General features: G+C 54.6%; 54 protein-coding genes, 1 tRNA gene and 1 pseudogene (1 of these 56 running past the window's edge). 34 read left to right on the plus strand and 22 right to left on the minus strand.

The annotated features are described in order from the left end of the window. The 9 genes and pseudogenes from IQ254_RS05020 to IQ254_RS05060 all read left to right on the plus strand — a co-directional run. A pseudogene (locus IQ254_RS05020) lies at positions 1–296 on the plus strand (SAM-dependent methyltransferase); the annotation flags it as partial. A gap of 213 nt (positions 297–509) precedes the next feature. After that, on the plus strand, positions 510–995 hold the full coding sequence (locus tag IQ254_RS05025; RefSeq protein ID WP_313887368.1) for an ATP synthase subunit I: 486 nt from the start codon (positions 510–512) through the stop codon (positions 993–995). Between the two features lie 72 nt (positions 996–1,067). Next, positions 1,068–1,817, plus strand: coding sequence for a F0F1 ATP synthase subunit A (gene atpB, locus IQ254_RS05030; protein WP_193965078.1), 750 nt, complete (start codon positions 1,068–1,070; stop codon positions 1,815–1,817). 160 nt (positions 1,818–1,977) lie between these two features. Beyond that, positions 1,978–2,223, plus strand: a complete 246-nt coding sequence (gene atpE, locus IQ254_RS05035) for an ATP synthase F0 subunit C (protein ID WP_193965079.1) — start codon at positions 1,978–1,980, stop codon at positions 2,221–2,223. Between the two features lie 109 nt (positions 2,224–2,332). After that, positions 2,333–2,824: a F0F1 ATP synthase subunit B' gene (locus IQ254_RS05040; RefSeq protein WP_193965080.1), complete on the plus strand. Its 492-nt coding sequence runs from the start codon at positions 2,333–2,335 to the stop codon at positions 2,822–2,824. Between the two features lie 65 nt (positions 2,825–2,889). Next, a complete protein-coding gene (locus IQ254_RS05045) occupies positions 2,890–3,411 on the plus strand; it encodes a F0F1 ATP synthase subunit B (protein ID WP_193965081.1) in 522 nt (173 codons plus the stop codon). A 2-nt stretch (positions 3,412–3,413) separates the two neighbouring features. Next, positions 3,414–3,971, plus strand: coding sequence for an ATP synthase F1 subunit delta (gene atpH / locus IQ254_RS05050; protein ID WP_193965082.1), 558 nt, complete (start codon positions 3,414–3,416; stop codon positions 3,969–3,971). Between the two features lie 89 nt (positions 3,972–4,060). Beyond that, the gene (gene atpA, locus IQ254_RS05055; protein WP_193965083.1) at positions 4,061–5,578 is read left to right on the plus strand and encodes a F0F1 ATP synthase subunit alpha; all 1,518 of its coding nucleotides are present in this window, start codon (positions 4,061–4,063) and stop codon (positions 5,576–5,578) included. 59 nt (positions 5,579–5,637) lie between these two features. Beyond that, positions 5,638–6,588, plus strand: a complete 951-nt coding sequence (locus IQ254_RS05060; protein WP_193965084.1) for a F0F1 ATP synthase subunit gamma — start codon at positions 5,638–5,640, stop codon at positions 6,586–6,588. Between the two features lie 65 nt (positions 6,589–6,653). Here IQ254_RS05060 and galE read toward each other — a convergent pair whose 3' ends face one another. Further along, positions 6,654–7,652 carry a UDP-glucose 4-epimerase GalE gene (gene galE, locus IQ254_RS05065; RefSeq protein WP_193965085.1) on the minus strand — a complete coding sequence of 333 codons (999 nt, stop codon included), beginning with the start codon at positions 7,650–7,652 and terminating at the stop codon, positions 6,654–6,656. A gap of 824 nt (positions 7,653–8,476) precedes the next feature. Here galE and IQ254_RS05070 point away from each other — a divergent pair. The 3 genes from IQ254_RS05070 to IQ254_RS05080 all read left to right on the plus strand — a co-directional run bounded on the left by IQ254_RS05070 (position 8,477) and on the right by IQ254_RS05080 (position 13,447). Next, a complete protein-coding gene (locus tag IQ254_RS05070; RefSeq protein WP_193965086.1) occupies positions 8,477–12,556 on the plus strand; it encodes a choice-of-anchor I family protein in 4,080 nt (1,359 codons plus the stop codon). 212 nt (positions 12,557–12,768) lie between these two features. After that, positions 12,769–12,841: transfer RNA gene (locus tag IQ254_RS05075), tRNA-Glu, on the plus strand. A gap of 186 nt (positions 12,842–13,027) precedes the next feature. Then, positions 13,028–13,447, plus strand: a complete 420-nt coding sequence (locus IQ254_RS05080) for a DUF4278 domain-containing protein (protein WP_193965087.1) — start codon at positions 13,028–13,030, stop codon at positions 13,445–13,447. Between the two features lie 26 nt (positions 13,448–13,473). Here IQ254_RS05080 and IQ254_RS05085 read toward each other — a convergent pair whose 3' ends face one another. Beyond that, positions 13,474–13,929: a VOC family protein gene (locus IQ254_RS05085; protein ID WP_193965088.1), complete on the minus strand. Its 456-nt coding sequence runs from the start codon at positions 13,927–13,929 to the stop codon at positions 13,474–13,476. A 55-nt stretch (positions 13,930–13,984) separates the two neighbouring features. Between IQ254_RS05085 and nagA the strand changes: the two genes are divergently transcribed. Then, positions 13,985–15,187, plus strand: a complete 1,203-nt coding sequence (nagA, locus tag IQ254_RS05090; protein WP_193965089.1) for an N-acetylglucosamine-6-phosphate deacetylase — start codon at positions 13,985–13,987, stop codon at positions 15,185–15,187. Positions 15,188–15,650: 463 nt separating this feature from the next. Here the strand turns inward: nagA and IQ254_RS05095 are convergent, their stop codons facing one another. Further along, the gene (locus tag IQ254_RS05095; protein ID WP_193965090.1) at positions 15,651–16,040 is read right to left on the minus strand and encodes a two-component system response regulator; all 390 of its coding nucleotides are present in this window, start codon (positions 16,038–16,040) and stop codon (positions 15,651–15,653) included. Positions 16,041–16,418: 378 nt separating this feature from the next. Between IQ254_RS05095 and IQ254_RS05100 the strand changes: the two genes are divergently transcribed. After that, a complete protein-coding gene (locus IQ254_RS05100) occupies positions 16,419–17,168 on the plus strand; it encodes a response regulator transcription factor (RefSeq protein WP_193965091.1) in 750 nt (249 codons plus the stop codon). A 302-nt stretch (positions 17,169–17,470) separates the two neighbouring features. Beyond that, on the plus strand, positions 17,471–18,433 hold the full coding sequence (gene nadA, locus IQ254_RS05105) for a quinolinate synthase NadA (protein WP_313887369.1): 963 nt from the start codon (positions 17,471–17,473) through the stop codon (positions 18,431–18,433). Between the two features lie 22 nt (positions 18,434–18,455). On the opposite strand, the gene IQ254_RS05110 is transcribed toward nadA, so the two are convergent. The 6 genes from IQ254_RS05110 to IQ254_RS05135 form a co-directional block, all read right to left on the minus strand. Beyond that, positions 18,456–18,944 carry a TerB family tellurite resistance protein gene (locus tag IQ254_RS05110; protein WP_193965093.1) on the minus strand — a complete coding sequence of 163 codons (489 nt, stop codon included), beginning with the start codon at positions 18,942–18,944 and terminating at the stop codon, positions 18,456–18,458. Between the two features lie 120 nt (positions 18,945–19,064). Further along, positions 19,065–19,748 (minus strand): Crp/Fnr family transcriptional regulator, encoded by a 684-nt coding sequence (locus tag IQ254_RS05115; RefSeq protein WP_193965134.1) that lies wholly within the window; start codon positions 19,746–19,748, stop codon positions 19,065–19,067. 96 nt (positions 19,749–19,844) lie between these two features. Further along, complete coding sequence (locus IQ254_RS05120) at positions 19,845–20,762, minus strand: inositol monophosphatase family protein (protein ID WP_313887370.1); 918 nt, start codon at positions 20,760–20,762, stop codon at positions 19,845–19,847. A 157-nt stretch (positions 20,763–20,919) separates the two neighbouring features. Next, the gene (locus IQ254_RS05125) at positions 20,920–21,270 is read right to left on the minus strand and encodes a DUF1257 domain-containing protein (protein WP_073606628.1); all 351 of its coding nucleotides are present in this window, start codon (positions 21,268–21,270) and stop codon (positions 20,920–20,922) included. Between the two features lie 135 nt (positions 21,271–21,405). After that, positions 21,406–22,938: an AAA family ATPase gene (locus IQ254_RS05130; protein WP_193965094.1), complete on the minus strand. Its 1,533-nt coding sequence runs from the start codon at positions 22,936–22,938 to the stop codon at positions 21,406–21,408. 79 nt (positions 22,939–23,017) lie between these two features. Beyond that, entirely contained in the window at positions 23,018–23,371 is a 354-nt protein-coding gene (locus tag IQ254_RS05135; protein ID WP_193965095.1) for a hypothetical protein, read from the minus strand. Between the two features lie 433 nt (positions 23,372–23,804). Between IQ254_RS05135 and recQ the strand changes: the two genes are divergently transcribed. Further along, positions 23,805–26,015 carry a DNA helicase RecQ gene (gene recQ, locus IQ254_RS05140; protein ID WP_193965096.1) on the plus strand — a complete coding sequence of 737 codons (2,211 nt, stop codon included), beginning with the start codon at positions 23,805–23,807 and terminating at the stop codon, positions 26,013–26,015. A 2-nt stretch (positions 26,016–26,017) separates the two neighbouring features. Here the strand turns inward: recQ and IQ254_RS05145 are convergent, their stop codons facing one another. The 3 genes from IQ254_RS05145 to carA form a co-directional block, all read right to left on the minus strand. Then, positions 26,018–26,491, minus strand: coding sequence for a ribonuclease III domain-containing protein (locus IQ254_RS05145; protein WP_313887371.1), 474 nt, complete (start codon positions 26,489–26,491; stop codon positions 26,018–26,020). Positions 26,492–26,525: 34 nt separating this feature from the next. After that, positions 26,526–26,903 carry an STAS domain-containing protein gene (locus IQ254_RS05150; RefSeq protein WP_369011290.1) on the minus strand — a complete coding sequence of 126 codons (378 nt, stop codon included), beginning with the start codon at positions 26,901–26,903 and terminating at the stop codon, positions 26,526–26,528. Between the two features lie 241 nt (positions 26,904–27,144). Then, the gene (carA, locus tag IQ254_RS05155) at positions 27,145–28,302 is read right to left on the minus strand and encodes a glutamine-hydrolyzing carbamoyl-phosphate synthase small subunit (RefSeq protein WP_193965097.1); all 1,158 of its coding nucleotides are present in this window, start codon (positions 28,300–28,302) and stop codon (positions 27,145–27,147) included. Between the two features lie 359 nt (positions 28,303–28,661). Here carA and IQ254_RS05160 point away from each other — a divergent pair, with 359 nt between their 5' ends. From IQ254_RS05160 to IQ254_RS05175, 4 genes are all read left to right on the plus strand, one after another. Beyond that, positions 28,662–29,381 carry a retropepsin-like aspartic protease gene (locus tag IQ254_RS05160; RefSeq protein ID WP_313887372.1) on the plus strand — a complete coding sequence of 240 codons (720 nt, stop codon included), beginning with the start codon at positions 28,662–28,664 and terminating at the stop codon, positions 29,379–29,381. An 88-nt stretch (positions 29,382–29,469) separates the two neighbouring features. After that, positions 29,470–30,378: an alpha/beta fold hydrolase gene (locus IQ254_RS05165; RefSeq protein WP_193965098.1), complete on the plus strand. Its 909-nt coding sequence runs from the start codon at positions 29,470–29,472 to the stop codon at positions 30,376–30,378. 139 nt (positions 30,379–30,517) lie between these two features. Then, complete coding sequence (gcvP, locus tag IQ254_RS05170; RefSeq protein WP_193965099.1) at positions 30,518–33,460, plus strand: aminomethyl-transferring glycine dehydrogenase; 2,943 nt, start codon at positions 30,518–30,520, stop codon at positions 33,458–33,460. Positions 33,461–33,539: 79 nt separating this feature from the next. Further along, positions 33,540–34,202: an HAD family hydrolase gene (locus tag IQ254_RS05175; protein ID WP_193965100.1), complete on the plus strand. Its 663-nt coding sequence runs from the start codon at positions 33,540–33,542 to the stop codon at positions 34,200–34,202. Between the two features lie 26 nt (positions 34,203–34,228). Here IQ254_RS05175 and dapF read toward each other — a convergent pair whose 3' ends face one another. Continuing rightward, on the minus strand, positions 34,229–35,077 hold the full coding sequence (gene dapF, locus IQ254_RS05180; protein WP_193965101.1) for a diaminopimelate epimerase: 849 nt from the start codon (positions 35,075–35,077) through the stop codon (positions 34,229–34,231). A gap of 195 nt (positions 35,078–35,272) precedes the next feature. Between dapF and IQ254_RS05185 the strand changes: the two genes are divergently transcribed. Together IQ254_RS05185 and IQ254_RS05190 are read left to right on the plus strand one after the other, a co-directional pair. Continuing rightward, positions 35,273–35,485: an RNA chaperone Hfq gene (locus IQ254_RS05185; RefSeq protein WP_193965102.1), complete on the plus strand. Its 213-nt coding sequence runs from the start codon at positions 35,273–35,275 to the stop codon at positions 35,483–35,485. 160 nt (positions 35,486–35,645) lie between these two features. Beyond that, positions 35,646–36,194, plus strand: coding sequence for a late competence development ComFB family protein (locus IQ254_RS05190; RefSeq protein WP_193965103.1), 549 nt, complete (start codon positions 35,646–35,648; stop codon positions 36,192–36,194). A gap of 133 nt (positions 36,195–36,327) precedes the next feature. Here the strand turns inward: IQ254_RS05190 and IQ254_RS05195 are convergent, their stop codons facing one another. Next, complete coding sequence (locus IQ254_RS05195) at positions 36,328–38,253, minus strand: SLC13 family permease (protein WP_193965104.1); 1,926 nt, start codon at positions 38,251–38,253, stop codon at positions 36,328–36,330. Between the two features lie 259 nt (positions 38,254–38,512). On the opposite strand from IQ254_RS05195, the gene IQ254_RS05200 reads away from it, so the two are divergent. After that, positions 38,513–39,307, plus strand: coding sequence for a Crp/Fnr family transcriptional regulator (locus IQ254_RS05200; RefSeq protein WP_193965105.1), 795 nt, complete (start codon positions 38,513–38,515; stop codon positions 39,305–39,307). Between the two features lie 25 nt (positions 39,308–39,332). Here the strand turns inward: IQ254_RS05200 and IQ254_RS05205 are convergent, their stop codons facing one another. Further along, on the minus strand, positions 39,333–40,754 hold the full coding sequence (locus IQ254_RS05205) for an amidase (RefSeq protein ID WP_193965106.1): 1,422 nt from the start codon (positions 40,752–40,754) through the stop codon (positions 39,333–39,335). Between the two features lie 141 nt (positions 40,755–40,895). Then, complete coding sequence (locus IQ254_RS05210) at positions 40,896–42,176, minus strand: dihydrolipoamide acetyltransferase family protein (RefSeq protein WP_193965107.1); 1,281 nt, start codon at positions 42,174–42,176, stop codon at positions 40,896–40,898. Between IQ254_RS05210 and IQ254_RS05215 the strand changes: the two genes are divergently transcribed. Continuing rightward, positions 42,157–42,354: a hypothetical protein gene (locus tag IQ254_RS05215; protein ID WP_193965108.1), complete on the plus strand. Its 198-nt coding sequence runs from the start codon at positions 42,157–42,159 to the stop codon at positions 42,352–42,354. The genes IQ254_RS05210 and IQ254_RS05215 overlap by 20 nt on opposite strands. A gap of 69 nt (positions 42,355–42,423) precedes the next feature. Here the strand turns inward: IQ254_RS05215 and IQ254_RS05220 are convergent, their stop codons facing one another. Next, entirely contained in the window at positions 42,424–42,876 is a 453-nt protein-coding gene (locus tag IQ254_RS05220; RefSeq protein WP_193965109.1) for a YlqD family protein, read from the minus strand. Between the two features lie 112 nt (positions 42,877–42,988). Beyond that, positions 42,989–44,959 carry a long-chain fatty acid--CoA ligase gene (locus IQ254_RS05225; RefSeq protein WP_193965110.1) on the minus strand — a complete coding sequence of 657 codons (1,971 nt, stop codon included), beginning with the start codon at positions 44,957–44,959 and terminating at the stop codon, positions 42,989–42,991. A gap of 324 nt (positions 44,960–45,283) precedes the next feature. Between IQ254_RS05225 and IQ254_RS05230 the strand changes: the two genes are divergently transcribed. After that, complete coding sequence (locus tag IQ254_RS05230; RefSeq protein ID WP_228040187.1) at positions 45,284–45,445, plus strand: hypothetical protein; 162 nt, start codon at positions 45,284–45,286, stop codon at positions 45,443–45,445. 153 nt (positions 45,446–45,598) lie between these two features. Here IQ254_RS05230 and IQ254_RS05235 read toward each other — a convergent pair whose 3' ends face one another. Then, the gene (locus IQ254_RS05235) at positions 45,599–47,335 is read right to left on the minus strand and encodes a bifunctional diguanylate cyclase/phosphodiesterase (protein WP_193965112.1); all 1,737 of its coding nucleotides are present in this window, start codon (positions 47,333–47,335) and stop codon (positions 45,599–45,601) included. 560 nt (positions 47,336–47,895) lie between these two features. On the opposite strand from IQ254_RS05235, the gene IQ254_RS05240 reads away from it, so the two are divergent. Continuing rightward, on the plus strand, positions 47,896–49,749 hold the full coding sequence (locus IQ254_RS05240) for a tetratricopeptide repeat protein (protein WP_228040189.1): 1,854 nt from the start codon (positions 47,896–47,898) through the stop codon (positions 49,747–49,749). 34 nt (positions 49,750–49,783) lie between these two features. Here the strand turns inward: IQ254_RS05240 and IQ254_RS05245 are convergent, their stop codons facing one another. Next, a complete protein-coding gene (locus tag IQ254_RS05245) occupies positions 49,784–50,671 on the minus strand; it encodes a transglutaminase family protein (protein ID WP_193965114.1) in 888 nt (295 codons plus the stop codon). 502 nt (positions 50,672–51,173) lie between these two features. Between IQ254_RS05245 and IQ254_RS05250 the strand changes: the two genes are divergently transcribed. Together IQ254_RS05250 and codA are read left to right on the plus strand one after the other, a co-directional pair. Beyond that, on the plus strand, positions 51,174–51,362 hold the full coding sequence (locus IQ254_RS05250; RefSeq protein ID WP_193965115.1) for a replication restart DNA helicase PriA: 189 nt from the start codon (positions 51,174–51,176) through the stop codon (positions 51,360–51,362). A gap of 167 nt (positions 51,363–51,529) precedes the next feature. Then, on the plus strand, positions 51,530–52,771 hold the full coding sequence (gene codA / locus IQ254_RS05255) for a cytosine deaminase (protein WP_193965116.1): 1,242 nt from the start codon (positions 51,530–51,532) through the stop codon (positions 52,769–52,771). Between the two features lie 58 nt (positions 52,772–52,829). Here the strand turns inward: codA and IQ254_RS05260 are convergent, their stop codons facing one another. Continuing rightward, positions 52,830–53,594 (minus strand): SDR family NAD(P)-dependent oxidoreductase, encoded by a 765-nt coding sequence (locus tag IQ254_RS05260; protein ID WP_193965117.1) that lies wholly within the window; start codon positions 53,592–53,594, stop codon positions 52,830–52,832. Between the two features lie 148 nt (positions 53,595–53,742). Here IQ254_RS05260 and IQ254_RS05265 point away from each other — a divergent pair, with 148 nt between their 5' ends. The 5 genes from IQ254_RS05265 to serS all read left to right on the plus strand — a co-directional run bounded on the left by IQ254_RS05265 (position 53,743) and on the right by serS (position 56,577). Continuing rightward, positions 53,743–53,955, plus strand: coding sequence for a chlorophyll a/b-binding protein (locus IQ254_RS05265; protein WP_193965118.1), 213 nt, complete (start codon positions 53,743–53,745; stop codon positions 53,953–53,955). A 156-nt stretch (positions 53,956–54,111) separates the two neighbouring features. Further along, the gene (locus IQ254_RS05270) at positions 54,112–54,255 is read left to right on the plus strand and encodes a chlorophyll a/b-binding protein (RefSeq protein WP_193965119.1); all 144 of its coding nucleotides are present in this window, start codon (positions 54,112–54,114) and stop codon (positions 54,253–54,255) included. A gap of 194 nt (positions 54,256–54,449) precedes the next feature. Next, the gene (locus tag IQ254_RS05275) at positions 54,450–54,593 is read left to right on the plus strand and encodes a high light inducible protein (protein WP_193965120.1); all 144 of its coding nucleotides are present in this window, start codon (positions 54,450–54,452) and stop codon (positions 54,591–54,593) included. 310 nt (positions 54,594–54,903) lie between these two features. Continuing rightward, positions 54,904–55,143, plus strand: a complete 240-nt coding sequence (locus tag IQ254_RS05280; RefSeq protein WP_017299982.1) for a NifU family protein — start codon at positions 54,904–54,906, stop codon at positions 55,141–55,143. Between the two features lie 156 nt (positions 55,144–55,299). Then, entirely contained in the window at positions 55,300–56,577 is a 1,278-nt protein-coding gene (gene serS / locus IQ254_RS05285; RefSeq protein WP_193965121.1) for a serine--tRNA ligase, read from the plus strand. A 150-nt stretch (positions 56,578–56,727) separates the two neighbouring features. On the opposite strand, the gene IQ254_RS05290 is transcribed toward serS, so the two are convergent. Beyond that, positions 56,728–57,114, minus strand: a complete 387-nt coding sequence (locus tag IQ254_RS05290; RefSeq protein WP_193965122.1) for a DUF2358 domain-containing protein — start codon at positions 57,112–57,114, stop codon at positions 56,728–56,730. Between the two features lie 56 nt (positions 57,115–57,170). On the opposite strand from IQ254_RS05290, the gene IQ254_RS05295 reads away from it, so the two are divergent. Then, a protein-coding gene (locus IQ254_RS05295; RefSeq protein ID WP_193965123.1) for a hypothetical protein crosses the window boundary here: on the plus strand, positions 57,171–57,206 show its 5' end (the start). 537 nt of this gene lie beyond the right edge of the window; only the first 36 of its 573 coding nucleotides appear in the window; it begins with the start codon at positions 57,171–57,173; the stop codon falls past the right edge of the window.

Genomic DNA, 57,206 nt, shown 5'->3' on the forward strand with positions numbered 1-57,206 from the left:
CGCCCATTCGCCCCGTGACTTGGGCAGACGATGCCGCCCTGTTGGCCGCCATCCCTACCCGCAATCCCTGTATGGAAGGTTGGCCTAGCCAGAGTATTTTTGACCACAACTATCAAATCATTGCTTTAGAGCCAGTGGAGTTTGCCGTCTTGCAGGCCTGTGACAGCCAGAAGCCGGAAAGTGCCGATCAACTCCCCGTTACTGTGGCGGACTTAGTGAATCAGGGGGTGGCTAGCCTGGACATAGTGCGCCAATTGCATCAGCGTCAGCTTCTTCTCCTGCGTCAGGCCCCCTAGGCTGGGCTTTGGTTCTCTGCCACGGCTCAGCCGTCTAAGTCGGGATGAGGTTGGCTTGGGGGGCGATCGCATCGGTGCCCTCTAGACCCTTGAGCCCAGAGATAGGGAATTTACTTTTAGGAAGCGTCTATTAAGTATTATTGCCGTGATATGATCGTCAATGGCCTGCTCATGCAGGTGAAACTCTTTAACGGCTAAGGATTAGGCGCTTTCGTGGCCCCATTGCCCTCCGAACATACTGACTCTACTGCCCCGGTTGAGGCCGTAGTAGATGCTGATCAACCCGACGAGCCAGGTCTTCCTCCAGCCTCAACAACTGCTATGGAAGAATACTATCGGCTACAGCAAAATTTACTGCTGTGCACTCTGGCGTTTGCGGGCGTGATCTTTTTTGGCGTCTGGGTTGCCTACTCGCTGCAAATTGCTCTGAATTATTTAATAGGAGCGTGCGGTGGTGTGGTTTACTTGAGGATGTTGGCAAAAAGCGTGGCCAACATCGGTCGCGGAAGCCAAAGGTTAGGCAGTGGTCGGTTGGCTCTTGTGGTCGGCTTAGTATTGGTGGCTACTCAGTGGCATCAGCTACAGGTTGTGCCCGTCTTTCTCGGGTTCTTGACCTACAAGGGGGCGTTAATTGCTTACACCCTCTGGACTGCGGTGCTGCCCAAGTCACAGTCGGGGTCATCCCAGGCATCTGGCTAACCCTAGAGTCAGTGGTTCCCTACCATAGCATGCTTTTTCCTTGCGGATCTTGAGGAGAAGTCGATTTAAGAGATGGCGCTCAACATGCAAATGATTCATCCCTTGGTCCTGGCAAAACTAGAGGTTGGCCAGCACCTTTACTGGCAAATCGGCGGACTCAAACTTCACGGTCAGGTCTTTTTGACGTCGTGGTTTGTAATTGCTGTGCTGTTGCTGGTGTCGTTTTTGGCTACCCGCAACATTCAGCGAGTTCCGTCTGGTCTTCAAAATTTCATGGAGTATGCTCTGGAGTTTATCCGTGACCTAGCGAAGAATCAGATTGGTGAAAAGGAGTATCGCCCCTGGGTTCCCTTCGTTGGCACTCTGTTTCTGTTTATTTTCGTCTCCAACTGGTCTGGGGCGCTGGTGCCTTGGAAGCTGATCCACTTGCCTGCTGGTGAGCTGGCTGCTCCAACCAACGATATCAATACCACTGTGGCGCTGGCGCTATTGACGTCTTTGGCCTATTTTTATGCTGGTTTTAGCAAGCGTGGTTTGGGGTATTTTGCCAAGTACATTGAACCCACTCCGATCCTGCTGCCGATCAATATTTTGGAAGATTTCACTAAGCCCCTCTCCCTGAGTTTCCGTCTGTTTGGAAACATCCTCGCTGATGAATTAGTGGTCGCTGTACTGGTCTTGCTGGTGCCTCTCTTCGTGCCCCTGCCAGTGATGGTCTTAGGTTTGTTTACGAGTGCTATTCAAGCGCTAATTTTTGCAACCCTAGCTGCGGCTTACATTGGCGAGGCCATTGAGGGGCACGGTGGTGAAGAGCATGAATGACCCCAATGATTTCCCTCTTGGGGCATTCAGTTTGGTATTGGCTGGTGGGGCAGGTGCTGCCAGTCGACGTGGTCTTAGGGCCGCACCGATAAGAAACGCCTATCAAGCGTTGTCTACGACCTGATGAATGAGTTGTTGATTGTCCAAATCGAGGTAAGACATGGATCCTATTGTTGCAGGCGCTTCCGTAATCGCAGCTGCTCTGGCCGTTGGCCTTGCAGCTATTGGCCCTGGTATTGGTCAAGGTAATGCAGCTGGTCAAGCAGTCGAGGGTATTGCTCGTCAGCCTGAGGCTGAGGGTAAAATTCGCGGCACTCTGTTGCTGAGCTTGGCCTTCATGGAAGCACTCACCATCTATGGTCTGGTGGTAGCCCTGGTGCTGCTGTTTGCTAACCCCTTCGCGTAGAACGAAAACGCTGGGCTAGGAAAGGTGTAAAACCCTTCCCTAGCCTCTTGAATTCTACGATTTCACTTTGTAGTGCTGGCCCTGGGCCGAGTTGAAGGGCATACCCACAATGATGAACTTTGTTTGGTTACTGGCGGTTGAAACCGCTGAAGCGGTTGAAGAGGGGGGCGGACTCTTTGACTTAGATGCTACTCTGCCGCTTATGGCAGTGCAATTTGTGCTGCTGGCAGTATTGCTGAACGCGTTGTTTTACAAGCCTCTGGGCAAAGTCTTAGACGAGCGTGATGGCTACGTCAGCTCTAATCAAGTTGATGCGGCTGAGCGCTTGGCCAAGGCCGAGCAGATCGCGCAGCAATATCAGCAAGAGCTAGCTGAGACCCGTCGCCAAGCCCAAGCGGTTATCGCTCAGGCTCAGGAAGAGGCTCAGCAGATTGCGTCTCAAACGGTGGCTGCTGCTCAGCAGGAAGCTCAAGCTCAACGCGAGCAGGTGCAGCGAGAGCTCGATGAGCAGAAAAGTCAGGCGATGGCCACTCTGGAACCACAGGTAGAGGGTCTTAGCCGACAGATTCTAGACAAGCTGCTGGGTTCTTTAGCGGTCTAGGCTATTGGTAACAAAGGGGCTACTCGGCCTCTGCGTTGCCCGCGTCGTTGACGGAAAGTAGAGATATGACTATTGATTGGTTACTGGCGGCAGAAGAAGGCGGGTTGGGGTTGGATTTCAACATCTTAGAAACCAATCTGATTAATCTGGTCATCATTATTGGCGTGCTGTACTACTTTGGCGGCAAGTTTTTAGGGAACACCCTATCTACGCGCCAGTCGGCAATTAAAACTGAGATTGCTGAAGCCGAACAGCGTAAGCAGGCGGCGGCCGCTGCGTTGGCAGAGCAACAACAGAAGCTAGCTCAGGCCCAGGAAGAGGCTAAAAGAATTCTGGCTGACGCTCAGACTACGGCAGAACGTAGTCGAGAAGCAATTTTGGCCCAGGCTAATACTGATGTGGAGCGGATGCGAGCCACTGCGGCCCAAGATATGTCTTCTCAGGAGGCCCGGGTAATGCGAGAACTCCAGCAGCGGATTGCGGCGCTGGCTGTTGAGCGCAGTGAGGCGGCGTTGCCTGGCCACCTAAACGATGATTTGCAGCGGCGTCTGGTTGATTCCAGTATCGCTCTGCTCAAAGGAGAGTAGCCATGAATGACACAACCCTAAGTTCTGAAATTGCCGGCCCCTACGCCAAGGCGCTCATGTCCGTTGCCCAGGACAATGATGCTGTCGAGCAGGTGGGTAATGAAGTGGCAGAACTGCTTGAGGTGCTGGCTAGCTCTGAAGAGCTAACGGTTTTCTTGATGAATCCTTTGATGTCTGCCAACACGAAGAAGGGTGTACTGCGGCAAATTGCTGACGGTAAAGTGAGCGATTTTTTGCTGAGCTTTTTGCTGCTGTTGGTTGATCGGGGGCGAGTGGCTTTTTTGAAGCCCGTGCTCCAGCAGTATCAGGCTCTGCTCCGTGAGCTCAATCAAACGGTTTTAGCTGATGTCACAGCAGCTGTTGACCTTTCTGACGAGCAGTTACAGGCGATTCGCGATCGCGTACAGGCCATGACCGGCGCTAATAGCGTGGAGTTATCGGTACAGGTTGACCCAGCTTTGATTGGGGGCCTGGTGATTAAGGTTGGTTCTCAGGTGATTGATGCTAGTCTCAGGGGGCAGCTTCGCCGGATTGGTATGCAGTTGGCTACTACCCCCTAGCTGGGTAGTGGCGCAGCTAAAACTTGCCCTCAGATAGGGCAGTGTCTCTGACGTTTCGTGTTTTTGTAGGTTTATCCAAAGCAAGTCCTATGGTGAGTATCAGACCTGACGAAATTAGCAGCATTATTAAGCAGCAGATTGAGCAGTACAACCAGGAGGTTAAAATCTCCAACGTAGGTACGGTGCTGCAGGTGGGTGATGGTATTGCCCGCATCTATGGCCTCGAAAACGCGATGTCTGGCGAGCTGCTTGAATTTGAGGATGGCACTGTCGGTATTGCCCTTAATTTAGAGGAAGACAATGTTGGTGCCGTGCTGATGGGCGACGGCATTAACATTAGAGAGGGGAGTGCCGTTACCGCCACTAGCAAGATTGCGTCGATTCCCGTGGGCGAGGCGCTACTGGGCCGTGTGGTAGATGCATTGGCCCGACCTATTGATGGCAAGGGTGACCTGCAAACCACTGAAACCCGGCTGATTGAGTCTCCTGCTCCAGGCATCATTGCCCGGAAATCGGTGTATGAGCCGATGCAAACCGGTATTACTGCTATTGATGCCATGATTCCCATTGGCCGGGGCCAGCGAGAGCTGATCATTGGTGACCGTCAGACCGGTAAGACAGCGATCGCCATTGACACAATCCTCAACCAAAAATCTGAGGATGTCGTGTGTGTGTACGTTGCGGTGGGTCAAAAAGCGGCTTCTGTAGCTCAGATTGTCGATGTGCTGCGTGAGCGAGGTGCGCTCGACTACACGATTGTGGTGTCGGCCAGCGCTAATGACCCTGCCCCGCTGCAATATCTGGCTCCGTACACGGGTGCCGCCCTGGCTGAGTACTTTATGTACAAGGGTAAAGCTACTCTAGTGGTCTACGATGACTTGACCAAGCAGGCCCAGGCCTATCGTCAAATGTCGCTGCTGCTGCGCCGTCCGCCCGGTCGTGAGGCCTATCCTGGTGACGTCTTCTACCTGCACTCTCGTTTGCTAGAGCGGGCTGCTAAACTCAGCCCCGAACTGGGCGAAGGCAGCATGACGGCGCTGCCGATTATTGAAACCCAGGCTGGGGACGTATCGGCTTACATTCCCACCAACGTGATTTCGATCACCGATGGCCAAATCTTCCTCTCCTCTGACTTGTTTAACTCTGGCCTGCGGCCAGCAATCAACGCTGGTATTTCGGTATCTAGGGTAGGGTCTGCGGCCCAGATTAAGGCCATGAAGCAGGTGGCCGGTAAGGTGAAGCTAGAGCTGGCTCAGTTTGATGAGCTCCAGGCTTTTTCCCAGTTTGCCTCTGACCTCGATGCCGCTACCCAAAAACAGCTGGCCCGCGGTCAACGTCTGCGCGAATTGCTCAAGCAGCCCCAGTACTCTCCCCTACCGGTTGAAGAGCAAGTGGCCATTATCTACGCCGGTATCAACGGCCTTATGGACGATGTACCTGTGGATCAAGTGTCGTCCTTCGCTCAGTCGCTGCGGGACTATATCCGCAACAACAAGCCCAAATTTGCGGAGTTGATTCGTAACGAGAGGAAGCTCACGGATGCCAGCGAGACCATCCTCAAGGAGAGCGTTGCCGAGGCTAAGCAAGCCTTTATGGCGGCAGTCTAGTCTCCCGTTCTGGCCGGGGCGCCAGCCCTGGCCCTTTGACTACCCCCTAGGGATCCACTATGCCTAACCTAAAAGCGATTCGAGACCGCATTAAGTCTGTAAAAAATACCCGCAAAATTACCGAAGCGATGCGTCTGGTGGCTGCCGCCAAGGTGCGTCGCGCCCAGGAGCAGGTGATTGCTACCCGCCCCTTTGCCGATCGCCTGGCCCAGGTGCTCTATGGCCTGCAAAGTCGCCTTAAGTTTGAGGAGGCTGACCTACCACTGCTCAAGCAGCGTGAGGTCAAGACTGTGGCGTTGCTGGTCATCTCGGGCGATCGCGGTCTTTGCGGCGGTTATAACACCAATGTCATTCGTCGGGGCGAAATCCGCGCCAAAGAGCTAGCCGCCGAAGGCATAGACTATCAGTTTATTTTGGTGGGCCGCAAGGCCAACCAGTACTTCAAGCGTCGTGAGCAGCCAATTGAGGCGAGTTTCACGGGGATGGAACAAATTCCTACCGCCGATGAAGCTTCAACCATTGCGGACGAACTGCTATCTCTGTTTTTGTCCGATGAGGTCGATCGCGTTGAGCTGATCTACACTCGATTTGTGTCACTGGTGAGCTCTCGCCCGGTGATTCAAACCCTCCTCCCGCTCGATCCTCAGGGGCTAGAGGTATCTGACGACGAGATCTTCCGGCTGACGACTCGGGCCGGTGTCTTTCAGGTGGAACGTGAGAAGGTAGCGGCGCCGACTCCGTCGGAGCTGCCTCAGGACATGATTTTTGAGCAAGATCCGGTGCAAATTCTAGATGCGTTGTTGCCCCTGTATCTGAATAACCAAATACTCCGGGCGCTGCAGGAGTCAGCGGCGAGTGAGTTGGCAGCCCGCATGACAGCCATGAATAACGCCAGCGATAACGCCAAAGAGTTGGCCAAGGAGCTCAACTTGACCTATAACAAAGCTAGACAAGCCGCAATTACCCAGGAAATTCTGGAAGTCGTAGCTGGAGCTAGCTCTATCGGCTAGAGCTAGTCGAGGCTTAAGGTAAACCAAGGCCTACCCCAGCTGGGGTAGGCCTTTTGTTTATGCCCTTAGCTGTGGCGCGTTTGGTGCCAGGCCCAGGCATGGGTCAAGATGGTATCGATGTCGGCATATTGAGGATTCCAACCTAGAATGCTGCGGGCGCGATCGCTCCCCCCGACTAACGCTGGCGGATCGCCTGGACGTCGCTCTACGGCCACGACAGGAATTGTTTTTTGGGTAATGCGCACTGCGGCGTCAATCACCTCGCGCACCGAGAAGCCACTGTCGTTGCCCAGATTAAAGATGGCACTTTGCCCGCCCTGAAGTAAGTACTCCAGCCCTAAAATGTGGGCGTCAGCCAGGTCACACACATGAATGTAGTCACGTATACAGGTGCCGTCGGGGGTAGGGTAATCGGTACCAAAGATGCTAATTGACTCCCGCTTGCCCAGAGCTGTCTGTAATACGAGGGGAATTAAATGAGTTTCAGGGTTGTGGTCTTCGCCCAGCAACCCGTTGGGGTGAGCACCAGCCGCGTTGAAATAGCGAAAGCAAACCGATCTGAAGTCGTAGGCTTTGTCGTAGTCAATAAGAATACGCTCTACCATTAGCTTGGTGGCCCCGTAAGGGTTGATGGGGCTTTGGGGATGGGCCTCAGTAATGGGCATTGCTTGCGGTACACCATAGGTAGCGCAAGTAGACGAAAAAACAAAGTTTTTAATGTCAGCCTCTACCATGGCATCCAAGAGTGAGAGGGTGCCCACCACGTTGTTTTCGTAATACTTACTGGGGTTGGTTACCGATTCACCTACGTAGGCATAGGCCGAAAAATGCATCACCGCACTGATGTTATAGCGGCTAAAAATATCTTTGAGCAGGTTTTTATCTAGGGTGCTGCCCTCAATCAGATCAGTCTTTAACACGGTCTCGACTAGGTCACGGTGACCATAAACTAGATTGTCTAAAATTACAACCTGGTAGCCTGCTTGCTTCAAGGCCAATACTGCGTGGCTACCGATGTAGCCAGCACCACCTGTAACCAGGATAGTTTTCATGTCAGATGTCATAAACGTATCTCTAGAAATTAGTAACTATGTGACGCTATCTTAAGTCTTAAGGCTAGTGTTGTGCCCCACTTCTGGAGCGGCGGCATTAAAATTTCATTCCCTGAAAAGATATCCCAGCTCAAACTTGGATAACCAGACACCAGGACGGACAGAGGGTTAAAAAGGTTTCTATTAAGATGGTTTTAACCAAAGCTTGTCGGACATACACCAGATTTAAATCTAGCCTCGGTGTCGCCCATCCCACCGCAGGTCAAGGCCCTAGAGCTTTGTAAATGACCGCCCGCCGGTGGTTGAGTATTCTGGGTTACGGTCTGCCCAAAACACACCCAAAACACAGTTTAAACAGTAGAGATCTGTCGAGACGTTGACCAAGCAAGAAATCTCACTGTAATCAGGCTGTTTAACCTGCGGCAATTTTTATGGCAGCCCTTTGCAAAGCAACCACGAAGCAATGGGTGAAGTAATAAAGCGTTGATAAAGTCTCCGTATTTACACTAAGCCTTAAATCTGGCTTTACCGTCACTTTACTTTTGTCTGGGAAAGTTACAAGTGAACACAATTGAAAGGCGTGTGATCACCAAGTATTTTCACTGAGAAGCTGGGGTACTCTTTCTTTCTTAAACAGCTGAGGCGGTGGGGCTATGGCGATGCGCTAGGACCTGTTAGTGCAGGCTTGCTGCTGAGCGTCTCCCTTCGCGGCTGGTCACCCGTCTTTAATTGTCTCGGTGTTTTAGGTTCGTGAAATACGTCCAGGTTCGGTGTCAGTCATGGGGCTGGCTCTGACCTACTGTGCTGTCTAATTTTCAAGCTACCAAGAGGGATACATGGCTGAATTTACGCTCGAACTACTGCATGTGGCAGATCAGGAAGCCGCTGCCGCCGCGATCCAAGATGCACCCCGACTCTCCGCTGTGCTCAACGCTCTGAAAGCTCAAGACCTCGGTAATGATGGTATTGAAGACAACACGCTGGTGCTCTCTTCTGGAGATGCCTTTATCCCCGGCCTATTTTTCAACGCATCTGAGCCGGTATTTGGCTCGCGGGGCATTGCGGATATTCAAATTCAAAATGAGCTAGGCTTTCAGGCGATCGCCTTTGGTAACCACGAGTTTGACTTTGGTACCGCTGTGCTCGCGGGTTTGCTAGACGGTTCTGCGCCCGGAGATATTCTCGGTGGTGACTTTGCGGGGGCTGCGTTCCCTTATCTGTCCACCAACCTTAACGTTGCCTCCGATGCCAGCCTTGCCCCCCTAGGCGTAGAGGGTGGTCAGGCGCCTGCGCCGAATACGGTGACTTCCTCGGTCGTCATTGAGGTCAATGGTGAAAATATCGGGGTAGTCGGTGCGACTACCCCGACCTTAGGCAGCATTTCCAGCCCTGGTACGGTTGGTATTTTGCCCAGCCCCTTTGACGCTAACCCCACCCCAGAACAGTTAGATGCGTTGGCCGCTGAGATTCAGCTTGAAGTCGATGCGCTGCTAGCGGCAGATCCCACGCTGAATAAGGTGGTCTTGCTCGCTCACATGCAGCAAATCAGTATCGAGCTAGGGCTGGCTGAGCGACTGACGAATGTCGATATTATTGTGGCGGGTGGTTCTAACACGCGTCTGTTTGATAGTAACGATCGCCTTCGGGCGGGCGATAGCAACCAGGGCGAGTATCCTCAATTTGTCACCAACGCGGGGGGTACTCAGACTGCCGTGGTCAATACCGACGGCAGCTATAAGTATGTCGGCCGTCTGGTGCTGGACTTCGATGCAGCGGGCAATATTATTCCCGAGAGCTACGACGCAGCCATCTCCGGTGCCTATGCCACCGATGATGCGGGCGTTGCTGCTCTAGACGCCGCTGGGCTGGTTGACCCAGAGATTCAGCAGATTGTCGATGCGATTGAAGCTCAAATTCTGTCCACCGAAGCCAACGTTTTTGGCACAGCCGATGTCTTTCTCAACGGCAACCGTTCGGGTGCCGATACACCTGATGACCCCGATGGGGTGCGCACCCAGGAAACGAACCTCGGCAACCTCACCGCTGATGCCAACCTGGCCGATGCCCAAACCCTTGACCCCACTGTTGTGGTATCCCTCAAAAATGGTGGCGGAATTCGCGCGTCTATCGGCCAGACGATTGTTCCCGCAGGGGGCACCGAATTCGTCCGCACCCCTAATGAAGCGATTGTGGATGGTGAGGGTAATGTCGTTAAGCCTGAAGGCGGCATCAGCCAGAACGATATTGAAACGACCCTGGCTTTCAACAATGGCCTGACGCTGCTGACCCTAACCAAGGCCGAGTTGGTGGCGCTGCTGGAACATGGCGTGAGTGCTCTGCCTGAGGTGGCGGGTGCCTTTCCTCAAATTGCTGGAGTCAAATTCTCCTATGACCCTGATTTGGCTGCGGGCGATCGCATCCAGAGTGCAGCCATCTTCGACGAGGCTGATAACCTAGTTGCTGAGCTGGTTCGCGGCGGTGAACTGGTGGGGGATGCCAACGAGACCTTCCGGATCGTCACGCTCAATTTTCTGGCCGCCTCTCGCTTTGACGAGGCCACTGGCGCGTTTATCGGCGGTGGCGACGGGTATCCCTTCCCTAACCTCAACACTGACCCCGCCCTCGGCGAGGTGGGCGACCCGGCGGTGATTGCTCGGGTCAACGCTGTTGAGATCGTCCAAGCGGGTGTCCAGACCGGCGATGCCACCTTTGCTGACGATGGTAGTGAGCAAGATGCTCTAGCCGAGTATCTGCTCGACAACTTCGTCGATACCCCGTTTGATCAAGCGGATACCGGGCCGGCCTTAGACGAGCGTATTCAAAACCTCAACTTCCGCGAAGATACCGTTTTTGGCGATCGCACGGGTGGCCCGGTCACGCCGCCTGTGGAGGAGCCCGATTTCTCCGGTGGCTTTGACGGGCCCTTCACAAAAATCGGCAGCCTCGCCCTCGCCGACGGTGCCGAGATCAATGCCTATGACCCCGAGTCTCAAAAGCTCTTTGTCGTGTCTGGCGAACCCACGCTACAGGTCGTTGATCTTAGCGACCCTACCAATCCCACCGCTTTGCAGCTCATCGACTTGAGCGCTTTCGGAGCAGGTATTAACAGCGTAGCTGTCAAGAACGGCATGCTAGCTGTTGCCGTACAGGGTGAAGAGGTGACTGACGATGGCACCGTCGTCTTTCTGGATGTGGATGGCAATGTGCTCAACAGCGTTACCGTCGGTGCGTTACCCGATATGGTGACGTTTACCCCCGACGGCACTAAAGTGCTCTCGGCTAACGAAGGGGAGCCCAACGACGACTACTCTATCGATCCCGAAGGTTCGGTCAGTATTATCGACCTCAGCAACGGGGTTGATAATGCCGTCGAGACCCGAGTTGAGTTCACCCAGTTCAACGATCAGGCTGAGGTGCTAAAAGCTGCCGGTGTGAAGCTATTTGGCTTAAATGCAACCGTGGCTAAAGATCTGGAGCCCGAATACATCGCTGTTTCCCCCGACGGCACGAAGGCGTGGGTCACGCTCCAAGAAAATAATGCTGTTGCTGTGATCGATATTGCCAGCGGTGCTGTCGATGGCATTGTGCCCCTTGGTTTTAAAGACTACAGCACTGGGCCAAAGCTGGATGCCAGCAACCGTGATGGGGGCATTAACCTGCAAAACTGGCCTGTCTTTGGGGTTTACCAGCCCGATTCCATTGCCAGCTATGCAGTCGGTGGCATGACCTACTATGTCACCGCCAACGAAGGTGATGCCCGCATTCGCCCCGATGGCGATTTAGAAGATGCCGACGGCAACGTCATTCTCGAAGAAGGCGCTGTCTTTAACGAAGAAGCCCGGATTGCAGATATTGTGCTTGACCCGACGGCCTTCCCCGATGCCGCAACCCTGCAGCTAGAGGAGAATCTGGGTCGGTTGAACATCACCACCGCCCTGGGAGATACCGATGGCGATGGCGACTTTGACGAGCTGTATAGCTACGGGGGGCGCTCCTTCAGCATTTGGGATCAAGACGGCAATTTGGTCTTCGATAGTGGCGATGATATTGCCAACATTACGGCCCAACTCACCCCCGAGTTATTCAACGCCAACGATGGCGACCCCGGCGAATTTGACCAGCGCTCCGACGACAAAGGTGCCGAACCCGAAGCATTAACTGTCGGCAAAATCGGCGACACAACCTACGCCTTTATTGGGCTCGAGCGGGCCGGTGGCGGCGTGCTCGTTTATGACGTCACTAACCCCACTGCACCTATCTTTGTGCAGTACGTGCGTGATGATATTGACATCGCCCCCGAAGGGCTAACCTTCATCTCAAGTCAAGCTAGCCCCAACGGCAACAACCTCCTGGTCGTCGCTAACGAAGAGAGCGGCACCCTGGCGATATATGCCGCTGATGCAGTAGGGGAAGGTTCTGGGGACATGGTGCTTGACTTTGAAGGCTTGGCGGCGGGCACGGTCGTTACCGACCAGTTCGACGGCGTGATGTTCTCCACATCCAACCCGTTCGGGGTCATGCTATTTGATACCGAAAACGTCACGGGTGGCGATTTTGACCTGGCCACTGATGACCAGGGTAATGTACTGATCATCTCTGAAGATGGGGATGCCTTCGATCCAGATGACAACGCTGGCGGTGGTACCCTCAGCTTAGACTTCGATGGTCTGGTCAATGTTGGCAGCATTGGCCTGCTTGATATCGAAGAGTCCGATGGTCTGATTACCTTCTATGGCGCAGACGATAGTGTGATTACGACCGTTGCGATCGCGGCTTTGGGCAATAACAGCCTGCAGCAGCTCTCGCTGGGAGTAACGGAGGTGTCTCGGATGGATATCTTTCTGGCCGGTAGCGGCGCCATCACCGACATCGCCTACAGCCTCGTTGACGAAATGACCGTTGGGGCTAGCGTGTAACGCGATCGCCGTCAGCGGATCAATGGGCGGGGTGGCGGGAATTTCTCACCACCCCGCCCATTGATGAAAGGGATCAGATACATCGGCCAGATCCCTCTCATATAAAGCGTTTGAGATGGGTAAAGGCGCGAGAAACTGGCACTCAAATAGCACTTGAGAAGTTTGACAAGGGTGTATCCTTTACATATACTGAAAAATGTCGAAAAAAACAGGCCCCCATCGTCTAGAGGCCTAGGACACCTCCCTTTCACGGAGGCGACGGGGATTCGAATTCCCCTGGGGGTATACATTAATTTAGGCTGATCCCTGTAGTGTTTACTACAGGGATTTCTGTATTTATCAGTATTAGGGGTTTGTGAGGCCCCTAAAGGCTTCTAGGGTAGGGATGACAATGCCAAGAGCTTCCAGTACTGTAAGGATCACACAAGGACAACATTTTGTGATACCGGTCGGCTTGGTCTGAGAAAAACAATGGCTTTTGTGCTCCTATTAACGATTGCAGTTGGCAGTCTCGCTGCCGTGGGTTTAGTGGTAGTGGGCTTGGTAGAAGCTCCGTGGCAGCTGTTGTTGTTGGGTTTGCTCGCCGCTCTATATGGGCTGCAACGGCAGGTTGGGGCCACCGAAGTGGAGGATTTATCCAACCCCTCGCCCGAATCTGCGTTGACTAATCGGGCCGATGCCCCTGAGTCAAGTACTCTACCTTCAGGGTCTCTCAACTCCGACCCCCTGGTTGCTACGTTTGCCGATGAAAATGCTAGCCGCCCTCAAGACGGTGACGAGCTCACCTACCGAGGTATTCGTTATAGTCGCCCCAAGTTAGCGTCAGACCTGCCCCCTGGGGAGTCAGAAAAAGTTGAGGGCACCTATCGGGGGCAGCACTGGCAGCGCTGAGCTGATGGATACCCTACTCTGTGCGTCTAGCTGACGTGACCAAGCTGAGTCTTCTCGCTGGTTGGGGCAAATATACGATCATCATTGGTAAACGCTTTGAATTCTAGGGCATTGCCGCTAGGGTCAACGATAAAGAGGGTGAACTGCTCACCTACCTGACCAGTAAAGCGTTGATGAGGGCGAATGAGGAAAGTTATTTGGGCCCGCTGGAGTCGATCGGCTAGGATTTGCCACTCATCGGGGGTGAGAATGACGCCCCAATGGCTCACAGGAACTTCCTGATCATCAACGGTGTTAGTGGGTACTGTTGGCCGAGGGTCAGGGACTAAATGGGCCGTGACCTGATGACCAAAGAGATTAAAGTCTAACCATGTGGGGGACGTGCGCCCCACTGAGCAGCCTAATACTGTTTCATAGAAATGGCGGGTGGCGGCTAGGTCGTACACTGGAAACGCTACGTGAAAGGGGCGAAGCACAGCCATGTCCTCTGGGTTTATGACACCATCTTGGGCCGATAATATAGCGATTGCTACAGGCATGAGTAATCGGCCCTATGCCCTCACCCACTGCACCTTTTACACCGGTAACCAGGTGTTGCAACACCATGCCCTGGTGATCGATGGCCCGCGTATTTTAGACATCGTGCCCGACGGGCACCTGGCACCCACCTTGCCTCGACTAGATGGTCAAGGCTGTACTGCTGCGCCGGGGTTTATTGACCTGCAGCTGAATGGTTGTGGCGGGGTCATGTTCAATGATGACATTACGGCGGCAACCCTAGATACGATGCATCGTACCAACCTTTGTAGTGGTACCACGAGCTTTTTGCCGACTCTGATTACGACCTCTGATGCAGCGATGCTCGATGCGATCGCCCTGGTTGCCAACTACCGTTGTCGCTACCCTAACCGAGTGCTAGGGCTCCATTTAGAAGGCCCGTACCTGAGTCTAAATCGGCGGGGTATTCACAATAAAACCCATATTCGCCCTGTCGATGCGGCTATGGTGCAGCATATCGCTGAATCGGGGCCAGAGGTGGTTAGGCTCGTTACCCTAGCTCCTGAGAAGGTGCCGCCAGAGTATATTCAGCAGTTAGCTCAGGCCGGTATCTTGGTATCCGCCGGGCATACGGAGGCTAGCTTTGAGGCCGCCTTAGCTGGGTTTAAGACAGGAGTGGGTATGGTTACCCATTTGTTCAATGCGATGTCTCCTTGGCAGGGGCGTAGCCCTGGCGTGGTTGGGGCTGTGTTTAGCCAACGTGATATTTACGCTGGCATTATTGCTGATGGGCATCATGTTCACTACGGGTCTGTTAGTTTGGCCCACCAAATAAAGCAAGATCGTCTGGTACTGGTCACCGATGCCACATCTCCGGTAGGTGCTGATCTAGATTCATTTGTGATTGGTGGGCAAGAGGTGTTTTACCGCAATGGTAGATGCGTCTCTGCCGATGGCACGCTAGGGGGGGCTGCCCTGACCCTAATGGAAGCCGTCGGCAACTGTGTCCGCCAAGCCAATATTCCCTTAGCTGAGGCGCTGCGCATGGCCACCTTATACCCGGCTAGGGCGATCGCTGTTGACCGCTACCTGGGCTTGCTGGCAGCGGGTTACCAAGCCAATGTGGCGTTATTTGACCCGCATACATTTACGGTTAAGGGCGTGATTGACCAAGGCGCGTTGGCCTGGCGGCCTAGCCTAACTGACCCCAACAGCGATAGACGCCAACCTAGAAAGAAGTGATTCAGGGTTTAAACAGCAACAGGTTCGTACGTCAGCCTTAAACGGTTATAAGATGCCTAAAGCCTAGGCAGCCCAGCGACTCGCCGCTGAAACAACTGAGCGGCTATCTTCTGACTGCGAAGACTAATCCAGAGGCTGCATTTGTCATCGGCAATAGAGACTAGGACTCCCGCATTCTGTCTCGAAAATTTGCAGGCTAGATGATAGAGCGGAGTGCGTTGGCTAGCTTTAACACTCAAAGCTCGATAGTAAAGCTCATTATAGTAATGAGTGCCGTCTTGCAGGACACCATTAAACCAAAATTTGAATACCTGAACTTTACTGTCCGGCAGAACCGTAGGTAGCATTTAGAGTTTCTCTTGACCTACGTTTAGAGTGCCCAGCTAAGGGGGCAAAAGCGGTTGCCTGGGTAGGTTTGAAGAATCATCGGCTAAAAGCTGGCCCATGGACAGGCGGGGCCAAGCTAATGGCAGACACTCCGGACGAAGGCTGATTCTACTAGCGATCGCAGAATATCCATACTGAGCGGCTGCACTAGCAGACCATCTAGGCCAGGGATCTCTTCGCTGTAATTCCACTGAGGGCTGGCCGAATTGGTCAGGGCCACAATCGTCATATCGGTGGTTTGGTCATGCTGCCGCAGCCTGTTGACTAGAGGCGGTGACCAGTCTTGAACATGATTGCCGACCAAAATCACCAGGCAAGGTGCTCCCTGGTGTATGCGGCTAACGGCTTGCTCGGTCGAGTTGGCCACAAATACCGGATATTGGAAATCATTTGCTAACGGGTGAGCGTCGTCGCGATGGAGACGCTCGGGATCGAGCACAAGGATGTAGCCATGGGTCAAATTCATGGTTGGAAGCGACGCAATTACCCTATATATTACCTAGGACAAAAAGAGCATTGAGCCGCATAAAACCCTTGTTTCTGCCTATATGTAAGGGTTTTGAGAGAATTTAAGCTGACAGTTCAAATTTAAATCTTCCGTTTTTTTTAGCTAGTCTAAAGGCTTGCCAAAGCCTTTGTTTTACATAATCTGAACGTAACTTAAGTTATGCAAAGTATTGATCGAGGGACGGTTAATTCTCACGGGTTAATAACCCTGGTGGGGTTGACAACGGCGGCTAGTCCTAGGCTGTAACAGGGTTGGGTAACCCTAGCTACAAAAACCCCCTAGGGGCTTTGCTATGTTTAGCAGATAAATTTTGTTTGCCGTTTATAACGAAACCCTGTGAGTTCTGTATCGATACAGATTATTGAGGGCAATCCCCATTTGCGATCGCTTTTGGGCTGGCATCTTCAGCAGGCTGGCTACAGGGTTTTTCAGTCAGCAGATATGCTCCGTACTCGCGATGTATTTCAAAATCGCCAACCTGACTTAGTAATTTTAGATTCTCAGATCCCCGATGGCGATGGTGTAGAGCTGTGCAAATGGCTGCACAGTCAGGGGCAACCCTTGATTATGATTCTCTCTGCCTGCAACAGCGAGACGGATATTGTCGCAGGGCTGCGGGCGGGGGCCGATGACTACATGACCAAGCCCTTTGGCATGCAGGAGTTTTTGGCGCGGGTCGAAGCCTTAACCCGACGCGTGCGGTTGATGAGCGCTCCAGCCTCTTTGACCTATGGTGATCTCAATATTGATCTGGTGCAGCGGCGAGTCAATTTTCGCGGCGACTACATTGACCTCACTCCCCAAGAATTTAGCCTGCTGTACGTATTGACCCAGGCTGCTGGTGCGCCACTGAGCCGGACTGATCTACTGCGCCGCGCTTGGCCCGACGCGATTGATAATCCTAGAACCGTAGACACGCATATTCTGTCATTACGTAAAAAGATTGAGGTCGATCCTCGGCAGCCAAACATCATTCAAACGGTGCGCAATGTCGGCTATCGCTTCAATGTAGAACGGCTCTCAGCCGAGTCTAATGGCCATAGCTCCCGATCCACTCCCAGTCTTGCATCTACCTCACTAGGCTAAGTATCTAGCCTGAAATCTCCCGATTCTTTTAGAACCACGTCTGAAAGACCGGGTATCCGTGCTCCAGGAGGCTGAGCAGGCTTATCCATAGGCCAGTGTCCCTAGGCGTGATACTGGAGACGCTAAGACCTGAACTGCTGAGTGTCCTTAGGTATTGCTGAGTTTCCCTAGGTTAGGTCAGGCAAGAAATAGGGTGTTGGCATAGCGGGTTGAGATTGACGACCGGCATATTGCTTCGCATGGTCAATTTTGGTGAATTAAACTATAATTCAATCTACCCTACTGTTGCGGTTTTTCTCATCGTGTTTACTACCCTCTCCCCGGCTATTGAGTCTGCACCCTACGATCTGTTTGAGGCGATCGAGACCCTCAAGCGTGACCTCAACGCTGTTGTTCTAGCTCACTATTACCAAGACCCCGATATTCAAGACGTCGCTGACTACATCGGCGACTCTTTAGGGCTGTCGCGCCAGGCCGCCGCTACCAGTGCCGACGTGATCGTGTTTGCAGGGGTACACTTTATGGCTGAAACCGCCAAAATCCTTAACCCTGATAAGCAGGTGCTACTGCCCGATCTCAACGCAGGCTGCTCTTTGGCCGATAGCTGCCCCCCTGAGTCGTTTGCGGCGTTTAAAGCCGATCACCCCGATCACCTGGTTATTTCTTACGTCAACTGCACAGCGGCCATTAAGGCCATGAGCGATATCATTTGCACCAGCTCCAACGCCGTGAGTATTGTGCGGCAGCTACCTGATAGCCAAAAGATTATCTTTGCGCCTGACCGAAACTTGGGGCGCTATGTGATGCAGCAAACCGGTCGAGAAATGGTGCTTTGGCAGGGGAGCTGCATGGTTCACGAAACGTTTTCTGAAAAGAAGCTGGTGCAGCTGCAAATGCACCATCCCGATGCTGAGATTATTGCTCACCCCGAATGTGAAACGATGGTGCTACGCCACGCTAACTTTATCGGCTCAACTACGGCACTGCTCAAATACGTTCAGCACAGCGACAAGTCTGAATTCATCGTGGTCACAGAGCCTGGCATTATTCACCAGATGCAGAAGCAAGCACCGGGTAAAGTATTCATACCGGCCCCGCCTACAGCTGCCTGCGCCTGTAACGAGTGCCCCCACATGCGACTTAACACGCTAGAAAAACTCTACCTGGCAATGAAAACCCGTCAGCCTGAAATCACCCTTGACCCCACTTTGCAGCAACAGGCTCTAAAACCTATGCAGCGCATGCTCGATATGAGTACTGTATAGGTAAACGATGCCAGCGATCTGATCACTGATCCTGCACAAAACTCTTGAGCTCAGCGGTCATGTGTGCAACGAGATGTTCTTGGCTAATATTGGTCTTGCTACTTTCTTGCTCAACCCGCTGTACTACGTCGGCAGGAAGATCGAGTAAAGCGACCAATCGGCTATAGGCTTCGGCTTCTTCTTGGTTAATTAGGTCTTCGCCAGGGGTGCGAGCGCTAGAGCTGATAACGCGATGACCCAGCTTTAGCACTAGCTCTCGCTCAGCCAGGCTGCTGAGCTTAGGCACCAGCTCTTCGAGAGGCAGATTCTGCATTAAGTAATCGCGTAGCTCGTCGCGCAGGGCCGTCTGCTGGCTCTCGTTGTGGGCAAATAGAGTGCTGAATTGGCCTAGCATAACGTCGACTTCTTCATCGGCCAAGTGTCCGTCGCTCCAGGCCATAGTTGACACAATACGCAACAATGTCATTTGGCTAGGGCTGATCGATGGAGGTGAGGGAGGTTGTAGCGACATTGCAGTCTCCGGTGTAGTAAACCACGTCGGGTGAGCTGATGTTGACAACCTACCACGGAGAAATGGACAGGCTGGGTAACTTTAGCAATCTCTACAAAATTCTGCTGCCGAGGCTAGGGGTTAGAGTCGTCCAGCCAGGTGCGAGAGTTGGCGAGTATTTTTTAGTAGCAGTAAGCTCCGGGCTAGATCTTCGACTATCCAGTCTTTTTCAATGAGCTTAGTCATGATCTTTTCGGCTTCATCGGGGGTAATGTCGGCCAGATCGGCTAGATCTTTTCTAGGAATGTTAAATAGCTCAACGCCATTATCTACCGAGTCACCATAGGCTTCTTGGATAGCAGTGAGGGTATTGGCTAGCTTCACGGCAGGGGGCTGGTGGCGTACCTGAAACCGCAGGTTAGTCTGGCGCAATCGCTGCACCATAATTTGCAGGAGCCGGTGGTGAAGTTGATAATCCTTAAACAGGGTTTGAATGAATCGCTGGGCTGAAATACTCATTAATTTAACATCGGTCATCGCTACTACATCAGTAGAGCGAGGAGACTCGTCGAGAATGGCCATCTCACCAAAAAAGTCGCCTCTACTGAGCACGGCTAGAGTAATGGAGCTATTTTCAGCATGGCGACGTACTTTAACCCAACCCGCTTCAATGAAGTAAACTGCGTTGCCCCAGGCATCTTCCATGACGACGGCACGGCCAGTAGGGTAATCATGATGCGTGGCTACCGACATCAGCCAATCTACCGTTTCGGAGCTAGCGGCCTGAAATAGGGGATAACGTTCGATCAGCGTATCGGCTTGCATAAAAGGCACAGTTCAAAGAGTGACGCTCAGGAAGATGACGGTTGGGCCAGGGCTGACCAGAGATATTTCCATGGTACCCAGAAACTTTGAACAGACTTAGTTCGGTTTGCTTCTGGGCAGGCCAATGGCAGTGGTGATGTCGCGTAGAGGTTCTCTTAGCTGTTCAATATAACGGGGCCAGCCAACTAAGATGGGCTGATGATGCACTAGGGTTTTAGGATCAACATCAGGCTCGGTAAATCGAATGGGCTGCCCCAATAAATCACAGCACACCAGTCCTGCTGCCTGGGCTAAGGCCAGAGGGCCAGAGGTATCCCAGAGTTTCACCCGGCCATTGAGGTAGATATAAAGCCCGGCTTGACCCGTTATGACTGCGAGTACTTTGAGCCCGAAGCTGCCCAAAGAAAGAAACTGAACTTGGGGAAACCGATGGGCGATCGCAGATCCAAACCGCCGTTCGTCTTTATCCCCAATCACCATTGCCCAAGGGTGGTCAAGATCATAGATCGGCTGCTGGGGAAGTAGGGGCCTAGGCTCAGCGCCGCCCTTTTGCTCAAATAGCCCCCAATTTGGCCCTCCCCAAACCAGGTGCTCTGCCACCGGCGCATAGACCCAACCTGCTTGAGGTATACCCTTGAGTACCTGACCGACCATCACGGCGTAGTGCTCTCCTCCTCGAATAAAATCGTCGGTGCCATCGATGGGGTCGACAAACCAGAGGGGGCGATGGCTGCTGGGGATAGATGTTGAAGTCGTATATTGTCCAAACTGCTTAGCCGTAGCCTTATTTTCTTCCGTAATGATGCCATCGTCGGGGAACAGCGCCTGCATGCCTGCTAGCAATTTTTGGTCGAGCAGTTGATCGACTGTTGTGACGTAGTCATCTACCCCCTTTTCAAATATCTGAAACGATTGCCCCGACTGTTGGCTGGCGTAGTTGCCACAGTCAACCAGCAACTGGTGTAGGGCAGAGAGATCAGACTGGCAAATGGGCGACATACCAAGCTTAACCACGAAACCCCAACCACTGGAGTAAAGGACTCTACGAAGACCCTGCCGCTGCCGCCACAGGGTCTTCTCCGTCAGTGTAGTCTGGCTCGGGCACAGAGAGCTACAAAAAATGGGCTGGTTAGCACGGCTAACCAGCCCATTTAGGGAACGCAATGCGGACTTACTGAAGCACCAGCTTGACGTTGGCGTTCTGAAGACCAGGACGCTTAACCTCAGCCAGGGTCTTGTTGACCGCATACTTTTGGTTGATGGAGTTGATCAGCTCAGTCTGGTTGTGCTTTTTAGCAACACCCCAGAGGTCAGCGATCAGATCGAAGGAGCCATCGGCATTACGAGACCAACCCAGATCGTACTCACCATCTAGAACGGCGACAAGGTCGGCGCGGACACGCTGGCCATTGTAACCGCGAACATCAGCCTCGGTCTTGGTAGCAATACCCAAGTCAGATAGAGACTGCTTGAGAATCTCAGCATCGGTCACTTTGGTGCGAAGGGTGCTGAAGTGAGACATAGTGTTTCCTCCTGTAGGGAAATTGAGAGAGACAACGAGGTTTGAGAGAGACAAACCAGATAGCCTGGGGCTAGCTGGACACTAACTGCTAGCAAATGCTAGCCCTTCCCCCGGATACCGCCGGGAGGAAAGCCTTTAAAACTCCATTCGCTGGTATTCAGCGACGGAGGCTGCCGCCGGACGCGCCCGCTGGCGGGCCCAATCCCGCAGGGCGGTCACTTGCTCACTCATGGTCTTCGACAGCGGCAGTGTAGCTCTAATCGCCGCAATAATGTCGAGCTGAGTAAACTCACGTCCTTGGGCAAACGCTTCGTACATGGCCGAAATGAGACCCTGCTCAATTTCGGCTCCTGAAAATCCATCACAGACCTTAGTTAGCTGGTCGAGGTCAAAGCGCTCAATGTCACGACGGCGCTTTTGCAGATGAATTTGAAAAATATCCTTACGCTCTTCAGCGTTGGGTAAGTCAACAAAGAAAATTTCGTCAAAACGTCCTTTGCGCAAAAACTCACTAGGTAACCTTTCAACGCGATTGGCCGTGGCCATCACAAACACTGGCGAGGTTTTTTCCTGCATCCAAGTGAGAAAGGTACCAAAGATTCGGCTCGAAGTGCCGCCGTCAGAGTCGGAGGAGCCGCCTGCCCCAGCGAAGGCCTTATCAATTTCATCGATGAACAGGATAGCGGGAGAAATCGACTCGGCAGTGCGCAGGGCGTTGCGCAGGTTAGCCTCAGAGCGGCCTACGGTTGAACCATCGTAGACGCGGCCCAAATCAAGGCGGAGTAAGGGAAGACCCCACAGCTTAGACGTGGTTTTGGCGATCAGAGATTTGCCACAGCCCGGTACACCAAGAATTAGCATACCTTTGGGCTGGGGTAAACCGTAATCCCGAGCCCGCTCGGTAAATGCGTCGGAGCGCTGCTTCAACCAGTGCTTAAGCTCTTCTAAACCACCTACGGCATTGATGGTTTCATCTACGTCCATAAACTCGAGGATACCGTTGCGGCGGATGAGCTGCTTCTTTTCCGACAGAACAATATCTACTTCTTCAACGGTAAGGCGTTTGGCCATCACGCGAGCTTTGCGATAGACCTTTTCGGCCTCATCACGGGTCAGACCTAGAGCTGCCTTCAGCAGCTTTTCTCGCTCCTCAGTAGAGATGCTGCCGCCACGGGCACGATTCATCTCCGTAGAGAGTACCTCATCTAGCTCTGTCATGTTGGGCAGTGGGAAATCCATCACCACTACTTCTTTCTCGAGTTCGATGGGGATTTCTTGTACTGGTGACATCAGGATAATGGTCTTGCGGCTGCCCTTCAGAGCAACGATCGCATCTCTTAAACAGCGAGTCACAGCCGGAGAGTCTTTAAAGGGATGCAAGTCCTTAAAAATGAAAATACCGGGCTCTCGCTGTCGAATGACCCACTCTACCGCTGCCTCTGGCGAAACAGTGTTGTTGTGCTGAGTACCTGTACTCTGATTGCCAAACTCTGTCATGCCGCGGGTCATGGTCCAGGTAAAAACCCGCATAGGATTTTTAACCTCTGGATCTTTAGCGAGATGTCGGGCGACCAAACCAATGGTTTGCTCGGCACGCTCCTCCTCGAAGGTCACTAGATAGATCAGAGGATATTGGGCTTGTACCAGTACGTTCAGATCCTCTCGCATGACCAAATCCCTTCTAAGATTTACGGGGCATTGAAACTGTTGCCTTAGCTAACTACAGTCAGCACAGCTAAATCTGTGCCTAGCAAACAACCAGCTCCCCTTCTTCTCGAGAACCTGGGATAGGTACTAAGTCGGGCACTACGGCTGCATCAGACGCCTTGCCGTGACCCGTTACCTGGGATACCTGAACCAACTCACCCCGGCTTAGAACTACTGGCGATGCACAACTGGGGCAACTGTGCACGCGATGCGACTGACCTACAGAAGCTTCTAAACTTTCGGTGACCGCTTCGCCGTGGGCCAGGTAAAAATCTATCGCACGCTTAGCAATGGAAGACATTGCCTCTCCGTCAACGGCAGAACGAATTTTCAACTGGCGATGCAGGTCAGGCGGTAAATATAGTGTGACCTTAGTAGCTTTCTGCTCTTCCATAGCGCACTTCTTAATAGTGGTAACCCGGGTATGTAGATACCATAGGCGGGGCATTAGGGGCTGTCAAGCCAGCATGCTGTTATGACGTCATTCTTGTAATATTGCGTTACATGGCGTAATGAGTTGTTGCGGCTAAGGGGGCGGGGCTTGTCGATGCGATCGCGTCTTTGATTTACCACCGTAGCTGTAAAACAAGTCATTGGGGCGTGACGTAAACTTATGCGACAGTGAAGGCATTCTCTGTCTCTGGTGCGATCGCCCCTCTCGGTCTCCATGGCTGACTGTTTTGATGGGTTGACCTGTCGAGGGTAGGGTGAGGCTAATCTGCCGCTCCTATCTATCTACTAGCTCAGCCATCCTAAGTAATTGTGGACAGCAGGTTTTCTAAAAAGAGTACACTTGAACGCACCCAGTAGTTTTTTGAGCGTTGGCTATGGCTGAGGTGGCATCGCCTGTGGCGGCCTTTCCCTCGTTGGAAACGGCCCTTAAACATTATTTTGGCTACGACCAGTTTCGTCCTGGGCAGCGTTCTGTCATTGAAGCGGTGCTCAAAAATCAAGATGCCCTGGTGATTATGCCTACCGGGGGTGGCAAATCGCTATGCTACCAGCTGCCGGCCTTGCTCAAGCTGGGGGTGATGGTGGTGGTATCGCCGTTGATTGCTCTGATGCAAGACCAGGTCGATAGCCTGCAAGACAATGGCATCGCTGCGACCTGCCTCAACAGTGCGATCGCTTTCGAAACCCTGCGCCAGCGGGAAGCCGACCTGTTGGCCGGTAAAATCAAACTGCTCTACGTGTCGCCTGAACGGTTGATGAGTGCTGGCTTTTTAGAGCTGCTGAGCCAGCTGATTCAGACCGTGGGAGTCAGTGGCTTTGCGATCGATGAGGCCCACTGTGTATCGGAATGGGGCCATGACTTTCGTCCTGAGTATCGGCAGTTGTCGGTACTCAGAGCCAAATTTCCGCAGATTGGGGTGATGGGGCTGACGGCTACCGCTACCGAGCGGGTCAGGAGCGACATTGCCCAGCAGCTGCGACTGTGTGACCCGTTGATTCAAGTATCCAGCTTTAATCGCCCTAACCTGTTTTATGAGGTGCGCCCTAAAGGGCGTGACGGCTATCAACAGGTGCAAAGGCAGGTCAAGCAGCACCAGGGCTCAGGCATTATTTACTGCCTCAGCCGCAAACGGGTAGATGAACTGGCGCAGCGGCTGACGGCCGATGGCGAATCGGTGTTGCCCTACCACGCTGGGCTGAGCGACGATACCCGGCGAGAAAACCAAACTCGGTTCATTCGTGACGACGTGCGCTTGATGGTGGCGACGGTGGCCTTTGGCATGGGCATCAACAAGCCCGACGTGCGATTTGTCATTCACTACGACATCCCTCGCAATATTGAGGGCTACTACCAGGAGAGCGGCCGGGCCGGGCGGGATGGTGAACCGGCTCACTGTAGTCTCTACCTGGCCTATGGCGACGTGGCGACAGCAGAATTTTTGATTGGCCAAAAGCCCAATCAAGATGAACAGCGGATTGCCCGTCAGCAGCTACGCCAAATGGTGGACTACGCAGAAGCGACGGTATGCCGTCGCCGGGTGCAGTTGAGCTACTTTGGTGAATTTCTAGAGGGGGCCTGCCAACAGTGCGACAACTGCATCAATCCGCCCCCGCTGGAAGACTGGACGATTGAAGCCCAAAAGTTTCTTTCCTGCGTGGCCCGCTGTCAGGAACGCTTTGGCATGGCCCATATCATTGACGTGCTGCGCGGTTCTAAAAAACAAAAGGTGATCGATCTGCGCCACGACCAGCTCTCGACCCACGGCATTGGCAAAGACCGCTCGGTCGATGAATGGCGATTATTGGGGCGATCGCTGTTGCACCAGCGGCTAGTCGATGAAACCACCGATGGCTATCCGGTGCTGAAGCTGAATGCGGCCAGTTGGCAAGTGCTGCGGAATCAACTGGCTGTGCAGGTAGCCATACCGACAGACTTTGTCGCCGGGCCAGCGACAGATACCTCCCCCAGCGACGACGCACCAGAGGTGACTCAGCTCTTAACCGGGCTTAAGGCCCTGCGTAAACGCCTGGCCGATCAGCAGAGTGTGCCGCCCTACGTGGTGTTTCCTGAGTCGGCTCTGCGGCAGATGGCCCGCACCCGTCCTCAGACCCTGGAGGCCTTTGGCCAGGTGTCGGGGGTGGGCAGCCGCAAACTGGCGCAGTACGGTGAGGTGTTTACCGACGCGATTCGTCAGTTTTGTGCAGACCATGGGCTAGCGTCTGACCCAGGGGCTGGAGGCCGTCGCCCTCGCCCGAGTCGAGAACGGCGACAAACTGTGGGCGATACCCATCGCCTGACGCTGGAACTTTACCGCCAAGGGCGATCGCTACAAGAGATTGCCGACCAGCGAGGGCTGAAAGCGAGTACCGTCGCCAGTCATCTGGAGCGGTTGATCCATCAGGGTGAAGCGGTGGATATCGATCAAGTGGTAGAGCCTGACCAACAACGCACGATTAGGTCGGCCTTGGCTGAGATGGAAGGTGCTTCATTGACAGAAATTCGCGATCGCATTGGCGCCGCTGTAAGCTACGAAGACATTCGCTTAGTGCGGGCGATGTGGCACCGCGATCGGGCCAGCGGCTAGGCCTAGTCATGGCTGGTGAGATTAGGGCCATCGAACTCTAGGGTGCTGAGCAACTCTACTAAGCGATCGGGGTTGGTGAGGTAAAGGTAACCCACCAGGGCCTCAAAGCCAGTGGCCTGTTGATACACCTGGCTGTCTACCCGGCGGGGACCTCGGGATGAGGCATTGCGGCCTCGACGAAGCAGATCCCGCTCGGGGTCAGTGAGGCGGGGGAGAAGCTGCTGCACCTGATGGGCTTGACGCTCGGCCCGCACCTGATTGACAACCTGCTGGTGAAACGCCTGAATGCGCTTAGGCGGCAATAAAAACACGCCCCGCACAAACAGCTCGTACACCGCATCACCAATGTAGGCAAGCGCTACCGGGGAGAGTGAACCGACCTGCTCGGGCGAAAGGGCCATCGCAGCGCTATGGGCATGAAACTGGAGCAGCCATTGCAGGCTGGGGGGAGGGTTATCAGCGGGCAGGTCAGCCACAGATACCTCTAACTAGGGCAATCGGGAGCTGCAGCTATTCACTGGGCGGGTTCTCGATGTTTGCGATCGCATCATCCACCGAAGGCTGAAGCGACAGAAACTTCTCCAGCCTGACCAATTTAACGGTCTGGGTGACCCGAGGGTTAGTGACCACCTGAACTGTACCCCCATCGGTGGTCGCTTTTTTAACTAGCTGTACCAAGGCACCTAAACCCGAACTATCGACAAAATCAATAGTGGCCAGATCCAGAATGATATTTTTTGGCCCTGCTTCGACGTACTTACTCATCACCTTACGAAAAACAGGCTCAGAGAACGCATCGAGCAGACCCGTGAGGCGAAACAGTTGATAGGTTCCCCTGACATCGCGAGTGCCTCGTAAGCTTACGGTCAGGGTTAGAGATTCAGCGATGGGAAACCTCCTCGGTGCTCCAATTTCGACGTTAAATATAGGTCAGGATACAGTCGTCTGCAAGGGGTGAAACCGTACCTCCCCTAAGGTAGTCGCAGAGGCTTAGGCCAGAAGCACATCCTAAGTAGATTTAGGCATACCACCCTGCCGTAGACAGATAGCATATAGCGGTTTGGCAAAATTTTGCCATTTATCATTTATATAGCGTAACTTCTAAACCCGGCTCGCCACCCACGCCACCCTAGACAGGCAAACGCTGTTGCCGATGGGTGCGCATGGTATCGACAAACTTGGCGAACAAGTAGTCGGCATCGTGGGGGCCAGGGCTAGCCTCTGGATGGTACTGCACCGAGAACAACGGCAGCGTCTTATGGGCTAGGCCAGCCACGGTCTGATCGTTCAAATTGAGGTGGGTTACCGTTACGATATCTGTTGGGATAGAAGCTGCATCCAGAGCGAAGCCATGGTTCTGGCTGGTAATTTCAACCTGGCGCTCTAGCCCACAGGGCTGGTTGAGCCCCCGATGGCCAAACCGCAGCTTAAAGGTAGAGGCCCCCAGCGATAGCCCCAGAATTTGATGACCCATGCAAATGCCAAAGGTCGGCAACGAGTAATCTAGCAGGGCTTGCACGAGCTCTGGTGCTTTAGTAACCGCCGCTGGGTCACCAGGGCCGTTAGACAGAAAAATGCCGTCGGGCTGATAGCCCATGATCTGCTCCGGCGTAGTGTCAGCTGGCACCACAATCACCCGACAACCATAGCTGGATAGGCGACGTAGAATGTTGCGCTTGACCCCAAAATCAACGGCAACTACCGTGAGTGGGGTTTCACCTGCCGCTGGCGCAGGCCCAAAGGCCCACACTGAGTCAGTCCCTTCAGTCCACTCGTACACTTGGTCGGTGGTAACCTGGTCAACTAGATTAAGCCCGGCCATCGGGGGCGCATCCTGAAGCTGACGCAGCAGTTCTTGGGGGTCGAGCACCTGGGTCGAAATCGCTCCATTCATCGCCCCTACCGTGCGCAGTTTGCGGGTAAGGGCACGGGTATCAATGCCAAAAATGCCTGGAATCTTGTGCGTCTTCAGATAATTGGGGAGGGATTGAGTCGATCGCCAGTTGCTGGGAATTTCGCAGATGTTACGGGCGATCGCCCCCTTGATATGAGGCCGATCAGACTCTTCATCCGTTGGGTTCACCCCTGTGTTCCCCAATTCTGGGTAAGTGAAGGTGACAATCTGCCCACAGTAGCTGGGGTCGGTCATGACTTCTTGATATCCCGTCATGCCGGTATTGAAGACCACCTCGCCCATGACGGTGCCCGGTGCTCCGAATGACCAGCCTCGAAAGACCGAACCATCGGCTAAAACCAGCACTGCTGGGGGGGCGTCAGGAAGAACCATGGCAATTTTCTCAGCGACTAAGAATCGCTATTATCCTAAGGCTAAAGCCCTGCTTTCGGTCATTACCAGAAGATTAAAACTTCGTAGGCGACTGTCTCGACTAGGGCGCGAAGCCAAGGAACACCCAGATTTAATTAAGTTTAAAGCATGACTGCCTCTGAAGGCAGGTGGGGAACTCTGATCAAGACGTTAGTTGCTCCCAGGACAGAGGAGCCAGATATATGGATAGCGCCTGGGTACTGACAACTTGTTGCAGGGTTAAGCAAGGCTTACTTAGGGGGATGATCTTGGGGAGCCTGGTTTGGAGCGCTGGAGGCTGTGGGCTGAGCTCTAATACTGGGTCGTCTGCTGGGTCGTCGGTGGCACCAACCCCTGCCCCTGCACCGCCTCGCCCGCCTGTTCTGAGCCAGGTTGAAACCTCGCCCGCCCCTGCTCCCCTTGTAGACTCCTTTCGTGAAGCCGTGAATCGCGCTACCAGCGCTGTCGCCATTGGCCAGTCGGCTCAGTCGACCGCCGATTGGGAGTTGGCGGCTAGTCGGTGGCAACAGGCTATTACTTTGATGGAGCAGGTGCCGAATGAGAGCCCTAACCGTGCCCAGGCCCAGACTAAGGCTGAGGAATATCGTCAGCATCTGGCCTCAGCCCAGCGCCGGGCTACTGGTGGTCTGGTGCCAGCGGCCGCCCTCGCCCCGGCTCCACCAGCGCCGGAGGGGCTGGCAGCGCAAATCCCCATTCGGCGACGCCAAGGCGGGACACCAGTAGTGACGGTTACCCTGGGAGGAGCTCAGGGCACCCAAGACTTTCCGATGCTGTTTGATACGGGGGCGACCGGGACGCTGATTACAGCTGAAATGGCTCAGGCAGTGGGCGTTACCGTCGTTGGCGAAGTTCAGGCCAGGATTGCTGACGGGAGCGTGGTCAAACTACCGGTTGGCTATGTCAACGTCTTGGAAATAGGTGGACTGCGGCGAGAGCAGGTGAAAGTAGCCATTGGCGGCAGTCAGGGGCTGCTGGGGCAAGACGTCTATGGAGAGTATGGCATCGCGATTGGCTCCCATATGATTCATCTGCATCAGTGAAGGGTGAGATGATCTCGATCGGTTAGCGGGGCTTGGGGCAGATCAATTTGTGAGAATATGCAGCAGGTCTCGATAGTTTTCTTGCTCTATGCCTATCTCTGTGCTGCCTGCCGCTGCTGCTGGCCTAACTGAAGCTTCGTCGATTGCCCTGGCGGCACAGGTGAAGATGGCGGCTGTCAACACGCCCTTGGTGGATGCCGCGATTCCTACGGCCTACGTCGAGGCCGGGGCTGATGGCAGCGCCCCACCGGTGGTGTTAATTCATGGCTTTGACAGCTCACTGCTGGAATTTCGGCGGTTGCTACCGCTGCTTGCTCTCTATGGGCCGACTTGGGCTGTCGATCTACTGGGGTTTGGGTTTAGCGATCGCATCCTCAGCCCCGATCTTTCGCCTGGGGCCATTAAGCTGCACCTTTACAGCTTTTGGCAGCAGATGATTGCTCGCCCGGTGGTGGTGGTGGGGGCATCGATGGGCGGTGCGGCTGCCATCGATTTTGCTCTCACCTATCCAGATGCTGTTGTCGGGCTGGTGCTGCTCGATGCGGCTGGCTTTGCGGCTGGGCCGGCCATGGGCCAGCTGATGGTGCCACCGCTAGACAGCTGGGCAACGGCTTTTTTGCGCAACCCCAGGGTGCGGCGCAGCATCAGCCGCCAAGCCTACTTTGATCAAACCTTAGTGACCGCCGATGCAGAACTGTGTGCTGCCCTGCACCTCAAGTGCGCTGGTTGGAAAGAGGCGCTAATTGCCTTCACCAAAAGCGGCGGCTATAACTTCTTAAGCCCGAAGATTGCCCAGCTCAACTGCCCGACTCGGATCATCTGGGGCGAACAGGACAAGATTTTGGGGACTAAAGATGCGCGACGGTTTGAGGCTGCCATTGCCGAGAGTGATCTGGTTTGGGTGCCCCAGTGTGGCCATGTACCCCACCTAGAGAAGCCCCAAGACACGGCAGCGGCGATCGCTCCCTTCATTTCAACTCTGCAAAGCAGTGCCTAGGCATATAGCTATAGTCCAGATCCTCCCAGGGTTCGGCAAATTTGCCGTATATGTTTCAAGATAGTGAAGGTGACTAGGCCCTACGCTGGGGCGCATTCTCACTCTACAGTTGTCGATTTGGAGCCATCCGCAGACGGGTATGACGCAACTTCTTCCTCAGACCAGCACCGTTGATGCCGCGGCTGTGCCGCCCCGTGCCGATAGTGAAGTATCGGTTCAGAGATCCCTGAGTTCCGAGACTCAGCTCAGCCCGTTTGTGGCCCGTCACCTAGGGCCAACCTCTAGCGACACAACCGCGATGTTGGCCGCCCTAGGCTATTCGTCGCTGGATGAGTTGATCACCGCCACTGTGCCCCAGAGCATTCGGCTGCGACAGCCCCTCAACCTGCCTCAGGGGCTAGATGAAGCCGCTGCGTTAGGGCAGCTCAAAGCCATCGCCGGCCAAAATCAAGTATGGCGATCGTACTTGGGCCTCGGCTATGCCAATACCATTACCCCGCCCGTGATTCAGCGCAATGTGCTCGAAAACCCGGGCTGGTATACCCAATACACCCCCTACCAGCCCGAGATTGCCCAGGGACGGCTGGAAGCACTGCTCAATTTCCAAACCCTGGTGACCGATTTGACCGGCATGGAAATTGCTAACGCTTCCCTACTGGATGAAGGCACCGCCGCCGCTGAGGCGATGACCCTAGCTTTTAACGCCCGCAAACAGAAAGACAACAAAACCTTCTGGATCTCTGAGGCCTGCCATCCCCAGACTATTGGTGTGGTCAAAACCCGGGCTCTGCCCTTAGGCATTGAGGTGGTGGTTGGTGACCATCGCACCCTCACCTTTGACGCCCCTGTGTTTGGGATGTTGCTGCAATACCCGGCCACCGATGGTGCCATCTATGACTACGCAGACGTGGTGGGCCAAGCCCATCGGGCCAATGTCTTAGTTACCGTTGCTGCCGACCTGCTGAGCTTGACGCTGCTGCGCCCCCCCGGTGAATTTGGGGCCGATATTGTCGTGGGCAATACCCAGCGCTTTGGCGTGCCCTTGGGATTTGGTGGCCCCCACGCCGCTTTTTTGGCTACTCGCAGTGCCTTTGCCCGCAAACTGCCCGGTCGTCTAGTCGGCGTGTCTAGAGACACCTACGGCAACCCGGCCCTGCGTCTGACGCTGCAAACCCGCGAGCAGCATATTCGTCGGGATGCGGCTACCAGCAATATCTGCACCGCCCAGGTGCTGCTGGCCATCATGGCTAGCATGTATGCGGTATACCACGGGCCGGAGGGCCTCAGGGCGATCGCAACTCGCATCCATCATCGGGCTCAAACTCTAGCGGCTGCCCTCAGCGCAGCTGGGTTTGCGCTGGGCCGTGACCCCCTGTTCGATACGCTGCGGGTGACGGTGGGTGATCGCCAAGCTGCCATCCTCGCCCGGGCCGCAGACTACCGCATTAACCTCCGCTCCCTAGGCCATGACACCCTGGTCATTGCCCTCGATGAAACCGTTACCGAGCAAGATCTGCAAGATTTGATCGCGGTCTTTATTGACGGCCAAAGCTCAAAGATTAACGGTCAACAGCTCACCCCCTCCATACCACCAACGCTCCAACGCACCTCTGCCTACCTCACCCATCCCACGTTCAATCGCTACCACTCTGAAACCGAGATGTTGCGGTACCTCTACCGCCTGCAAGCCAAAGATCTCTCCCTGGCGACAGCCATGATCCCGCTGGGGTCTTGCACCATGAAGCTCAACGCCACCGCTGAGATGGTGCCGGTTACCTGGCCCGAATTCGGCCAAATCCATCCCTTTGCACCACCTGAGCAAACCCAGGGCTATCGTCAGCTATTTGCAGATTTAGAAACCTGGCTGGCAGAAATTACTGGGTTTGCTGGGGTTTCTCTCCAGCCCAACGCCGGGGCCCAGGGCGAATATGCCGGGCTGCTCGTGATTCGTGAGTATCATCGCCAGCGGGGCGACGAGCACCGCCAGGTCTGTCTCATTCCCCAGTCGGCCCACGGTACCAACCCAGCGAGTGCGGTCATGGCGGGTATGACAGTGGTGCCTGTAGTCTGCGACGACGACGGTAACATCGATGTGGCCGACCTTCAGGCCAAGGCCGAAAAGCACAGTGAGCGTCTAGCGGCGCTGATGGTCACCTATCCCTCCACCCACGGCGTATTTGAGGCGGCTATCGTCGAAATTTGTGCGATCGTGCACCGCCATGGTGGTCAGGTTTATATGGACGGGGCCAATATGAACGCCCAGGTGGGCCTCTGTCGCCCAGCTGACTTTGGGGCTGATGTGTGCCACCTCAACCTACACAAGACGTTTTGCATTCCCCACGGCGGCGGCGGGCCAGGGGTTGGGCCGATTGGGGTGAAGGCGCATCTGGTGCCCTACTTGCCGAGCCATAGCCTGGTTGCTGGTGTGGGGGGTAGTCAGGGCATTGGTGCGGTGACCTCGGCACCCTGGGGTAGCGCCAGCATCTTGCCGATTTCATGGATGTACGTGGCTATGATGGGCAGCACCGGGCTAACCCAGGCAACGGCGGTGGCCATTCTCAACGCCAACTACATGGCCCAGCGTCTAGAGGGGCACTACGACATTCTCTACACCGGCCAAAATGGGCGAGTAGCCCACGAATGCATTCTCGATGTCCGACCGTTTAAGAAGTCGGCCGATATCGGTGTCGAGGACGTGGCTAAGCGGCTGATTGACTACGGCTTTCACCCACCCACCATGTCGTGGCCGGTGGCGGGTACCCTGATGGTTGAGCCCACCGAGAGCGAGTCGAAGGCGGAGCTCGATCGCTTCTGCGATGCCATGATCGCCATTCGCGATGAGATTCGGGCGATTGAAACGGGCGCTGCCGATGACAACAATCTACTCAAAAATGCCCCCCACACGGCTGCTGACCTGGTAGCCGAATGGAATCGCCCCTATAGCCGGGAGCAGGCCGTGTTCCCGACCGCGTTTACCCGTGAGGCCAAGTTTTGGCCGGCGGTGAATCGGGTGGATCAAGCCTACGGCGATCGCAACCTGATCTGCTCCTGCGTTGGCATGGATGCCTATGGCGATAATTAGGTTGTGAAACATGACCTGACGGTGCAATCATCTGCTTTAGTTTTAAGCTAAAGCAGATGATTTCCACAGTGCTTTTTAGATGGCTAACCCTCCTCAGCCTCGGGTCATTTTTTTAGATGCGGTTGGTACCCTGTTTGGGGTAGCGGGTAGCGTGGGTGAAATCTACGCTACTTTAGCGCAGCACCACGGGATTACCGCTGACCCAAAAACACTCAACCAGGCATTCTTTCGGGCTTTTAAGGCGGCCCCCGAGATGACTTTCCCGGGGAGTGACCCGGCTACGGTGCCCAAACAAGAGTATGGCTGGTGGCGCGTGATTGCTCAGCAGACCTTCAGTAGCGCTGGTGTGCTCGATCGCTTTGTCGATTTCGACAGTTTTTTCGCTGACCTGTATGCCCACTTTGCCACCCCTAATCCCTGGGTGCTCTATCCTGACGTGCGCCCGGCGCTAGAACGCTGGCAACGGCGCGGCATTGCCCTGGGAATAATTTCTAACTTCGATACCCGCTTGTACCAGGTGCTGGAGGAGCTTAATCTGGCTAGCTACTTTAGTTCGATCACGATTTCGTCTGAGACGGGAGCCGCTAAGCCCGACCCGCTCATTTTTGCCACTGCCCTCCAAAAGCATGGCTGTACAGCTAGCCAGGCTTGGCATGTAGGCGACAGCAAAACTGACGATCTTGAAGGGGCCAAGGCCGCTGGTCTCCATGGGATATTGGTACGGCGACCGATAGAGGCCTAAGGTCTCTCAACCTCAGCCCCCTTGAACTAGGCCGCGTTGCCGCTGAATACGAGTTCGGCGGGCCCGGTCATATAGACACGATTGTTGGCGGCAGCCCACTTGATGTGCAGGGGGCCACCAGGCAGTTCGATAGTGGCGGCGCGATCGCACAGTTCGTTGAGCACGCCAGCCACCAATGCAGCGCAGGCCCCAGTGCCGCAGGCGAGGGTAATACCGGCCCCGCGTTCCCACACCCGCATTTTGAGATAGTCAGGCCGCACCACCTGAATGAACTCAGTATTGATGCGCTGAGGAAATACCTCATGGTGCTCAAACTGAGGGCCTAGCGTTTCGAGGGCGATCGCCGCCACATCTTCTACAAAGGTGACGCAGTGGGGGTTACCCATGCTCACACAGGTGACCTGCCAGGTCGTATCCGCCACCGTCAGCGACCTATCCACCACCTTCTCCGTCTGGGTGGCCAGGGTAGTGGGAATTTCTGGAGCTAGCAGGTACGGAGGCCCCATATCTACCGTGACTTGCCCGTCGGGCTGGAGGGTGGGCGCAATCAGCCCCGCCGGGGTGTGAATGCGGTAGGTCTGGGGTACCTGGGGCGGTTGGCCGTCAGCCGTTTCGAGGGTGGCTAAAAACTTGGCCAGACAGCGAATGCCGTTGCCGCACATCTCCGGCTCTGATCCGTCAGAGTTGTAGATGCGCATGGTGTAGTCGGTGCCCTCCTGACCCGGCAGCGCAAAGATAACCCCGTCGGCCCCAATGCCAAAATGGCGATCGCACCATTGCATCGCCTGCTCAGGAGTCAGCAGTGGATCTGACTGATGGCGATTGTCGAGCAAAATAAAGTCGTTGCCCAAGCCCTGGTATTTGCTGAATTCCATAGACGCTGCGTGCGAGAGAGATGAGTTTAATTATCAACGAAAACGAGGCAGTGTGACGATACCGCAGGAGTGCTGACTTTGCTCTATCTTCATTGCCCTCTAGCCTGTATTTTTCAACAAATTAAAAATCCCCTGTCTCTCAATCCAACCGAACAGGGTACCGTAAGACCAGCATGTGTTCACTGGCTCAGCATTATGTCCCAAGAATTTGCCACTGGCTTTCCCAGCGTCCGCCAGATTCAAAACCTGATTCGAGATCAGCAGGTCGTTGAGGTCAAACTTCTGACCGGTGACGTACTAGCGGGTCAGATTGTCTGGCAAGACCCTCAATGCATTTGCCTGGAGACCGAAGACCAGCGCAAGCACCAAATTTGGAAACAGGCCATTGCCTTTCTCCAATATGCTTGATTTGCTTCTGGGTTGCGAGCGGTCTTTATCGGTTTTCTGTAACCCGCCCAATCAATCGGGGCACACTAGCTCTGGGTGGATACCTACCTCTGTTGTAACCCCGAGTTTCCGATTCTAAGAAAAGCCGTTAATCCACCGATCTTAAGGAGTTTTTGGCCAAATGACCATTGAAAAAATTGTTGAACAAGCCCTACAAGACGGCTACTTAACCCCTGCTATGGAAGCTGAGGTAGGGCGTATCTGTGATACGGCTGCTGAGCTGTCGATCGAAGAATATATGGCGCTCGATCGCCTCATGGGTGCCCTACTGACAGGCGAAGTGGTGGCTGTGCCGCGCAAACAGTTCATTAACGTGATGGAAGAACTGGTGCTCACCGAGGCGATTTCACGGGTGGCCGAAATTGAATCTACCTCTGATAAAACTATCGATCTGGGCGATATTGCGGCCTACGCCCTCAACCGTCTGCCGCCCCTCTACGCCACCACCGAAGAAGGGGCCAACTTCCAGCGAGAAAGCGCTCGCGGCGAACTGTCTGATCTGATTGCCGACCAGGTAAAACAGGCCATTTCCCGCAACCTCGATCAGCCTGACTTTTATCCCGAACGTCAGACCATTCAGAAAAAGGCTGGCGAAAATGTGCTCAGTCAGGTGAGCTCGCTGCTGCAAGACCACGCCCACAAGTTTGAGCCGGCCTCTGCTAAGGCTTAGACGGTTTTAAAGGCGGCTGAGACACGTTATCTCCTTCTCACCATTTCTCCAGAAACGAAACCAGGGCCGCGATTGAGCCGATTTTATCGGCGCGATCGCGGCCCTGGTTGGCTAGGGCCGTGGGCTGGCTGGCCTAGAACGGAAAGATGCGAGGAATAATCAGCATTGACAGCAGCCAAAAGGTCAGGTTAAAAGGAATGCCCACCCGCATAAAGTCGGTGAACTTATAGCCACCGGGGCCATAGACCATGAGGTTGGTCTGGTAGCCAATAGGGGTGCTAAAGCTGGCCGAGGCCGCTATCATAATCGCGATCACAAAGGGAATGAAACTCACCCCCAGGGTTTGAGACAGCGATAGGGCAATGGGAAACACCACCGCCGCCGCTGCGTTATTGGTAATTACCTCGGTGAGAATCGTGGTGACGCCATAGACAATGGCCAAGGACACCCAGGCGTTATTGCCAGCTAGACCGAGTAATCCACTGGCCAGCGTTCCTGCGGCCCCGGTCACGTCCAGAGCTTTGCCAATGCCAAGGGCGGCGGCTACCACCAGCAGCACCGACCAGTCAATGCTACGAAAGCCCTGCTGAAATGAACAACAGCCTGTGATCAGCATGAGTACGGCCGCCAGGGCGGCGGCATTGAGCATCTCCATCCAGCCAAAGGTGGCGAGCACGACCATAAATATCAAAATAGCCAGGGCTATGGGGGCGCGATCGTGGCGCAGGGTGTCAGAATTGGGCACCTCACTGACCAGGTAAAAGTCTCGCGAGGTTCGGCGCTCTTCTAAAAATGACGGGTTGGCCTCGATTAGTAGGGTATCGCCAGCTTGCAGGCGAATATCGCCAATTTTGCCCGGCAACCGCTCGCCGTTGCGACCCACTGCCAGCACCACCGCCCCGTATTGGCTACGAAACTTGCCTTGGCGAATGGTAATACCCACTAGTGGGCAGGTGTTAGACACCACAGCTTCGATCAGCCTGCGCTCGATGCGGGGGGTGTCGAGCTTAAAGACCTGGTTAGTGGCAGGCTGTAGGCCGCGAATGTGGTTGAGATCAACGATGGACTCGACCATGCCGACAAAGACCAGTTGGTCTTGTTCTTGCAGCGTTTCTTGGGGGCCAATAGCGGTCAGCAACTGCCCCCGGCGCTGAATCTCGGTGAGGTAAAGCCCTGGCAAATGGCGCAGCCCAGCCTGCTCGATCGTTTTACCGGCTAGGGGGCTGTGCTCTGCTACCACCATTTCTACGGTGTACTCGCGGGGGTCAACGGCTTCAGTGACGGCTGGCTTGCGGGCGGGCAGCAGCCAGCGCTGGGCTAGCACCAGCAGGAGGATGCCTGCGATTGCGCAGGGTACTCCCACTGGGGCCAGATCAAACAGCTTGAGCCCTGGATAGTCGGTTTCAGATACCAGTAAACCATTGACCACTAAATTGGTGCTGGTGCCAATTAGGGTGCACATGCCCCCCATAATGGCGGCATAGCTGAGGGGAATCATCAGCTTGGAAGGGCTGATGCGCAGTTTGCGGCACCAGTCACCCACCACCGGTATAAACATAGCCACCAGGGGGGTGTTGTTGAGAAAGGCACTCATCGTTGTTACCGGCAGCAGCAACCGCAGCAGTGCTCGGGTTTCTCCCTTAGGCAGGCCCAATATCGATCGCGAAATAATATCTAGCCCTCCGGTTTGCTGAAGGCCAGCTACCACCACATAGAGCACGCCTACGGTGACCATGCCGGGATTGCTGAACCCGGCCAGAGCGTCACCGGTTTCGAGCACACCGCTGAGGAGTAAAATCGCCAACGCTCCTAGAAACACGGCTTCTGCGGGTAAGCGGGTGATGGCGTTGAGTAAAAACGCAGCCACTGTTACGAGTAGGGTAAGCCAGCCTGACCAGGTCAACTGGCCCGGCAAATTCATCTGCTCCAACGCTTGATGGGTCACAACTAGTACGGTTAGCCCTAGCCCCAACGCGATTAATAAAGCAGCATTGCGGAGAAAGCCCTGACCTAAGAGGATATTTAACCGTCGACTGCGCTTGACCGGATCGTATGCCATAAAACCAGCCTGAAAAACTTTTTCGATTATATTAGAGATGAATTGAAATTCATTTAAACTTGCAGTCAAGTTTTGACCTGGTTTGTTTTGGTTTTGGTTGCGCAGCAGTGTAAACACTCTCTTGAGACGTAGATGTCGCTTGTGAGTTTCTGCGGATGCTGGCTACGGGGCCCTAAGTTTGAGGCATTATTGCTGGGTTTGTAAAGTTTGCGGTGTTTGGGGTCAAAATGGACTAATAAGATCTTGCTTTTAGGAATTTATGACGCGACGCGGTGGCCTAAATCTGGAGACTGACCCTATTGCAGTATTGAGTGCGGGGTGTTTTTTGTTTCGCCAGCTGGGCCCAGACGCCCTGCGATCGCACCTTGACCCCCAACAGCTGGCTGTCGAGAAACTCTACTCCAACCGCCCAATTCACACGGCGTTTCGGCCCCAGGCCTGGCTCGACCACCTCTATGTCGTGGTCGATGGTGGCCCGATCATCATGCGCAGTACCCCCCTCGATCGCGTCATTGCTATGACTTATCCGGCCGGATGTTTTGGCATTCGCAGCCTGCCTGTGGGGTTTGGCACCGTATCCCAGGGTTTTCCGAGTCTAGTTGAGGCCTACAAAACTACCGACATTATCAAAGTGCCGGTGATGGCTGTTAAGGCGCTCTACGCTGAAAACGCTGTTTTTAAGCAGCGCTATGACTTGCTGTTTGAGCTGCGGGAGAAGTTTCAGTACCATTTACTGAATTGCAGCACCTATCCTCCCCAGGCCGTGGCCTCGCTACTGCGGGCGCTGGTCTACCAAGAGCGCACCCTGGGCAGTCAGCCCAACAGTACTGGCGAATATTATTTTGATTTGCCCATAGACTTAATTGCTCGCGCCTGCCAACTTAACCACCGCACCGTTGAGCAGGTACTCAAGGGCATGGCCAAAGCAGGCTATCTCAAGGCCAGCAAATCGACTGAAAGTTCTGTAGATCAGGTGCTTGTTATCGATCCCAAAGGGCTCAAAGAAGTCTATGGGGCGACCCGCGATAAGGTGCCCTGGTGGCCACTGAAATAGTTGGGAGCGCTGCTTTCTAACGAATTTATTGGTCTTCTGTGGCGAATTTAGGGCGTTGGTCAATCCAGGGACTGGCCTGTTCGAGCTGGGCCGCCAAAGCCAGCACGGTAGCTTCGTCAGCAGGACGGCCCACTAACTGCACGCCGATAGGCACACCGCTGGTGTCAAATCCCCGGGGGATGGACAGGGCTGGCTGGCCGCTGGCATTGAAGGGAGGACAGGGCGCGACCCAGTTAATTACATTTTCGAGCACTTTAGGCGATCGCAGCCCCTGCCACTCCCCAATTTTGATCGCTGGATGCATGTAGACTGGCAAAATCATCACGTCGTAGGGTTGGCAAAACCGCACAATCTGACGGGCCACCTGCTGGAGTTTAGCCACGGCCCGTAGATAAGTGCCGCTGTTGACGCGCCAGGCCCGCCAGTAGAGCCAGCGGTTCATTTTCTCCAGCACAATCCAGGGCACCCCCAACTCGGCTAGCACGCATTGCCACACCACAATAAAAGGTTCGATCAGCTCTTCCATATCAGGAAAGGTGACTTCTTCAATGGTATGCCCCAGTTGTTCGGCCTGCTGCGCGGTCTCGTAGATGGCCTGGCGGCAAATTGGGTCAACATCCCCAATGGGGTCGAGTCGGGTAGCGTACCCAATGCGCAGGGGACGATCGCGTGGGGTAGTTAGCCCTGCTAAGAACGAGGGATCGGGATCGGGGAGCCAGTAGGGATCGCCGATCTCATAGCCGCTGAGCACATCGAGCAGGGCGGCAGCGTCGGCTACGGTGCGCCCTAGCGGACCATTGATCGCCAGCCCGTTGAGCCGCTCTCCCAGAGGTGAGAAACTAATCCGCCCCCGGGCCGCCTTGATGCCCACTAGCCCACAGCAAAAGGCTGGCCCTCGCAAGGAACCGCCCCCGTCTGACCCCTGCGAGATGGCACACAGCCCGGCAGCTAGGGCTGCTGCCCCGCCGCCGCTAGAGCCTCCAGGGGTGTAGTCTAAATTCCAAGGGTTGCGGGCGGGGGGGAACCCCGCTGGCTCGGTGTAGGGCATTGACCCCAGTTGGGAGGTGGCGGTTTTGCCTAAAATCACCATGCCAGCCTGACGCAGCTTGCCGACGATGTAGTCGTCGTCTACGGCAATGCGATCGCGGGCCGCTTTAACCCCGTAGGCACAGGGCACCCCCGCCATGGGGTTGAGATCTTTGACCGACACCGTGACCCCAAACAGCGGCGGTAGGTCATCGGGGTGGCTGGCCAGATGATCGGTTTTGACCCTGGCATCGGCCAGCGCCTGCTCAGCTACGACCGTTACGTAGGCTCCCAGGGCTGGGTTGAGTCGCTCAATACGTTCTAGATACAGCTCTGTTAGCTCTAGGGGAGAGATTTCTCTCGCCCGCATCAGCCGCGCTTGTTCGAGGGCAGGCAAGAAAGCGAGATCGACTGAGTTCATAAATGGCCGCAGGCAAAGGTTGCAGTGCCTTCAGAATATCAAGCCCTGGTCGGGGCGGGGCTATTCTACGAACCACTTAAAAAACCTCCTCCGCTGCAAGGAAGGTAGCTCGAACAGAGCCTACTGGCTTGACGCTAAACCTCACAGCGTCAATGACTGAGGTTTGTTCTCGATGACATCGGCCAAATCTTTCAAGAAGGCGGCGGCATCGGCACCGTAAATAATGCGGTGGTCGCAGGTGATATTAACCTGCATCTGCCGCTTCACGCCCATGAGGCCATCGGCGGTGGCCACTACCGTAGGGCGCGAGGCACCAATGGCCAAAATTGACCCCTGGCCCGGCGGCAAAATGGCGTCGAAGCGATCGACCCCAAACATGCCGAGGTTTGACAGGGTAAAGCTGCCCGAGTTGTATTCATCGGGCTGGAGCTGTTTAGAGCGCGATCGCTCTACCAGGTCGCGCCAGGTGCGCGAGAGCGAGTAAATGTCGGACTGATCGGCACTTTTGAGCACCGGAGTAATCAGGCCACCGCCCTCCATGGCCACGGCTACGGCGATATTGATACCGGCCCGGTACTGAATGCCCTCGTCGGTGTAGCCCGCGTTGAGCAGCGGGTGTTTTTGCAGCGTGACGGCAACAGCTTTGGCCAATAGCCCGGTCATGGTCACGCCCTTAGACTTGATTTGCTTGTAGAGCGCGTCGAGGTTGTCGGTAGTAATGGTGTAGCCCACGTGGAAGGTAGGAACGGTCAAGCTGGCGCTCATGTTGCGCACTACCGCTTGTTGCAGCGTATTAAAGGAGACGACCTGACCCAGCGGGGCAGCGCTGGGCGCGGGCGGAGCGCTGGGTGCAGGTGTTATGGGGGCTGCCGGTGCAGGCGCTGCGGCTACCGGAGCAGCCGGTGTGGGGGTCTTGCCAGCGGCTAACTCCACGTCTTGGGCCACAACGCGGCCATGGGGGCCGCTGCCCTGAAGGGTGGTTAGGTCTACTTTGAGTTCTTTAGCCAACTTGCGGGCGCGAGGCGAAATAATTACCCGATCGCTGCGGCTAGAGCCAGCGGCAGCACCATTTTGGGCAGCAGGGGCCGGGGCTGCGGCCACGGCAGCGGGGGCGGCGGCGTCATCGCCACCAGCGGCACCTGCTTTAGCCGCCGCCTGCTGTTGGGCCGCTTCAATTTCGGCCTCGGTTTCGGCTAGCAGGGCGATCGCCTCTCCCACCGGGGCCGTGCCCCCCGCTTCTACCACAATGGCAGCCAAAATGCCCTCATGGAACGACTCTACATCCATGTCGGCCTTATCGGACTCGACAATCACCACAGTTTCGCCCTTCTCAATCTTGTCGCCAGGGGCTTTCACCCAAGATACAATCTTGCCTTCGGTCATCGTTGAGCTCAGGGCAGGCATGAAAACTTCGCGAATCATGGAGGTGGCTTCCGAAACAGGGCTAAAAAACAGAGCAGCAGAGATACCCAGGGTTTATTCTATCGCCAAGGCTGAAGCCTTTCTGAATATCAACCCTAAATTAAGCGATCACCATGCCCTTGCGACAGCCTTTTCAGATAAAGCTGCTCTAAGGGCTGCAGCTCAATCATTAACCTAAGGTTTGGGTGGCGACAGCGCGGCAGCGCTAGGAGCAAAACTTTTGGGGTTGATCTCTGGCGATCTGCTGCTACAGTTCGCCGCGAATTTCTTGGATCTCCCCATCTTTGATCAAGATTTCAACCTGGAGCTTACTTACCAGATTGTCGCCTACCGACACGTTAAAAAAACTTTCGACCTTGCCTTGATCGACTTCGGCATCGATCGCTAGGGTCTGTACCTCCTGAAGCTGCTGTAGGCTCTGATTTTTTTGCTGTAGCAGCTTGCTCTTATCTTGATTGAGTTGGTTTTGAATATTGCCCATCTGCTGTTGAATGGCAGCACCGCTGTTGGGCTGGGTCTCAGCCTGCTTTTGCAGTTCGGCGACCATGCGCTGCCCCTGCATTTCGAGCTGTTGCAGGCGACCGTCAACTTGGTTGATTTGAGCTTGCAGCTGTTTCTGGGCTTCTTCCTTCCAGAGGGGGGTCACAATAGCCTTGATGTTGACTACTCGCTTGAGCAGTAACGACTGATTCTCATCCATAATCTGACTGTACTAAAGAGATTACCAATACCGACTGTCACCACAGTAGGGCGAGGTCGGATACTTTGCCGGGCCTAGCTACAGGTTGGTGAAACCTTCACGTCACCTGGCGCTATACAAACATCGCGTCAATCATATCGCGATACCGGGTCGCAACCACGGGGCGACGGACTTTTAGCGTCTGGGTGAGGAGCCCGTTTTCGATCGAGAAGGTCTCTAGAATCAGGCGGAAAGGGCCAATGCGATCGTCGGGGCGGAAGCCGGGACGGTCTTTGACCTCGCGGTTGAGCTCATTGCGAAACAGTTTTTGTACCCGCTCATCGTCGAGGCTAATGGCGATGCAGTTGGCGGGGGCCGGGGTGTCATCGCCGGCGACAGCAACAAAAAGCGCCTGGGCGGCAGCCCAGGTCTGGAGCGCCTCCACGTTAGGCACGATGAGCGCGCCGAGCGATCGCTGATCTTGGCCTACCAGCATAATCTGATCGATGTAGGGGCTGCGAATGCAGGCATCTTCAATGGGCTGGGGTTCGATATTCTCGCCGTTGGTGAGCACGATGGTGTCTTTGGCCCGGCCCGTGAGCACCACATTGCCATCGCGACTCATCCACCCCAGATCGCCAGTGTCGAACCACCCCTCAGGGTCGATCGCCTTTTGGGTGGCTTCGGGATTGCGGTAGTAGCCTGCCATAATTTGCGGGCCGCGGGCCATCACCAGACCGGTTACACCCTGGGGTACCTCCTGGCGGGTGTCGAGATCGACCACTTTGACTTCGGTTAAGGGGATAGGCTGGCCAGCGGCACCGCGCAAGTTGCGCCAGGGGCGGCGGGCCGAAAGCACGGGGGCGGTTTCTGTCAGGCCATAGCCCACGATCAGCGGCACGCTAATGATCTCGAAGAAAATATCGATATGGCGGGCGAGGGAGCCGCCGCCGCTGATTAACTGTTTGACCTGGCCCCCCGTCGCCCCCTGGACTTTGCTGTAGACCAGCTTTGTGCCGAGCTGATGTAGGGGCCACAGAACCAGAGCTACCAGCCCCGAACTCAACCGCTTGAGAGGGGAAATATTGGGCTCGTCAATTTTCATATCCTGGTAGCGCCAGAGGTTCTCGACGTAGCGCTGGCTGAGGCCAAAAAAGGTGAAAATCAGCTTTTGCTTGCCGGGCGACTGGTCGCGAAACTGCTTTTGAGCTCCCTCATAGATAGATTCCCAGAGCCGGGGCACCCCGACCATGTACTGGGGTTTGGTGGTTTTGAGGTCGGTTTTGAGGTGGCGAATGCTGCTATAGGTCTGGGTACAGCCGCGCGAGAACAGAAAGTATTCGGCGGTGCGCTCAAAGCTATGCCAGGAGGGGAGAATGCCCACCACTCGATCGCCGGGCTCGGGCTGCACCACGGCCTCCAGGGTGTTGACCTGGTGCATCAGGTTGCGGTGGCTGAGCATGACCCCCTTGGGCTGTCCGGTGGTGCCGGAGGTGTAAATCAGCGTCGCCAAGTCCTCGGGTTTGAAGCTAACTGGCTGGTAGGGGTGCTCGGCCCCCAGGGCCATGAGTTGGCTAAAATTCAGAATTTTGACGCGATCGCCCTCGGGAGGCACCTCGTCGGAGAGCAAAATTACCTGGGCAATGGGCAGGGTGTGGAGGCGATCGCCAAGGCGCTTCAGCAGGGCTACCGACTCTACTATCAGTACAGTGCTCTCGCTGTGTTCGGCGATGTAGAGCAGCTCTTCGGTTTCGGCAGTGGCGCTGCGCACGGCATTCATGCCCCCGGCGGTCATAATGCCCTGGTCGGCAATAAACCAGCGGTAGCTATTGTCGGCAAAGAGTGCCACATGGGTTTGATAGTTGACCCCTATGGCCTGCAACCCACTGGCAAAGGTGCGAATGGCCTCGGCCAGTTGACGATAGGTAAGGGTGGCTACCGGCTGACTGTGGGGGTCGTGGAGAGCGACGATATCGCCATATTTTTCGGCCACGATGGGCCAAATTTCAGGCAGAGCCTGGAGATGCTGGTAAGGACTATGGGCTTCTAGGTAGGCGCGATCGCGCTGGCGCACCTCTTGTAAGGCAGTTGTCGATACAGGCATAGCGGCCACCTAAAAAATCTGACAAGGCTTGCGGTTATCCTACCGCAAGGTGACCCTAGGCTAGCCTCTAGCCTAAAGGGCCTTAACATTAACGCTGCCAGAAATTTAACTGACCTCAGGCCGCCTATCTGCGCTGCCCTGATCGCAATCCTTCAGAAAGAATTCGGTTCATGGTAAGCAGCTTTTAATGTGGACGAAGCAAAATATAGGAGGTAGGAACCCCCACCCCTATATTGGGTTCTAGATCCGACATGTTCTATTCGCGAACTCTGCTAGGTAAAACGCTCAATGTTATGTACCTCTTGTCAACATAAACCCCACTGTGTGCCCGCGCAGCTGGCTCAGGGAGATTCTGCCCTAGCCCATATGCTGGAGCAGCTCAAACGTTGTGGTATGCACCGCTACCCTCTCCATCAACGGCTCTGGGTCTGGGTGCGATCGCAGTGGCGTCGCCTCAAACAGGTGCTGACTACTCAGCTAAATTGATTGAGCTCAATCGAGTCAAACATTGACTCGTCTTCCCGCTTCAATCTGGATCGACCAACGCGATAGAGACTCAGGGCTGGTCTCCGGTATTGTGAATGTGCTGGCGGGCCGTGGTGAGGGCTGTATGCCGTTCAATCTTTGTCACAGTCAACCCTAGACCGTTGGAGTATGGTCTAACGAGTGGGCTAATTTCTGCATAATCATAGCTTCTACCGCCTCAGGGGCAAGGGGGCGTGAAAATAGATAGCCTTGCCCCAATTCACACCGCAGTGCTTTGAGTTGGGCATAGTGGCGCGGGGTTTCAATCCCTTCTGCCACTACGTCGAGGCCCAAATTCCAGGCCAGGCGTACCACCGACTGTAGAATCTCTAGTTTCTCAAAGTCTTGGTCGGCGTTTTCAATAAACGACCGATCGATCTTGAGGCAGTCAAAGGGAAAGCGATGCAAGTAGCTGAGAGATGAATAGCCAGTGCCAAAATCATCGACCAAGAGTTTGATCCCCATAGCCTTGATCTGCTCTAGGGTTTTAATGATGGTATCTGAGTGATCAATCAGCACTCCTTCAGTAATTTCAATCTTGAGCCGATGGGCGTCAAACCCTGTTTTAACTATAATCTCCTGAATCTTTGTAGCTAGATTGTGCTCAGAAAACTGTTTGCTCGACATGTTGACGCTGACCGTAAAACCGGCCATGACAGGATAAGTCGTGGTCCATGCCTGCATTTGGCGGCAGGCTTCGGTCATCACCCACCAGCCCAAGGGGATAATTAGCCCTGTAGCCTCTGCAATATGGATAAACTCTCCCGGTGGCAGCAGCCCCCGAGTCGGGTGCTGCCATCGCACCAGGGCCTCAAAACCACAAATCTCCTGGTTGCTAATCGTCACAATGGGCTGATAGTGCAAGCGTAGCTCGCCTTTTGCTAGAGCCTGGCGCAGGTCAATTTCTGTCTGCAGACGCAGGTTTTGCTGCATGCGTAGTGAACTATCGAAAATGTGCCACATCTGGTTGGGTTTGTCTTTAATTTGATACATGGCAACGTCGGCGTCGCGTAGCCACTCTCCGGCACTTTGGTAGGTAGCTGGGCCCAGGGCAATGCCAATGCTGGCACTAATATAGACTTCCTGGGACAGCAGCAAAAACGGTTGGCCAATAGCAGCATAGAGCTGCTCAGCTAGATCAATAGCGCTGGAGCTGGTGGCAATATCCTCAACCAATACAGCAAATTCATCGCCTCCCAGGCGAGCAATGGTGCAATCAGGGGGCACTATTGCCTGTAGTCTGGAGCCTACCTCAACTAGCACGTCATCTCCGACTCGGTGGCCCAGGTTATCGTTGATCACTTTAAATCGATTCAAATCGATAAATAGCAGCGCCATGAGCCCGTTAGGATGCTCGTGGGCTAAGGCCAGCGCATGGCTCAGCCGATCCATAAACAAATGACGATTGGGCAATCCGGTGAGCGTATCGTGAAAGGCCTGGGCTATCAAGGTGGCCTCCCGCTGCTTAGAGGCAGAGATGTCTCGCAGGGTGAGCAGGCTATGCCCTGACCCTGGCCCTGGGTAAGGGCAACTGGTGACGGTGACCCAGCGATGACAGGGAGGCGATGCCATCACCAGCAGCAGCTCTTCGTTGTTGAGGTGCTGGCCCGACAGCGCCCTGTTTAAAGGGAGCTCGGCGGCGACCAAGGGCCGATGATGAGGGTCTAGTACCTGGTACGCAGTAGTCTTATTGGGGACTGCTAGTCCTTCTAATCCCCCTGGTAGAAGCGCCTCAGTTGCAGGGTTGCAAAACACGATTCCCCCTGCCTGGTCAATCACCACAATCGCCTCTGATAGCTGGCTGAGTACCGTCAAGTAAAACTCAGGCTGGGTGGATAAGGGCTGTGGCATAGAGACGACCGTCACAAAGAGATACGAAGTTAGAGGAAATGAATAAACTGAGATACCTAGGAGCGCTGGGCCGATGCGGTTGGGCAGGGAGGATGACAACTGTTAAGCTAATATTGCCCAAAATAGCCATGGGGTAGCTAGCTCAGTCCGTACCGATAAACTCCTTCAGGCCGCTATTCAGGCCAGGATTAACATATTTATTGCAATTGTTTTGTGAAACTTAGTGTAGGTTGCTGGGAAAGATTGGCTGATTTTGGAGAAGCTAGTTTAAGCGGATTAAGGCAGTGCTTACAGGACTTAAACTAAAACGGGTGCACTTGTTAGGAGCTGTTGTCGCTTTGGACATAGATGATCTAGGCCAACGCTGGGTTCGTTAAACTAGTCCATTGGGGCGTCAGTTGGTTGACTGTTTGGGATCACAGGGGCTGAGGGGAGACCGGCATGGTAGCTGACTGCTGCCAAGCAATACTAGGGCTTGGGGTTGTCTACGGGTTTCTAGTAGAGATGTGACCTTTAAAGGTTGAGCTTAATCGCCAGGCTGACAAAAAATGCTGGGCAGCATGGATCAAACATTATTGGGAGGTCGTTATCAGGTCATTCGGCGGCTAGGATCCGGAGGATTCAGCCGCACGTTCTTAGTGAACGATGTGCACCTGCCGAATCATCCCCGTTGCGTCATTAAGCAACTCAAGGTGCAGGATAAAGATACCGGCACCCTAGATATGGCTCGTCGTCTGTTTGATACCGAAGCCAGAGTGCTCTATCAGTTGGGTAGTCATCCCCAGATTCCGGCACTGATGGCTCACTTTGAGGAAGATCAGGAATTTTATCTGGCCCAAGAATATATCGAAGGGAGCCGTCTTAGCCGCCATGTGGAGGAGGGGAAACCCTGGTCCGAAACCCGTGTAGTGCTGCTGCTGCAAGAGGTGCTAGAGATTCTCTCGTTTGTGCATGGTCAGCAGGTGATTCATCGAGATATTAAGCCGTCTAACCTCATTCGTCGCCACCGTGATGGCAAGCTAGTGCTGATTGACTTTGGTGCAGTCAAGCAGGTGACCTCGTCGCCGTTGCTCGATGCTGAAACTGGGGCCACCAATATTACGGTGGCGATTGGTACCCATGGCTATATGCCTAACGAACAGTATGCGGGTAAGCCTCGCTTTAGCAGCGATGTGTACGCGGTGGGTATATTGGGTATTCGAGCGCTGACGGGGATGTACCCCCAAAAGATTGACGAAGACCCGATTACCAGCGAATTGGCCTGGCGTCAATATGCGCCAGAGGTGTCGTCGCCATTGGCGACAGTGCTCGATAAGATGGTTCGCTATGACTTTCGCGATCGCTACCCTACCGCCCAAGAGGCGCTGGCAGCGCTACAAAACCTACCTAATCCTCTCCACGGTCTGGTGGGTACTCAGATTTATCGAACCTGGATGAAGGGTACTCGGGGGCGTGGGCCAACCTTTCCCGGGGATGACACGAATACGGCCATGGGGCCTACCGAAACGACCGAACCCACGGCTTTTGCCGATGACCAAGACTCGACGTCACTGTTTCCGGTCGATTTAGACTCCAGCCATAGTGGTGTGCTGGCCGCATCACCACCGGTCGAGCCAAAGCGGTCGATGACGCCAGGGCTCATGTCGGCCTTCTCCAAGCGGCATTCTTGGCTGCTAATGCTGGCGACCGGGGCTGTGCTAGGAACTCTGGGGTTGGGGCTGGGGCTTTGGCGCAGCGGCTTTACGATTGGCTTCCAACCAGCCCTGCTCTCCGGTAACGTACTCCCTTTCCAACGGGCCGAGGTGCCCTCTCCGCTGATTGATTTCGGCCTGCTGTTGCCTGCTGAAGAAAAAGCTGTCTACCTGAGTCGCCAGGGCGATCGCCTGTGGAGTCAGGGACGTTATCCCGACGCTCTGGCCACCTACAACGAATCTGTGGCTGCGCAGAGCGACTACGCACCGGCCTACCTGGGGCGCTGCAAAACCCTAATTTCCCTCAAGCGACCGATTGAGGCCATTGCTGCCTGCGACGATGCCTTGGCCTACAGTACCTACTACCCTGCGGCGTTACGCAGCAAAGGGAATGCTGAAGAGCAGCAGGGCAAACTGTTGGCGGCGCTCGCCCTCTATGAAAGCACCAATCGCCAAATGCCCGCTATGTTTGAGGCCTGGCTTGATCGGGGCCGAGTGTTGCAAAAACTCGGGCGATCGGCCGAGGCGATCGCGGCTATTGACCAAGCGATCGCCCGCAATCGGGAATCGGCCGAGGCCTGGACGGTTCGTGGTGAAGCGACCTGGGCTTTAAATCGCTACGACCAGGCCATCATCGCCTCAGAAAAAGCCTTACAGCTTGATCCCGACTACGCCCCGGCCCAAGACCTGCGCCAGCGTGCCCGTGAAACTATCGGCCGCTAGTGATCTCATCCTGTAGCTTACGCTGAGAGCAGACTTACGGCTGAGCCGGTGGCGGCCCCACGGTATCGTCTACTTCGATCTGGATCTGGGTCTCTAGCCTAGAGCTAACTCGATTGCCCTCGTGGGTAGTGCCGCTGATGGGCAGGGTTTGGGCCGGAAAGGGACTGGCTACTAGAACAATGTGGCGATCGCTCACCGCTAGGCCATGGGTGGGGTCAAACCCTCGCCAACCGCCACCTGGCACATACACTTCGGCCCAGGCATGCAGGTCACGCTCAGGCATGGTGCTGTCGCCTTCTTCGTACCCACTGACAAATCGAGCCGCGAGGCCTACCGCCCGACAGGCCTCTATAAAGACCACCGCAAAGTCGCGACAACTACCCAGCTTTTTAGCCAGAGTCACCCCCCCCGGCCAGGGATTGCCGGTCAGTCGGTTGGTGTAATCGCAGGTGGTGTAGATATGAGTGGTCAGGGCTGTTAAAAATAAGCCCACATTGCCCTCGGTCTGATGGGCCAGGCTCTGAGCTAGGTCTACCACCCCCGGGGCAATGACTGGGGCATGGGGCTGGGCAAAGTAGGGAGTTAAGACAGCACTCATGGTGGCGGGGTAATCGATGGGTAGTGTGGCTGCCCAGGGCTCGGCCAGGTAGTCAAAAGGATTGGTGCGGGATGTGTTTACCGTGGCCGTTGTGATCATCTCGAGCTGATCGACCGGAGTAGGAGTAAACCATAGCCCTACCGTGCTGTTGCCGTCGGTATCGGTAAGCGTTGCCTGCCGAGTTGGGCTGGGGTTAACCGCAAGGTCAAAGTGGATTAACTGTTGGGCCCCGTCACTGCGAGGTCGTAGGCGCAGGGTATGAGGGCGCAGGGTGACAGACTGCTGGTAGTGATAGCGAGTAAGATGGCGAATTCGGTAGCGCATAACAAATAAGCATTGAATAAAGAACAGTGGTTTAGATTTAGGAGGCTACGGTTTGACGATCCAGCAACAGGTTTACGAATGCAGCCAATGGCGCTGTTGCAGCTCAGTCCAAGCCGCTGCAATAGGTCATAAATCATTGGTCAGGATCCGAGCCTAGCGATCGAAATGTCATACAATCTCAGCTCACTATTACTCAACTTCATTAGCCGAACTTACAGCTGAATTGTGACCCTAGTACCTTTACCTAAAAGCGGGGATCATTGCTCCGAGGTTGATCCCAAGATTAAGGATTAATAAAATAAGGTTGCACCCTGTTAAAAATCAAGACATAATAAGTACTTAAGGAAAGCAAACTTTTAGCTTGCGATTGCCCAATAGCAGTCAAAAACAATCTCGCAGGGGTGCAACTCATTGCGAGATTGTTTTTGACTAAAATTAGTTCCCAAAATTGCCCATAAAATATCTGATTTATCGTCTTGAAAGCGCTGCCGGAGTCAAAACTATGAATAGCTTTTTTCAACAGGTTCATTGCCCCAATTGTGGACATTTAGCAGAACGACATTATATTTATCCTGACCAGCTAGTGCGTACCCAATGTGCTGCCTGTGACTATCTCATGATCACCTGCGCCCGCACCGGAAAAGTGATTGAGTCCTATGCGCCAGGGCTGTTTGCCACCTCAGCCCGCTAGGGTGTTGCTGCCTCAAGGATGTTGATAAACCCTTTGGCCTGTTTGCTTCAAACCCCGGCTCTCTCTATTGGAGAAAGCCGGGGTTTATTGTAGGCTACCGCAAGCTTTTGCCCCAATGCACTCGATATAGTTAAGACCAAAGCACAGCATAGGTTGAATTGTAGAAGATGGGGGCTATGGAGTTGATTTTGCGCGACTGTCGATTGCCCAGCGGTGAGGCAGTGGATATAGGTCTAGATCAGGGCATCATTTGTGCCCTAGCGCCGCAACTGGTCGCCTCGGCTCATCAGGAACTTAACCTGGGGGGCAAACTGGTCAGCGCTCCCTTTGTCGAGTCTCATATCCACCTGGATTCAGCTTTGACCGCCGGTCAACCTCGCTGGAATCAGAGCGGTACCCTGTTTGAGGGAATTGAAATTTGGCGCGATCGCAAACAGTCGCTCACCCTCGACGATGTCAAAGAACGGGCGATCGCGACCCTCAAACTCCAGGCCCAGCAGGGCGTGCTGTTTGTGCGCAGTCACGCTGACGTCAGTGAACCCAACCTGGTCGCCCTCCAGGCGCTACTGGAGGTGCGCGATGCGGTCAGAGACTGGATTACCGTGCAGGTGGTGGCTTTTCCCCAGGATGGTCTCTACGGTAGCCCTGGCAATCTCGAGCTGATGGAAAAAGCCCTAAACCTGGGGGCCGATGCTGTGGGCGGCATTCCCCACTACGAAATGACCCGCGAAGACGGGGTGCAGTCGGTGCACCATATTTTTGAGTTAGCCCAGCGCTACGATCGCCTGATTGATATCCACTGCGACGAAATCGACGATGACCAGTCGCGCTTTTTAGAAGTTGTAGCTGCCAACGCCGTGCGTTCGGGGCTTGGGGCTCGGGTGACGGCCAGCCACACCACGGCCTTTGCCAGCTACAACAACGCCTACGCCTTCAAACTCATGGGGCTGCTGGGGCGTTCCAACATCAACTTTATCGCCAACCCGCTGATTAACATCACCCTCCAGGGGCGCACCGATACCTACCCCAAACGGCGCGGCGTCACCCGCGTAAAAGAGCTGTGGCAGCAGGGCCTCAATGTCAGTCTTGGCCACGACTGCGTGCAAGACCCCTGGTACAGCCTAGGCGATGGCAGCATGCTGGGGGTCGCTGCTATGGCTATCCATGTGTGCCAGATGACCGGTCAGGATGAAATTGCAGCCTGCTATGACATGATTACAGCCAATGGAGCCAAAACCCTGGCCCTAGGGGATGCCTATGGCCTAGAGGTGGGTAAACCCGCCAACCTGATTGTGCTAGATGCCACCAGCCCCTACGATGCCCTGCGCCGCACCGCCACGGTGACCCATGTTTTCTCGCGGGGCAAGCTGCTGGTGGAGACTCGGCCAGCGGCGGTGCGCTGGGCTTGAGTTTGAATGAAATGGGAGGCGTTCTTACCCTCCCCTCCAAGACTGACCTAATGAAAGCCTAATGAAAGTACGAGGCCCCATTGATGTCAAAGGTGGCCCCAGTCGCGTGAGGCGCGAGGCCAGCGACTAAAAAAGCCACCAGATTGGCAATATCTTGAGGCTCTGCCGGAGCACCCATGGGGATGTCGCGGGTAACGTAGTCGGCCCCCCGTTCGGCCATGACCTGCTCGATGCGGTCGGTGCGCACAAAGCCGGGTGCGATCGCATAGGCTCGCACACCATCCTGGGCAAACCCCTTCGCAATCGAGCGGGTCAACCCGATGACGCCACCCTTGGAGGCGGCATAGGCCATAAACTCAGGGCCATCGCCACGAAAGGCTGCCCGACTGGCTAGGTTAACCAGGGTGCCGCCGCCTTGGGTCTGCCAGTGGGCAATGGCGGCTCGACAGAGATCGGCCACAGCAATCAAGTTGACCTGGATAGTGGTTTGCCAGGCGGTAGACCACTGCTCCCAAGCGGAGGAGATCGGGGCAGTAGGCATAATAGCGGCATTGTTGACCACAGCATCAAGACTGCCTTGCCAGTCTAGGGCCTGCTGCCACAAGGTTTGCCCTGCCCCTGGGAGGGCTAAATCGGCCTGAATCAAATGCACGCGCTCAGGCCCCAGTTCGTCAGCGATCTGATTGACTTCGACGATTCCCTGGCTGTAATGGAGAATCACCGCTGCCCCGGCCTCGTGGAGGGTACGGGCGATCGCAGCGCCAATGCCTCGAGACGCACCGGTCACCAAAACGGTGGTGTTGTCTAAATCAATCGACGGCATGGTTCTGGGCTCACCACTGGTAAACGCTAAAAACTTTTGGGCTAAGAGCTGCTGCGGAATAGATCAATGAATTGTTGCAATTATTGCAACAATTGTTTACATTGTGTTACAATACTCGAAGAAAGAATTAGCTGGAGACCTTAACATTATGACCACGAGCGGGTATACCACAGAAGATGGCGGTCGCTTAAACAACTACGCTGTCGAGCCCAAGGTCTATGTAGACGATAGTCAGCAGTTTGGCTTTAACGAATACGCCGAAAAGCTGAATGGTCGTCTGGCTATGATTGGTTTTGTTTCGGCGATTCTATTTGAAGCGTTGACGGGCCACGGCATTGTCACCTGGCTCACCAACCTGTAGGGCTTACTGAGGCCTGACCCCTCAGACTTGAAGCTTCCTCAAGCTGATGTCATACCAGCAAGTCAACGTTTCTGGACTACGACCTCAAAAAATGTGTTACGTTAAGTAACAAGATATTGATTTCCGCCCCGTAATCTACATTAGGAGATATCCACTATGGAAACCAACGACAATAAGTTCGGCTTTGTTTCTTTTGCTGAGACCTGGAATGGCCGTCTGGCCATGTTGGGTTTTGTGATAGGTGTTGCTACCGAGCTCCTGACTGGCCAGGGCATTTTGTCTCAAGTTGGCTTGATGTAAATAGTCGGCAAACTCATGGGTTTGACACAAAAGGGAGCAGCTTACCTGCTCCCTTTTGTGTGCCTGAGCGTTGTATTTGTCAGCATCTCGTGAAGAGACGCACAATATCTTTCCACGACGAAAAAACTATATGTTAAGATAAGTGACAGGATGTTAGTTATTGTCCCTTCGTATACATCTAGGAGATATCTGTTATGGAAAACAACGACAACAAGTTTGGCTTCGTTGGTTTTGCTGAGACCTGGAATGGCCGTCTGGCTATGCTTGGCTTTGTAATTGGTGTCGCCACTGAATTTATGACTGGCCAAGGCATTTTGTCTCAGATCGGCTTGATGTAAGTAGGCAAACGCTTAATCGGCAAAGGGGAGCGACCATCGCTCCCCTTTTTTGTGCTCCCCTTTTTTGTATGGGTGACAGCCCAACTTACGTGTGGTCTAGGCCGCTTGTTCAGAGCAGCGTTTTAGTCGTTGCCGCTGGCGGGAGGGGCTGAGTTGGTCTGCAAGATCAACCGTCTACTCCGTCTAAACAGTGTCGTAACATTGAGATTTGCTGCCCTATCTGGAGAAATGTATTGAGCCTGAGCTTTGATTTAGGGGCAAATTCTTTAGAATGGTAAGAGTTCACCCATGCGTTTGGCAGATTTACCCTATGGAAACCCTTGCACTAACCCCCCCCAATGTAGAGCAGGTTCTGGACGAACTCCGTCCCTACCTGCTGGCCGATGGTGGCAATGTAGAGCTGGTAGAGATCGATGGCCCCGTAGTTAAGCTTCGCCTGCAGGGCGCTTGCGGCTCTTGCCCTAGCTCTGCTATGACCCTGCGTATGGGCATTGAGCGTCGCCTGCGGGAGTTTATCCCTGAGATTGCTGAGATTGAGCAGGTGTTTTAGGGTCGCCGTTGACCCGTTATTCAATTCCCCGGTAACGACGCATCGTGTTTGCCCCGGGGAATTTTTGTGTTTGCTGATATTCTGTTGTATTGGCGGCAGGGGGTTTGCCTGTTTGTGGATGGCTATGTTTTGAACGATAGAGTTTAGGGGACTGCTGTGCTTGACTTGAGGCAAATACGGGAAAATCCGGAACGGGTACAGATGGCTCTGGGTAAGCGAGGAGAGTATGACTTGGCTCCTCTACTGGAGCTCGATCAGCAGCAGCGCCAGCTCGAGACCGCGCGATCGCAGCTCCAGGCCCGCAGCAACGAGATCGGCAAGCAAGTGGGCCAAACCATCAAGGCTGGAGCTGCTCCAAATGGGCCCGAGGTTGCCGCCCTCAAGGCAGAAGGTAACCAGGTCAAGACCGAGCTGCAAACCTTAGAACCCCAAGAGCGCGACATCAAAGCGCAGATCGACGCGATTTTGTTGGCGATTCCCAATCTGCCTAGCGACTCGACTCCGGTAGGGGCCAATGAAACCGAGAATGTGGAAGTGCGGCGCTGGGGCGATGAATACCTCCCCCAACAGCCTGCCAAGCCCCACTGGGAAATTGGTGAAACGCTGGGCATTCTCGACTTTAAGCGGGCGGCTGAGAAGATCGCCCAGAGCCGTTTTGTGGCCCTGATGGGGGTGGGTGCCGCCCTTGAGCGATCGCTGATTTCCTTTATGCTCGATCGCCATATCCAGGCGGGCTATTACGAAGTCATGCCCCCTTACCTGGTTAACTCAGCGGCTTTAACGGCCTCGGGGCAACTGCCCAAGTTTGCCGAAGAGAGCTTTCAGTGCCGCAACGATGATCTGTGGCTCACCCCCACCGCCGAGGTGCCCCTCACCAACCTGCACCGCGACGAAATTCTTGCTGCTGATCAGCTCCCCATTCACTACTGCGCCTACACGCCTTGCTTTCGCCGCGAGGCGGGCAGCTATGGCAAAGACACTCGGGGCCTGATTCGCCTTCACCAGTTCAATAAGGTGGAAATGTATAAGTTTGTTCACCCCGACAGCTCCTTTGATGAGTTAGAGGCTCTGGTGCGCGATGCCGAAGACATTTTGCAACAGCTGAAGCTGCCCTACCGGGTGTTGGAGTTGTGTACCGGCGACCTGGGTTTTTCGAGCTGCAAAACCTATGACCTTGAGGTCTGGATGCCTTCATCGGAGAGCTATCGCGAAATTTCGAGCTGCTCGAACTGTCTTGATTTTCAGGCTCGCCGCGCCAATGTGAGGTTTAAATCTGCCGGGCAAAAGGGTACCCAGTACCTGCACACCCTGAATGGATCTGGCTTGGCGATTGGCCGTACCATGGCCGCTATTTTAGAAAACTACCAGGAGGCCAACGGCTCGGTAAGGGTGCCCGAGGTATTGCAGCCCTACCTCAAGCGCGAATATCTGTAGGCTGGCTTGGGTCGATGCCAGGGTGGCCATTGCGCTACCTCAGGTTGGGACTACACGGGGAATTGATAAATCACTGATTTTGGCAGCAAGTTGGGTTTTGGTCACCCCAATTGCCCTATCGGATGACCTTAGTATCGCCCCCGACGGCCTTTAATCTTGCAGGCTAAACACCTGTTTCAGCACCGCTAGGCGGGAGCAGTCCCAATAGTCGATGTGGGAAATAATTTTACCGTCGTCACCCAGCGCCAACTCGCTATGGCCAGGAATGCTCATGGCTGGTTGCCAGGGCAGCGGGGCGACCCAGCTGAGGGTCCAACGAGTGTGAATTTGGCTGGGGCCAATATATTGGATATCGTGGAGTTGTAGGTCGATAGCTCTAAACCAGTGCCCAATGAAGCCAATCATCCGCTGGTAGCGATCGACGCCGCGAAAGCGATTTAAGGGATCTTGAAAATACACGTCATCGGCGTACAGATGGTAGCTCTGGTGGTGGGGAAAGTGCTGATAGTCGAGGCGAATTTGTTCCAGAATTTTCATGCCATCGCCCTAAATCGGTGAAATAGTATGGTGGTGTGACTCTGAGCTTTTCAATTATGAATCTTTTTACTCGCCAGCACTGCCCCACCTAT

It is taken from the genome of Nodosilinea sp. LEGE 07088, from assembly GCF_015207395.1.
GTDB lineage: Bacteria > Cyanobacteriota > Cyanobacteriia > Phormidesmidales > Phormidesmidaceae > Nodosilinea.

Bases quoted from the DNA above. Each gene is read 5' to 3' on its own strand.
- atpB (WP_193965078.1), top strand. From the start codon at position 1,068: ATGGCGCTCAACATGCAAATGATTCATCCCTTGGTCCTGGCAAAACTA.
- atpE (WP_193965079.1), top strand. From the start codon at position 1,978: ATGGATCCTATTGTTGCAGGCGCTTCCGTAATCGCAGCTGCTCTGGCC.
- IQ254_RS05040 (WP_193965080.1), top strand. From the start codon at position 2,333: ATGATGAACTTTGTTTGGTTACTGGCGGTTGAAACCGCTGAAGCGGTT.
- IQ254_RS05045 (WP_193965081.1), top strand. From the start codon at position 2,890: ATGACTATTGATTGGTTACTGGCGGCAGAAGAAGGCGGGTTGGGGTTG.
- atpH (WP_193965082.1), top strand. From the start codon at position 3,414: ATGAATGACACAACCCTAAGTTCTGAAATTGCCGGCCCCTACGCCAAG.
- atpA (WP_193965083.1), top strand. From the start codon at position 4,061: ATGGTGAGTATCAGACCTGACGAAATTAGCAGCATTATTAAGCAGCAG.
- IQ254_RS05060 (WP_193965084.1), top strand. From the start codon at position 5,638: ATGCCTAACCTAAAAGCGATTCGAGACCGCATTAAGTCTGTAAAAAAT.
- galE (WP_193965085.1), bottom strand. From the start codon at position 7,652: ATGACATCTGACATGAAAACTATCCTGGTTACAGGTGGTGCTGGCTAC.
- IQ254_RS05070 (WP_193965086.1), top strand. From the start codon at position 8,477: ATGGCTGAATTTACGCTCGAACTACTGCATGTGGCAGATCAGGAAGCC.
- IQ254_RS05080 (WP_193965087.1), top strand. From the start codon at position 13,028: ATGGCTTTTGTGCTCCTATTAACGATTGCAGTTGGCAGTCTCGCTGCC.
- IQ254_RS05085 (WP_193965088.1), bottom strand. From the start codon at position 13,929: ATGGCTGTGCTTCGCCCCTTTCACGTAGCGTTTCCAGTGTACGACCTA.
- nagA (WP_193965089.1), top strand. From the start codon at position 13,985: ATGAGTAATCGGCCCTATGCCCTCACCCACTGCACCTTTTACACCGGT.
- IQ254_RS05095 (WP_193965090.1), bottom strand. From the start codon at position 16,040: ATGAATTTGACCCATGGCTACATCCTTGTGCTCGATCCCGAGCGTCTC.
- IQ254_RS05110 (WP_193965093.1), bottom strand. From the start codon at position 18,944: ATGTCGCTACAACCTCCCTCACCTCCATCGATCAGCCCTAGCCAAATG.
- IQ254_RS05115 (WP_193965134.1), bottom strand. From the start codon at position 19,748: ATGCAAGCCGATACGCTGATCGAACGTTATCCCCTATTTCAGGCCGCT.
- IQ254_RS05125 (WP_073606628.1), bottom strand. From the start codon at position 21,270: ATGTCTCACTTCAGCACCCTTCGCACCAAAGTGACCGATGCTGAGATT.
- IQ254_RS05130 (WP_193965094.1), bottom strand. From the start codon at position 22,938: ATGCGAGAGGATCTGAACGTACTGGTACAAGCCCAATATCCTCTGATC.
- IQ254_RS05135 (WP_193965095.1), bottom strand. From the start codon at position 23,371: ATGGAAGAGCAGAAAGCTACTAAGGTCACACTATATTTACCGCCTGAC.
- recQ (WP_193965096.1), top strand. From the start codon at position 23,805: ATGGCTGAGGTGGCATCGCCTGTGGCGGCCTTTCCCTCGTTGGAAACG.
- carA (WP_193965097.1), bottom strand. From the start codon at position 28,302: ATGGTTCTTCCTGACGCCCCCCCAGCAGTGCTGGTTTTAGCCGATGGT.
- IQ254_RS05165 (WP_193965098.1), top strand. From the start codon at position 29,470: ATGCCTATCTCTGTGCTGCCTGCCGCTGCTGCTGGCCTAACTGAAGCT.
- gcvP (WP_193965099.1), top strand. From the start codon at position 30,518: ATGACGCAACTTCTTCCTCAGACCAGCACCGTTGATGCCGCGGCTGTG.
- IQ254_RS05175 (WP_193965100.1), top strand. From the start codon at position 33,540: ATGGCTAACCCTCCTCAGCCTCGGGTCATTTTTTTAGATGCGGTTGGT.
- dapF (WP_193965101.1), bottom strand. From the start codon at position 35,077: ATGGAATTCAGCAAATACCAGGGCTTGGGCAACGACTTTATTTTGCTC.
- IQ254_RS05185 (WP_193965102.1), top strand. From the start codon at position 35,273: ATGTCCCAAGAATTTGCCACTGGCTTTCCCAGCGTCCGCCAGATTCAA.
- IQ254_RS05190 (WP_193965103.1), top strand. From the start codon at position 35,646: ATGACCATTGAAAAAATTGTTGAACAAGCCCTACAAGACGGCTACTTA.
- IQ254_RS05195 (WP_193965104.1), bottom strand. From the start codon at position 38,253: ATGGCATACGATCCGGTCAAGCGCAGTCGACGGTTAAATATCCTCTTA.
- IQ254_RS05200 (WP_193965105.1), top strand. From the start codon at position 38,513: ATGACGCGACGCGGTGGCCTAAATCTGGAGACTGACCCTATTGCAGTA.
- IQ254_RS05205 (WP_193965106.1), bottom strand. From the start codon at position 40,754: ATGAACTCAGTCGATCTCGCTTTCTTGCCTGCCCTCGAACAAGCGCGG.
- IQ254_RS05215 (WP_193965108.1), top strand. From the start codon at position 42,157: ATGAAAACTTCGCGAATCATGGAGGTGGCTTCCGAAACAGGGCTAAAA.
- IQ254_RS05210 (WP_193965107.1), bottom strand. From the start codon at position 42,176: ATGATTCGCGAAGTTTTCATGCCTGCCCTGAGCTCAACGATGACCGAA.
- IQ254_RS05220 (WP_193965109.1), bottom strand. From the start codon at position 42,876: ATGGATGAGAATCAGTCGTTACTGCTCAAGCGAGTAGTCAACATCAAG.
- IQ254_RS05225 (WP_193965110.1), bottom strand. From the start codon at position 44,959: ATGCCTGTATCGACAACTGCCTTACAAGAGGTGCGCCAGCGCGATCGC.
- IQ254_RS05235 (WP_193965112.1), bottom strand. From the start codon at position 47,335: ATGCCACAGCCCTTATCCACCCAGCCTGAGTTTTACTTGACGGTACTC.
- IQ254_RS05240 (WP_228040189.1), top strand. From the start codon at position 47,896: ATGGATCAAACATTATTGGGAGGTCGTTATCAGGTCATTCGGCGGCTA.
- IQ254_RS05245 (WP_193965114.1), bottom strand. From the start codon at position 50,671: ATGCGCTACCGAATTCGCCATCTTACTCGCTATCACTACCAGCAGTCT.
- IQ254_RS05250 (WP_193965115.1), top strand. From the start codon at position 51,174: ATGAATAGCTTTTTTCAACAGGTTCATTGCCCCAATTGTGGACATTTA.
- codA (WP_193965116.1), top strand. From the start codon at position 51,530: ATGGGGGCTATGGAGTTGATTTTGCGCGACTGTCGATTGCCCAGCGGT.
- IQ254_RS05260 (WP_193965117.1), bottom strand. From the start codon at position 53,594: ATGCCGTCGATTGATTTAGACAACACCACCGTTTTGGTGACCGGTGCG.
- IQ254_RS05265 (WP_193965118.1), top strand. From the start codon at position 53,743: ATGACCACGAGCGGGTATACCACAGAAGATGGCGGTCGCTTAAACAAC.
- IQ254_RS05270 (WP_193965119.1), top strand. From the start codon at position 54,112: ATGGAAACCAACGACAATAAGTTCGGCTTTGTTTCTTTTGCTGAGACC.
- IQ254_RS05275 (WP_193965120.1), top strand. From the start codon at position 54,450: ATGGAAAACAACGACAACAAGTTTGGCTTCGTTGGTTTTGCTGAGACC.
- IQ254_RS05280 (WP_017299982.1), top strand. From the start codon at position 54,904: ATGGAAACCCTTGCACTAACCCCCCCCAATGTAGAGCAGGTTCTGGAC.
- IQ254_RS05290 (WP_193965122.1), bottom strand. From the start codon at position 57,114: ATGAAAATTCTGGAACAAATTCGCCTCGACTATCAGCACTTTCCCCAC.